The sequence below is a fragment of the Streptomyces spectabilis genome (assembly GCF_008704795.1).
Lineage (GTDB): Bacteria > Actinomycetota > Actinomycetes > Streptomycetales > Streptomycetaceae > Streptomyces > Streptomyces spectabilis.
In genome coordinates this window covers 5,076,342-5,131,934 of sequence record NZ_CP023690.1, presented here as the reverse complement: position 1 = coordinate 5,131,934, position 55,593 = coordinate 5,076,342, and the positions used below count along the sequence as shown (strand labels likewise).

The 55,593-nt window shown below is 72.6% G+C and carries 53 protein-coding genes and 1 pseudogene (2 of these 54 running past the window's edge); 28 read left to right on the top strand and 26 right to left on the bottom strand.

Annotation, left to right across the window (positions count from 1 at the left end):
• A protein-coding gene (locus CP982_RS22430; protein WP_150512163.1) for an MFS transporter crosses the window boundary here: on the bottom strand, positions 1-1,151 show its 5' portion. The gene continues 325 nt to the left of window position 1, outside the view; only the first 1,151 of its 1,476 coding nucleotides appear in the window; its start codon is at positions 1,149-1,151; its stop codon lies off the left edge, out of view.
• Between the two features lie 130 nt (positions 1,152-1,281).
• On the opposite strand from CP982_RS22430, the gene CP982_RS22425 reads away from it, so the two are divergent.
• The 3 genes from CP982_RS22425 to CP982_RS22415 all read left to right on the top strand — a co-directional run bounded on the left by CP982_RS22425 (position 1,282) and on the right by CP982_RS22415 (position 2,671).
• Entirely contained in the window at positions 1,282-1,767 is a 486-nt protein-coding gene (locus CP982_RS22425; protein WP_150512162.1) for a MarR family winged helix-turn-helix transcriptional regulator, read from the top strand.
• 119 nt (positions 1,768-1,886) lie between these two features.
• Positions 1,887-2,252: a PH domain-containing protein gene (locus tag CP982_RS22420; RefSeq protein ID WP_030688977.1), complete on the top strand. Its 366-nt coding sequence runs from the start codon at positions 1,887-1,889 to the stop codon at positions 2,250-2,252.
• Between the two features lie 86 nt (positions 2,253-2,338).
• On the top strand, positions 2,339-2,671 hold the full coding sequence (locus CP982_RS22415; protein WP_150512161.1) for a putative quinol monooxygenase: 333 nt from the start codon (positions 2,339-2,341) through the stop codon (positions 2,669-2,671).
• Positions 2,672-2,734: 63 nt separating this feature from the next.
• Here the strand turns inward: CP982_RS22415 and CP982_RS22410 are convergent, their stop codons facing one another.
• Positions 2,735-3,112: a nuclear transport factor 2 family protein gene (locus tag CP982_RS22410; RefSeq protein WP_150512160.1), complete on the bottom strand. Its 378-nt coding sequence runs from the start codon at positions 3,110-3,112 to the stop codon at positions 2,735-2,737.
• 407 nt (positions 3,113-3,519) lie between these two features.
• Here CP982_RS22410 and CP982_RS22405 point away from each other — a divergent pair, with 407 nt between their 5' ends.
• Together CP982_RS22405 and CP982_RS22400 are read left to right on the top strand one after the other, a co-directional pair.
• A complete protein-coding gene (locus CP982_RS22405) occupies positions 3,520-4,059 on the top strand; it encodes a hypothetical protein (protein ID WP_212669195.1) in 540 nt (179 codons plus the stop codon).
• A 68-nt stretch (positions 4,060-4,127) separates the two neighbouring features.
• Positions 4,128-5,099, top strand: a complete 972-nt coding sequence (locus tag CP982_RS22400; RefSeq protein ID WP_150512159.1) for an SGNH/GDSL hydrolase family protein — start codon at positions 4,128-4,130, stop codon at positions 5,097-5,099.
• Between the two features lie 18 nt (positions 5,100-5,117).
• Here the strand turns inward: CP982_RS22400 and CP982_RS22395 are convergent, their stop codons facing one another.
• Complete coding sequence (locus CP982_RS22395) at positions 5,118-6,062, bottom strand: CU044_5270 family protein (protein ID WP_150512158.1); 945 nt, start codon at positions 6,060-6,062, stop codon at positions 5,118-5,120.
• A complete protein-coding gene (locus tag CP982_RS22390) occupies positions 6,055-6,591 on the bottom strand; it encodes an RNA polymerase sigma factor (protein WP_144320027.1) in 537 nt (178 codons plus the stop codon). Before CP982_RS22390 ends, CP982_RS22395 begins: the two co-directional genes overlap by 8 nt.
• Before the next feature lie 106 nt (positions 6,592-6,697).
• On the opposite strand from CP982_RS22390, the gene ctaD reads away from it, so the two are divergent.
• Positions 6,698-8,326: an aa3-type cytochrome oxidase subunit I gene (ctaD, locus tag CP982_RS22385; protein ID WP_229878953.1), complete on the top strand. Its 1,629-nt coding sequence runs from the start codon at positions 6,698-6,700 to the stop codon at positions 8,324-8,326.
• Positions 8,327-8,331: 5 nt separating this feature from the next.
• Positions 8,332-8,679, top strand: coding sequence for a hypothetical protein (locus CP982_RS22380; protein WP_150515639.1), 348 nt, complete (start codon positions 8,332-8,334; stop codon positions 8,677-8,679).
• Positions 8,680-8,753: 74 nt separating this feature from the next.
• On the opposite strand, the gene CP982_RS22375 is transcribed toward CP982_RS22380, so the two are convergent.
• Entirely contained in the window at positions 8,754-9,620 is an 867-nt protein-coding gene (locus CP982_RS22375) for an LLM class flavin-dependent oxidoreductase (protein WP_150512157.1), read from the bottom strand.
• A 201-nt stretch (positions 9,621-9,821) separates the two neighbouring features.
• Complete coding sequence (locus CP982_RS22370) at positions 9,822-10,811, bottom strand: esterase/lipase family protein (protein WP_229878952.1); 990 nt, start codon at positions 10,809-10,811, stop codon at positions 9,822-9,824.
• A gap of 228 nt (positions 10,812-11,039) precedes the next feature.
• Here CP982_RS22370 and CP982_RS22365 point away from each other — a divergent pair, with 228 nt between their 5' ends.
• A complete protein-coding gene (locus tag CP982_RS22365) occupies positions 11,040-11,756 on the top strand; it encodes a TetR/AcrR family transcriptional regulator (protein ID WP_372503396.1) in 717 nt (238 codons plus the stop codon).
• A gap of 86 nt (positions 11,757-11,842) precedes the next feature.
• Here CP982_RS22365 and CP982_RS22360 read toward each other — a convergent pair whose 3' ends face one another.
• The 3 genes from CP982_RS22360 to CP982_RS22350 all read right to left on the bottom strand — a co-directional run bounded on the left by CP982_RS22360 (position 11,843) and on the right by CP982_RS22350 (position 13,629).
• Positions 11,843-12,436 carry a DUF4291 domain-containing protein gene (locus CP982_RS22360; protein WP_150512156.1) on the bottom strand — a complete coding sequence of 198 codons (594 nt, stop codon included), beginning with the start codon at positions 12,434-12,436 and terminating at the stop codon, positions 11,843-11,845.
• A 124-nt stretch (positions 12,437-12,560) separates the two neighbouring features.
• Positions 12,561-12,821 (bottom strand): DUF397 domain-containing protein, encoded by a 261-nt coding sequence (locus CP982_RS22355; protein WP_150512155.1) that lies wholly within the window; start codon positions 12,819-12,821, stop codon positions 12,561-12,563.
• A complete protein-coding gene (locus CP982_RS22350) occupies positions 12,784-13,629 on the bottom strand; it encodes a helix-turn-helix domain-containing protein (protein ID WP_229878951.1) in 846 nt (281 codons plus the stop codon). The genes CP982_RS22355 and CP982_RS22350 overlap by 38 nt, the downstream gene beginning before the upstream one ends.
• Positions 13,630-13,717: 88 nt before the next feature.
• Between CP982_RS22350 and CP982_RS22345 the strand changes: the two genes are divergently transcribed.
• The 3 genes from CP982_RS22345 to CP982_RS22335 are packed head-to-tail and all read left to right on the top strand — an operon-like array spanning position 13,718 to position 15,393.
• Positions 13,718-14,164 carry an ATP-binding protein gene (locus tag CP982_RS22345; protein ID WP_229878950.1) on the top strand — a complete coding sequence of 149 codons (447 nt, stop codon included), beginning with the start codon at positions 13,718-13,720 and terminating at the stop codon, positions 14,162-14,164.
• Complete coding sequence (locus tag CP982_RS22340; RefSeq protein WP_150512153.1) at positions 14,154-14,624, top strand: cupin domain-containing protein; 471 nt, start codon at positions 14,154-14,156, stop codon at positions 14,622-14,624. The genes CP982_RS22345 and CP982_RS22340 overlap by 11 nt, the downstream gene beginning before the upstream one ends.
• Positions 14,617-15,393, top strand: a complete 777-nt coding sequence (locus CP982_RS22335; RefSeq protein WP_229878949.1) for an SDR family NAD(P)-dependent oxidoreductase — start codon at positions 14,617-14,619, stop codon at positions 15,391-15,393. The genes CP982_RS22340 and CP982_RS22335 overlap by 8 nt, the downstream gene beginning before the upstream one ends.
• Before the next feature lie 52 nt (positions 15,394-15,445).
• Here CP982_RS22335 and CP982_RS22330 read toward each other — a convergent pair.
• The 5 genes and pseudogenes from CP982_RS22330 to CP982_RS22310 all read right to left on the bottom strand — a co-directional run.
• A pseudogene (locus tag CP982_RS22330) lies at positions 15,446-15,697 on the bottom strand (AraC family transcriptional regulator); the annotation flags it as partial.
• A 23-nt stretch (positions 15,698-15,720) separates the two neighbouring features.
• On the bottom strand, positions 15,721-16,131 hold the full coding sequence (locus tag CP982_RS22325; RefSeq protein ID WP_150512151.1) for a VOC family protein: 411 nt from the start codon (positions 16,129-16,131) through the stop codon (positions 15,721-15,723).
• An 84-nt stretch (positions 16,132-16,215) separates the two neighbouring features.
• Positions 16,216-16,692, bottom strand: coding sequence for an NUDIX hydrolase (locus CP982_RS22320; protein WP_150512150.1), 477 nt, complete (start codon positions 16,690-16,692; stop codon positions 16,216-16,218).
• Between the two features lie 34 nt (positions 16,693-16,726).
• Positions 16,727-17,050, bottom strand: a complete 324-nt coding sequence (locus CP982_RS22315) for a TfoX/Sxy family protein (RefSeq protein WP_150512149.1) — start codon at positions 17,048-17,050, stop codon at positions 16,727-16,729.
• Positions 17,051-18,576: 1,526 nt separating this feature from the next.
• Positions 18,577-20,142, bottom strand: a complete 1,566-nt coding sequence (locus CP982_RS22310) for an MFS transporter (RefSeq protein ID WP_150512148.1) — start codon at positions 20,140-20,142, stop codon at positions 18,577-18,579.
• Between the two features lie 135 nt (positions 20,143-20,277).
• Between CP982_RS22310 and CP982_RS22305 the strand changes: the two genes are divergently transcribed.
• The gene (locus CP982_RS22305) at positions 20,278-21,021 is read left to right on the top strand and encodes a TetR/AcrR family transcriptional regulator (RefSeq protein WP_144320016.1); all 744 of its coding nucleotides are present in this window, start codon (positions 20,278-20,280) and stop codon (positions 21,019-21,021) included.
• 66 nt (positions 21,022-21,087) lie between these two features.
• Positions 21,088-21,534 carry a DUF7144 family membrane protein gene (locus CP982_RS22300; RefSeq protein ID WP_150512147.1) on the top strand — a complete coding sequence of 149 codons (447 nt, stop codon included), beginning with the start codon at positions 21,088-21,090 and terminating at the stop codon, positions 21,532-21,534.
• A 6-nt stretch (positions 21,535-21,540) separates the two neighbouring features.
• Here CP982_RS22300 and CP982_RS22295 read toward each other — a convergent pair whose 3' ends face one another.
• Complete coding sequence (locus tag CP982_RS22295) at positions 21,541-22,449, bottom strand: LysR family transcriptional regulator (protein ID WP_170316471.1); 909 nt, start codon at positions 22,447-22,449, stop codon at positions 21,541-21,543.
• A 198-nt stretch (positions 22,450-22,647) separates the two neighbouring features.
• Here CP982_RS22295 and CP982_RS22290 point away from each other — a divergent pair, with 198 nt between their 5' ends.
• A complete protein-coding gene (locus CP982_RS22290; RefSeq protein ID WP_150512146.1) occupies positions 22,648-23,910 on the top strand; it encodes an SGNH/GDSL hydrolase family protein in 1,263 nt (420 codons plus the stop codon).
• A 9-nt stretch (positions 23,911-23,919) separates the two neighbouring features.
• On the opposite strand, the gene CP982_RS22285 is transcribed toward CP982_RS22290, so the two are convergent.
• Positions 23,920-24,297, bottom strand: coding sequence for a hypothetical protein (locus tag CP982_RS22285; RefSeq protein WP_150512145.1), 378 nt, complete (start codon positions 24,295-24,297; stop codon positions 23,920-23,922).
• A gap of 199 nt (positions 24,298-24,496) precedes the next feature.
• Here CP982_RS22285 and CP982_RS22280 point away from each other — a divergent pair, with 199 nt between their 5' ends.
• The 5 genes from CP982_RS22280 to CP982_RS22260 all read left to right on the top strand — a co-directional run bounded on the left by CP982_RS22280 (position 24,497) and on the right by CP982_RS22260 (position 30,603).
• Positions 24,497-25,567 (top strand): ATP-binding cassette domain-containing protein, encoded by a 1,071-nt coding sequence (locus tag CP982_RS22280; protein ID WP_150512144.1) that lies wholly within the window; start codon positions 24,497-24,499, stop codon positions 25,565-25,567.
• Positions 25,564-26,409: an ABC transporter permease gene (locus tag CP982_RS22275; protein WP_150512143.1), complete on the top strand. Its 846-nt coding sequence runs from the start codon at positions 25,564-25,566 to the stop codon at positions 26,407-26,409. The genes CP982_RS22280 and CP982_RS22275 overlap by 4 nt, the downstream gene beginning before the upstream one ends.
• 87 nt (positions 26,410-26,496) lie before the next feature.
• Positions 26,497-27,360, top strand: coding sequence for a hypothetical protein (locus CP982_RS22270; RefSeq protein ID WP_229878948.1), 864 nt, complete (start codon positions 26,497-26,499; stop codon positions 27,358-27,360).
• A 57-nt stretch (positions 27,361-27,417) separates the two neighbouring features.
• Positions 27,418-28,434 carry an endonuclease/exonuclease/phosphatase family protein gene (locus CP982_RS22265; RefSeq protein WP_150512142.1) on the top strand — a complete coding sequence of 339 codons (1,017 nt, stop codon included), beginning with the start codon at positions 27,418-27,420 and terminating at the stop codon, positions 28,432-28,434.
• Between the two features lie 186 nt (positions 28,435-28,620).
• Positions 28,621-30,603, top strand: coding sequence for an FUSC family protein (locus CP982_RS22260; RefSeq protein ID WP_150512141.1), 1,983 nt, complete (start codon positions 28,621-28,623; stop codon positions 30,601-30,603).
• A gap of 2 nt (positions 30,604-30,605) precedes the next feature.
• Here CP982_RS22260 and snpA read toward each other — a convergent pair whose 3' ends face one another.
• The gene (gene snpA, locus CP982_RS22255) at positions 30,606-31,277 is read right to left on the bottom strand and encodes a snapalysin (protein WP_150512140.1); all 672 of its coding nucleotides are present in this window, start codon (positions 31,275-31,277) and stop codon (positions 30,606-30,608) included.
• Positions 31,278-31,485: 208 nt separating this feature from the next.
• On the opposite strand from snpA, the gene CP982_RS22250 reads away from it, so the two are divergent.
• Together CP982_RS22250 and CP982_RS22245 are read left to right on the top strand one after the other, a co-directional pair.
• Positions 31,486-32,529 (top strand): LysR family transcriptional regulator, encoded by a 1,044-nt coding sequence (locus CP982_RS22250; RefSeq protein WP_150512139.1) that lies wholly within the window; start codon positions 31,486-31,488, stop codon positions 32,527-32,529.
• A 162-nt stretch (positions 32,530-32,691) separates the two neighbouring features.
• Entirely contained in the window at positions 32,692-33,900 is a 1,209-nt protein-coding gene (locus CP982_RS22245) for a hypothetical protein (RefSeq protein ID WP_150512138.1), read from the top strand.
• A 61-nt stretch (positions 33,901-33,961) separates the two neighbouring features.
• Here CP982_RS22245 and CP982_RS22240 read toward each other — a convergent pair whose 3' ends face one another.
• Positions 33,962-36,064, bottom strand: coding sequence for a PhoX family protein (locus tag CP982_RS22240; RefSeq protein WP_150512137.1), 2,103 nt, complete (start codon positions 36,062-36,064; stop codon positions 33,962-33,964).
• 245 nt (positions 36,065-36,309) lie between these two features.
• Between CP982_RS22240 and CP982_RS41820 the strand changes: the two genes are divergently transcribed.
• Positions 36,310-37,617, top strand: a complete 1,308-nt coding sequence (locus tag CP982_RS41820) for a VWA domain-containing protein (RefSeq protein WP_170316470.1) — start codon at positions 36,310-36,312, stop codon at positions 37,615-37,617.
• A 38-nt stretch (positions 37,618-37,655) separates the two neighbouring features.
• Positions 37,656-39,284: a methionine--tRNA ligase gene (gene metG, locus CP982_RS22230; RefSeq protein ID WP_150512136.1), complete on the top strand. Its 1,629-nt coding sequence runs from the start codon at positions 37,656-37,658 to the stop codon at positions 39,282-39,284.
• 74 nt (positions 39,285-39,358) lie between these two features.
• Here the strand turns inward: metG and CP982_RS22225 are convergent, their stop codons facing one another.
• Positions 39,359-39,946 carry a TetR/AcrR family transcriptional regulator gene (locus tag CP982_RS22225; protein ID WP_150512135.1) on the bottom strand — a complete coding sequence of 196 codons (588 nt, stop codon included), beginning with the start codon at positions 39,944-39,946 and terminating at the stop codon, positions 39,359-39,361.
• 117 nt (positions 39,947-40,063) lie between these two features.
• Here CP982_RS22225 and CP982_RS22220 point away from each other — a divergent pair, with 117 nt between their 5' ends.
• The gene (locus CP982_RS22220; protein WP_150512134.1) at positions 40,064-40,933 is read left to right on the top strand and encodes an NAD(P)-dependent oxidoreductase; all 870 of its coding nucleotides are present in this window, start codon (positions 40,064-40,066) and stop codon (positions 40,931-40,933) included.
• Positions 40,934-41,064: 131 nt separating this feature from the next.
• Positions 41,065-41,262 (top strand): hypothetical protein, encoded by a 198-nt coding sequence (locus CP982_RS22215; RefSeq protein WP_150512133.1) that lies wholly within the window; start codon positions 41,065-41,067, stop codon positions 41,260-41,262.
• Between the two features lie 3 nt (positions 41,263-41,265).
• On the opposite strand, the gene CP982_RS22210 is transcribed toward CP982_RS22215, so the two are convergent.
• From CP982_RS22210 to aspS, 4 genes are all read right to left on the bottom strand, one after another.
• Positions 41,266-42,843, bottom strand: coding sequence for a type 1 periplasmic-binding domain-containing protein (locus CP982_RS22210; RefSeq protein WP_150512132.1), 1,578 nt, complete (start codon positions 42,841-42,843; stop codon positions 41,266-41,268).
• Positions 42,844-42,858: 15 nt separating this feature from the next.
• Positions 42,859-45,081, bottom strand: a complete 2,223-nt coding sequence (locus CP982_RS22205; protein WP_150512131.1) for a hypothetical protein — start codon at positions 45,079-45,081, stop codon at positions 42,859-42,861.
• 98 nt (positions 45,082-45,179) lie between these two features.
• The gene (locus CP982_RS22200) at positions 45,180-45,767 is read right to left on the bottom strand and encodes a TetR/AcrR family transcriptional regulator (RefSeq protein ID WP_150512130.1); all 588 of its coding nucleotides are present in this window, start codon (positions 45,765-45,767) and stop codon (positions 45,180-45,182) included.
• 191 nt (positions 45,768-45,958) lie between these two features.
• Positions 45,959-47,740 carry an aspartate--tRNA ligase gene (gene aspS, locus CP982_RS22195; protein ID WP_150512129.1) on the bottom strand — a complete coding sequence of 594 codons (1,782 nt, stop codon included), beginning with the start codon at positions 47,738-47,740 and terminating at the stop codon, positions 45,959-45,961.
• A gap of 216 nt (positions 47,741-47,956) precedes the next feature.
• On the opposite strand from aspS, the gene CP982_RS22190 reads away from it, so the two are divergent.
• The gene (locus CP982_RS22190; protein WP_150512128.1) at positions 47,957-50,248 is read left to right on the top strand and encodes a SpoIIE family protein phosphatase; all 2,292 of its coding nucleotides are present in this window, start codon (positions 47,957-47,959) and stop codon (positions 50,246-50,248) included.
• On the opposite strand, the gene CP982_RS22185 is transcribed toward CP982_RS22190, so the two are convergent.
• Both CP982_RS22185 and CP982_RS22180 read right to left on the bottom strand, forming a co-directional pair.
• Complete coding sequence (locus CP982_RS22185) at positions 50,188-51,267, bottom strand: AI-2E family transporter (RefSeq protein ID WP_150512127.1); 1,080 nt, start codon at positions 51,265-51,267, stop codon at positions 50,188-50,190. The genes CP982_RS22190 and CP982_RS22185 overlap by 61 nt on opposite strands.
• A gap of 153 nt (positions 51,268-51,420) precedes the next feature.
• Positions 51,421-52,377: a pirin family protein gene (locus CP982_RS22180; RefSeq protein WP_150512126.1), complete on the bottom strand. Its 957-nt coding sequence runs from the start codon at positions 52,375-52,377 to the stop codon at positions 51,421-51,423.
• Between the two features lie 722 nt (positions 52,378-53,099).
• Between CP982_RS22180 and CP982_RS22175 the strand changes: the two genes are divergently transcribed.
• Positions 53,100-54,203, top strand: coding sequence for a cytochrome P450 (locus CP982_RS22175; protein WP_229878947.1), 1,104 nt, complete (start codon positions 53,100-53,102; stop codon positions 54,201-54,203).
• 65 nt (positions 54,204-54,268) lie between these two features.
• Here CP982_RS22175 and CP982_RS22170 read toward each other — a convergent pair whose 3' ends face one another.
• Positions 54,269-54,748, bottom strand: a complete 480-nt coding sequence (locus tag CP982_RS22170) for an SseB family protein (RefSeq protein WP_150512124.1) — start codon at positions 54,746-54,748, stop codon at positions 54,269-54,271.
• Positions 54,749-54,891: 143 nt separating this feature from the next.
• On the opposite strand from CP982_RS22170, the gene CP982_RS22165 reads away from it, so the two are divergent.
• Positions 54,892-55,593 carry the 5' portion of an alpha/beta fold hydrolase gene (locus CP982_RS22165; protein ID WP_150512123.1) on the top strand. It continues 156 nt past the right edge of the window, so 702 of the gene's 858 nt are visible here — the first part of the coding sequence; the start codon lies at positions 54,892-54,894; the stop codon falls past the right edge of the window.

The window sequence follows — 55,593 nt, the reverse complement described above, 5'->3', positions numbered from 1 at the left end:
AGGTCCACCCAGTAGTCGGCGTGCACGGGCACCCGGGTCAGCAGGCCGAGGACGCCGAGCAGCAGCACGAGCCCGGCGAGGAGCACGTTGCGCTCGCCGAAGCGGGCGTTGAGCCGGGCGGACACCCCGAGGGACACCGCGCCGATGACCGCGGCGGCGGGCAGCATGGCCAGGCCGGTCTCGGCGGCTCCGTACCCGAGGACGTTCTGGAGGTAGAGCGCGACGAGCACCTGGAAGGAGAAGAGGGCGGCGACCATCAGCATCTGGACGACGTTGGCCCCGGTCACGGCCCGGGAGCGGAACATCCGCAGCGGAAGCAGCGGCGTCCGCGCCTTCGTCTGGCGGACGACGAAGCCGCCGAGCAGCACGACGGCGAGCGCGCCGAAGCCGAGGGTGTGCGCCGAGGTCCAGCCGTACTGCTCCACCTTCACCACGCTGTAGATCCCGGTCATCAGGCCCGCCGTCACCAGGAGCGCGCCCGTGAGGTCGGCCCCGGCGCGCAGCCCGAGCCCCCGGTCCGCGGGCAGCGCGGGCAGGGCGAGCAGGAGGGCCGCGAGGCCGATCGGCAGGTTGATGAAGAAGATCCAGTGCCAGTTCAGGGCGTCGGTGAGGACGCCGCCGAGCACCTGTCCGAGCGAGGCGCCGGCGGCCCCGGTGAAGCTGAACACGGCGATGGCACGGGCCCGTTCGCGCGGCTCGGTGAACAGCGTGATGAGGATGCCGAGGCTGACCGCCGAGCTCATGGCCCCGCCGAGGCCCTGGAGGAAGCGCGCCGCGATGAGCATCGCGGGGCTCGTGGCCGCGCCCGCGAGGACCGAGGCGAGCGTGAAGACCCCGATGCCGGTGACGAACATCCGCTTGCGGCCGATGAGGTCGCCGAGCCGCCCGGCGAGCAGGAGCAGGCTGCCGAAGGCGATGAGGTAGGCGTTCACGACCCAACTCAGCCCGGCGGGCGTGAAGTTCAGGTCCTGCTGGATGGCGGGCATCGCCACGGTCACGATGCTGCCGTCGAGGATGATCATCAGCATCCCGGTGGCGATGACCCCCAGGGCGAGGCGCCGGGAGCGGGCCTCGGGCGGGGCGGTCCCCGCCCGGTCGGCGGTCCCGGCGGTCTCGGCGGCCGGGGCCTCGGGCGATGCGGTGGCGGTCATGGCTCTCTCCTGTCTGGGGCGGCGGCCGCGCCGCGGGCGCACCCCGTCGATACGCAGGACCGTAGCAGATAGTTTTGTTGCAGACTATCTACCTCGGTCGCACACCCGCGTTCTCGGCTACCCTTGCCGCATGACCGCCATGGCACCCGCCCGCACCGAACCGGACCTCTCCTTCCTCCTGGACCACACCAGCCACGTCCTGCGTACGCAGATGGCGGCGGCGCTCGCCGAGATCGGCCTCACGGCGCGCATGCACTGCGTCCTCGTCCACGCGCTCCAGGAGGAGCGCACCCAGGCGCAGCTCGCCGAGATCGGGGACATGGACAAGACGACGATGGTCGTCACCGTGGACGCCCTGGAGAAGGCCGGGCTCGCCGAGCGCCGCCCGGCGCGCGAGGACCGCAGGGCCCGCGTCATCGCCGTCACCGACCGGGGCGCCGAGGTCGCGGCCCGCAGCCAGGAGATCGTCGACGGGGTGCACGAGCGGGCGCTCGACGCGCTCTCCAAGACCGACCGCACCGCCCTGCTGCGCGCCCTGAACCGCCTGGTCGAGGGCCACTTGGCGACCCCCGCCGAGAGCCCGCGCCCGGCCCGCAGGGCCCGTCAGCGGGCCTGAGGCCGACCTTCGCGGTCCGTCCGCCCGGTCCCGTACGGTGAAGAGGTCCCGGCACGCCGTCAGCGCGTACGGGCGACCGCACACGGACCGCATACGGAACGAACGAGGGTGGGGCCACCATGGCGCTGTTCGGAAACGCGCACACCGTCGACCCGGCGTCGGCGCAGCAGGAGTACGCGCGACTCATGGGCCACGGCGAGCAGGTGTACGCCGCGTACCGGCTGATACGCGACACGATCCTGCTCACCGACCGGCGTATGATCTTCGTCGACAAGCAGGGGATGACCGGCAAGAAGGTCGAGTACCACTCCGTGCCGTACCGGAGCATCACGCACTTCGCGGTGGAGACCGCGGGCCACTTCGACCTGGACGCCGAGCTCAAGATCTGGATATCCAGCAACCCGGTGCCGATCGAGAAGACCTTCACCAAGGGCGTCGACATCTACGAGGTGCAGGCGATCCTGACCCAGTTCGTCGCGCGCTAGGGCCCGGGCGGGCGCCCCGGGCGGGCGCCGGACGGGTCCGCCGGGGTACGTTCGTAGGGCACCTAAACGCTAAGAGGGAACGCCCCATGATCTTCATCACCGTGAAATTCACCGTCCGCCCCGAGCGCAGCGACGACTGGCTCGGCCTCGTCGACGACTTCACGCGTGCCACCCGCGACGAGCCCGGCAACATCTTCTTCGAGTGGTCCCGCAGCGTCGACAACCCCCACCAGTTCGTCCTGGTGGAGGCCTTCCGCGACGGCGAGGCGGGGCGCGAGCACGTGCAGTCCGCGCACTTCGCCGCCGCGATGGAGACCATGTCGTACGCCATCGCCAGCACGCCCCAGATCGTCAGCACGGAGATTCCGGGCATGGACGGGTGGGGCGCGATGGGCGAGGTCTCGCCGCGCGAGGCCTGAGCGAGGCGCGCACACGTGAGGGGCCCGGGCCGCACTGCGGCCCGGGCCCCTCCCCCTATCCCCTCACGCCTGCGGCAGGCGGTCCAGGAAGCCGTACACCGTGCGGATGCGGCCGTCCTCCGCGAGCACCGCCACGTCCGAACCGGCCACCGGGGCGGAGCCGTCCGCCCCCGACACCAGCTCCCAGGTGAAGCGGACGATCCCGTGGTGTCCGTCGACCTCCCCCGTCCGCCGGAACGCGAAGCCCGGGAACTGCTCCCGCACCGCGGCTATCACCGCCGTCAGCGCCTCCGGGCCCGCCGCGTCGGCCAGCGGGTCGGTGTACGTGCCGTCCTGCGTCCAGGCCGCTTCCACGGCCTTGCGGATGCCCTCGGGGCCCGTGGCGTTCCAGGCCTCGAAGTACCGGGCCACGGCGGTCTCGTGAACGTCCTGTGCGGGCATGGTCTTCGCCTCCGGTGAGTCGCGGTCATCCCTACGTGGTCCCGAAGCCCGACCGAAGCACACCGCCCGGCCTCCGTTCCCCTCACCCTGCCCCACCCCGCCCACCCCCGACGATTACCCCCCAGGTAAACCCCCGCCAGCTGGACCCCGACCCACCGGCCAGTTCCAGCCCGTCCGGCGATTGAGGACAAGCGCGTTAGCGCGGGGCTTGAGACGGTTCGGGAGTCGAGGAGGCGGGGGGCGAACGGCCGTATTCAGCCCGTCCGGCGATTGAGGACAAGCGCGTTAGCGCGGGGCTTGAGACGGTTCGGGAGTCGAGGAGGCGGGGGGCGAACGGGCGTATTCAGCCCGTCCGGCGTTTGAGGACGAGCGCGTTAGCGCGGGGTTTGTGCGGGAAGGGGGCGGGGGTGAGGTGGATCGGGGGTGTCGACCGGGCTCTGGTGGGGGTGGGGGCCACCCCGGTGGAGCGGGGTGTCGGGTACGGGACGGGCGCGGCCGGGGCGGGGATCGCGGTGGCGGGGCTGCCCGCAGGCCTGGCCCCCTGGGCCTACGGCCTCGTCGCCCTGGTCGCCTTCGACCTGTTCGGCGGCGCCGCGGTCAACGCCACAGCCACGGCCAAACGCCAGTTCCACGCCCCGCACCGCACCACCCGCCACCACTTGGCCTTCGTGGCGGCCCACGGCCAGCCGTTCCTGCTCGCCCTGGCGGTCCCGGCCCTCGCCTGGAGCACGGCGGCAGCCGTGTACGCCCTCGCGCTGGCGGGCGCGGTGGCCGTCACGGCGGCCCCGGCCGCGGCCCGCCGCCCCGCCGCGTTCGGCGTGACGGTCCTCGCGATCGCCGCCACCCCGACGACCCCGCCCGAAGTCGCCTGGCTCGCCCCCGTGCTGTACGTCAAGCTGCTGCTCGGCCATCTCCTCCCGGAGGACGCGCCCGAGTCGCACGGGTGACTTCCGCCGCGCGCGCACGTGTGCTTGCCTGGTGGGCCGATTCTGTTCGTTGGACCGGGAGTTGCCGGATGCGGAAGCAGTTGGTCGCCGGGGCCCTCGCGGGCATGCTGCTGCTCGGGGCCTGCGGGGACCCGGGCGAGGAGGACGCCGCGCCGAAGCCACCCGCGGCGGCCCGCACGGACGCCTCGGAGCCCCCGTCGCAGACGAACCGGCAGCAGGCCGAACGGGACCGGCGGACGGAGAAGGACCGGCGGACGGAGAAGGACAGCCGGAAGCCCGCCCGCCCCAAGCCCGCCCCTCGCGTCCTCTACCTCGGCGACTCCCTCGCCATGGAGAACCAGGACGTCCTCGGCACCCTCCTGCGCGACCAGCTCGCCGCCCGCTACACCAGCGCCCCCTACTCCGGCACCACCCTCTGCGACTACCTGGAAGGCACCGGCGAGGACTCCCTCGTACCGGACAAGGCCAAGGCGGCCAGGCTGGTGCGCGAGCTGCGCCCCGACTTCGTGGTGCTCCAGTTCTGGGGCAACGCGTGGGGCTACACGCCGTGCATGGGCGGCGTCACGTACGACAAGCAGCGGGACACGTACTTCGCGCGGTACGCGGCCGACGCGCGAAGGCTCACCCGGCAGATCGAGGAGGCCGCGCGGGACGCGGGCGCGCCCCGCCCGAAGGTGGTGTGGGTGTCGCAGGGCCCGGACGTCATGACGCCCGACCGCGTGCGCCGCGTGAACGAGCTGTACCGGCGCCAGGCCACCGCGTCCGGCGACCTCGTGTCGGACGCGGGCCGGGTGGTCAGCCCGGCGTCGGCCCGCTACCGGTGGGTGCGGGAGCTGCCCTGCACGGCGTACGAGCGGTCGCACCCGGCGTACTGCACGGAGCCGGGCGGCCGCACCGCGCTGCACCGCGGCGACGACCACCTGCACTTCTGTCTGGCCCCGACGACGCCGAAGTCCCGCCCCTGCCCGGTGCGTTCGCCGGGCATTCGGCGGATCGGGCAGGCGGTGACGGACACGGTGGCCGCCGCGGCGCGGCGCTGACCGGGCGCCGCGGCCGCCTCAGTCCCGGCGCCACGCGCTGTACGACATCACGTCCCCGGCCCGCACCGCGAGCCACGGCTGCGCCTTGGTGAACATCACCTCCAGGCCGAGCACGGCCCCCGTCCCCGGGTCCAGGATCAGCATCCGGCGCAGCGCCTCGTCGGCCGGGTCCGCGGACTCGTGCACGTACGCCTGCCCGGCGCGCCCGAGCCGGTCGGTGACGGCGCCCGCGGGCCGCAGGCCTTCGGTGCCGGCGAGGACGCGGGCGAGCGCGGCCTGCTCGCGGGCGCCGAGCGTCCAGGTGTCGAGGAGCTGCGGCAGCGTGTCGAGGAGCTGGTCGGCGGTGAGCGGCCCGGAGCGACTGGACAGGCCCCCGTCGTAGGCCTCCGTCAGGTACGCGCGCAGTTTGCCGGGGGTGTGCGGCGGGCGGGCCCCGGGCGGCGCGTCGGAGCTTGCCGACGGGAGGATGCGCTCGCCGACCAGGTCGCCGCCGGACTCGACGCGTTCGGTGCGGCTGCCGTCGGCGCGCCAGCGCACCTCCCGCTCCTCGGGCAGCGTCACGGGCCGCTCGGCGTGCGGCCCGGCGTCCATGGCGAGGCTCCAGGTCTGGATGTGGCTGCCCCTGCGCAGCTCCGGCTCGCCGTCGCGCGCGGCGGCCCGGGCCCGCTCGGCGACCTCGGCGAGCGGCACGGCGGCGGAGCCGGCGCGCGGGCGCAGGGCGCTCGGCGCGGCCGTGGCGGACGTGGCCGCCAGGTCGGGCAGCGTGAGCACGAGCACGGCGGCGAGCGCGGCGACGGCGGCCTCCGCGCACAGCACGACGCGGCGGCGGGCCCGGCGCCGGCTCGTGTACAGGAGCTGGTTGAGCCCGCGTTCGGCGCGGGCGTCGAGCGGCCGGTCGCGCCAGGGCCCTTCGGTGGCGGACACGGGGTCGGCCGCGCGCAGCAGGTCCAGTTCGTCAGTCATGGGTGCCGTCTCCTGCCGTTACGTTCATCCGCATCCGGTCGATCTCCGCGCGCAGCCGCCGCCGCGCCCGGTGCAGTCGCATCGCGGCGGCGCTGCGGCCGCAGCCGAGGGCGACGGCGAGGTCGTCGATGCCCAGCTCCTCCCAGGTGGTCAGGCGCAGCGCCTCCTGGTCGGCGGGGGAGAGCCGGGCGAGGGCCTCGTGCACCCAGGCCCCGGGCGCGTCGGTGTCGGGCCCGGTGACGACCTGGCCGTGCCGGGTGGCCTCGTGGTGGCCGATGCGGTGCAGAAGGCGGCGGTAGCGGCCGAGGCCCCGCACCGTGTTGGCCAGACAGTTGCGGGCGACGCCGTACAGCCAGGGCAGCGCGTGCTCGGGCAGCTCGGAACGGCGCCGCCAGGCTATGGAGAACACCTCCGCGACGACTTCCTCGACCTCGTGCGCCTCGCCCGCGCCGAGTCTGCGCGCCACGAAGCGGCTCACCGCCCAGTAGTGCTCGCGGTAGGCGGCCGCGAAGGCTTCGTCCGTGCTCATGAACCGTAGGTGTCCGGCATGGCCCCGATCTTCACACCCGGTCGCTGTGATCTTCCCGGCAGGGGTGAGCGGTGACGCGCCGGGCGGTCCCGGACACGTACGGGGCATGAGGGCAACCGTGAAGTGGCTGACGACCACCGACCACAAGACGATCGGCACGCTGTATCTGGTGACAGCGTTCGCGTTCTTCTGCATCGGCGGCGTGCTCGCGCTGTTCATGCGCGCCGAGCTGGCCCGGCCCGGCACGCAGATCATGTCGAACGAGCAGTTCAACCAGGCGTTCACGATGCACGGCACGATCATGCTGCTGATGTTCGCGACACCGCTGTTCTCGGGGTTCGCGAACTGGCTGATGCCGCTCCAGATCGGCGCCCCCGACGTGGCGTTCCCCCGCCTGAACATGTTCGCCTACTGGCTGTACCTGTTCGGCTCGCTGATCGCGGTGGGCGGCTTCCTCACGCCGGGCGGCGCGGCGGACTTCGGCTGGACCGCGTACGCGCCGATCACGGACTCCGCGCACGCGACGAACATCGGCGCCGACATGTGGATCATGGGTCTCGCCCTCTCCGGCTTCGGCACGATCCTCGGCGCGGTCAACTTCATCACCACGATCATCTGCATGCGGGCGCCCGGCATGACCATGTTCCGCATGCCGATCTTCACCTGGAACGTGCTCCTGACCGGCGTCCTGGTGCTGCTCGCCTTCCCGGTCCTCGCGGCCGCGCTGTTCGCGCTCGAAGTGGACCGGAAGTTCGGCGCGCACATCTTCGACGTGGCGAACGGCGGCGCGCTGCTGTGGCAGCACCTGTTCTGGTTCTTCGGCCACCCCGAGGTGTACATCATCGCGCTGCCGTTCTTCGGCATCATCTCCGAGGTCATCCCGGTCTTCTCGCGCAAGCCGATGTTCGGCTACATGGGCCTGGTCGGGGCGACCATCGCGATCGCGGGCCTGTCGGTGACGGTGTGGGCGCACCACATGTACGCGACGGGCGGCGTGCTGCTCCCGTTCTTCTCCTTCATGACGTTCCTCATCGCCGTGCCGACGGGCGTGAAGTTCTTCAACTGGCTCGGCACCATGTGGAAGGGCTCACTCAGCTTCGAGACGCCGATGCTGTGGGCCGTCGGCTTCCTCATCACGTTCGTGTTCGGCGGTCTGACCGGCGTGCTCCTGGCGTCCCCGCCGATGGACTTCGCGGTGACCGACTCGTACTTCGTGGTGGCGCACTTCCACTACGTCATCTTCGGCACGGTCGTGTTCGCGATGTTCTCCGGATTCCACTTCTGGTGGCCGAAGTTCACCGGCAAGATGCTCGACGAGCGGCTCGGCAAGATCACCTTCTGGACGCTCTTCATCGGCTTCCACGGCACGTTCCTCGTCCAGCACTGGCTGGGCGCGGCGGGCATGCAGCGCCGCATCTCCGACTACCTGGACGTCGAGGGCTTCACCGGGCTCAACACCCTCTCCACGATCTTCTCGTTCCTCCTGGGCATGTCCCTCCTGCCGTTCCTCTACAACGTCTGGAAGACGGCGAAGTACGGCGAGGACGTCAAGGAGAACGACCCGTGGGGCTACGGCCGCTCCCTGGAGTGGGCGACGACCTGCCCGCCGCCGCGCCACAACTTCCACACCCTGCCGCGCATCCGCTCCGAGTCCCCGGCGTTCGACCTGCGCCACCCCGAGATCGCGGCGGAGCTCGCCCCCGCGCCGGAGCCGGCCGAGAAGGCCGCCCTGTGACCGCGATGGACGACCGCCCGGTGGCCCCGGCGGAGGCGGCCCTGCTCATCCACGAGATCGAGGGCCACCTCCTCGTGGAGTCCGCCCGCACGGAGAGCCGCGCGGCGGCGGCCCGCTTCACCGCCCGCCTCGACTGGCTCTCCCGGGCCGAGCGCGAGGAGGTGGAACGCGCCTACGCCGAGGACCACCTGGCCCTCACCCACCGCACCTGGCGCCACACGGCCCACCGCTGCCGCGAGCTCCGCACGGAGTACGAGACCCGCTACCGCGCCCTGCGCAACCGCCTCCTCGCCGGATGCCTCCTGGGCCTGGCGTTCCTGACGGCCCTCGCCCTGGTGCTCGCGGGCGTCTGATCCCCCGGTCGGGAGCGCCCCGAAGGGGCGCGGGGAACTGCGCGACCAGCCCCCACCAACCCGCAGGCGAACACCTAAAGGGCAGGAGGCCCGGCCTCCACCCGCCGGAGAACGGGGGCAAGGCGATCCAGACCGGGCCCGGTCTGGAGCTGCCTCTCGTCCCACCAGGTGGCACCCGCGTCCCGCAGGGGCGCGATCACCTCCCGAGCGGCCTCCGGGTCGAAGGGCGTGGCCCCGCCCAGCACGACATCGAAGGCCCCGCCCCCGTCAGGGCGGTGCGCCCGAAGGTAGGCCACGAGCTCGCGCACCTCGGCGAGAGCCGGAACGCACCCGTGCCGGGCGGACTGGAAGAGCGGCACGGCCCCGTCCCACCGGGCGGCCCGCCGCATCGGGGGCCGGTTGGGCCAGAAGCCCCCGATCCAGACGGGCGGCCGGGGCCGCTGCACGGTCGCGGGCAGCAGCGTGACGTCGCGGACGCGGTGGTGCGGACCCTCGTGGTCGACGGCCCGCCCCGACCAGTAGCGGTCCAGGAGGCCGAGGCCCTCGTCCAGGAGCTCGGCGAGGACGCGCGGGTCGGTGGGCTCGCCGAAGCTCCCGTACTCGTCGTCGACGGGTCCGCCGAGCCCGGCGGTGAAGATCACCCGGCCCCCGGACACGGCGTCCAGGGTGGCGACCTGCCGGGCGAGCTGGTGCGGGCGGCGGCGGGCCACCGGCGTCACCAGGGTGCCGAGCCGGATGCGCGAGGTGGCGAGCGCGGCGGCGGTCAGGAGCATCCAGGGGTCCCCGAAGGGCTTGCCCTGCTGCGCGGCCTTGTCGTGCACGACGTGGTCCCAGACGAACAGGCCGTCCCAGCCCGCCTGTTCGGCGGCGACGGCGACCCGCGCGACCGTCCTCGGGTCGGCGAAGTCACCGAAGTTCGGAATGTTGATCGAGAAGCGCATGGGACGCATGGTGACGCGGAGCCGGGAACGGCGGCAATCGGTTTGCCCCGCGCGGCGGAGCGCCGACCGCCCGCGCCGCCAGACGTACGACATCCGCAACGCGGTCGCCACGGCAGGATCAGCGGCCGGCGCGACTACGACTGCTACGAGCCGCCGGCCTGAGGGCGGCCGCCCCCGGGCCGGCGACTCCCCCGGCCGGGGTCAGAACGGGGGCCCGTAGTCCTCGCACGAGGGCTTGAAGTCCGGCTTGTCGGCGCCCAGGGCGTTGACGACGTCCTGGGTCGTCGGTCCGTCCGCGAAGAGCCCGATGTGGCCGACCGGGTTCTTCGGGCACTGGTCCTGGACGACGACGTTGCGGACGTTGTCGCCCTTCAGGAAGCCCTGGCTGTACGGGGTCGAGACGCGGTCGTGCTTCGTCGCGATGACCGTGTAGCGCACGCCCGGCACGGTGTCGCCGTCCGCGAACAGGGCCTTCTGGAAGTCCGAGCCGTCCTCCTGGTCCTTGAGGCCCTGGAGGTTCAGATGGTCGAAGGCGCCGTTGACCAGGCCCATGAGGCCGAGCGCGTGGCCCAGGTTGGTCAGGCCGCTGAGGGTGGTGCCGTGGTTGGTGGGGGCGAGCGCGACGAGCCGGTCGACCTTCTTCGCGCCGCCGAGCCGCTTGATGTAGTAGTTCGGCATCATGCCGCCCTGCGAGTGCCCGAGGACGCTGACCTTCTTCGCGCCCGTCGAGGCGAGCACCTTGTCCACGAAGCCGCTCATCGTCTCGGCCGACTTGGCGATGCCGGTGAGCGCGCCGACGCGGCCGCCGAAGTTGAACGGGCTGCCCATGCCGTAGTTGAAGGCGTAGACGCAGTGGCCTTCGTTGGCGAGGGTCGGGCCCATCTTCACCCAGTTGGCGCCCAGGTTGACGCCGGTGCCGTGGACGAGCACGACGGGGTTCGGATGCTCGGCGGAGGGCTTGCAGCTCCAGTCGTTCACGCCGGTCACGGCGTTCGGACTGAGAAGGAAGTTGCGGACGCCGTCGGCGACGCCGCCGACGGGGTACGACGGCTTGCGCGGCTGCTCACCGGCGTGCGCCGGGGTCCCGACGGCGGTGAGCGCGGTGGCGGCGAGGGCGACGGGCACGACGGCGGCGGCTCCGCGGCGCAGGGAGCGCGGCAGACGGCGGCCGGGTGCGGAGGGTCCGTTCACGGTTGCTGTCCCTTCGAGCGAGCTGTCACGAGCAGGAGTGGGGGGCGCCCCCGAGGGCACGCCAAGGGCAGGCCATGGCCATGACACACCGACTGACACCATTCTGAAACGACATCGCTTCAGATTTGGTTACTTGAAAGTAGGAGCGGGGTGACGCCGACGCAAGGGGCGTGCGCGAGACAATTTCCGTACGGGGAGGGCGAGTTGGCGGATGAGCAGGTGAGAGGGGTGGCAGGGGTGGAATCCGACGGGCCGGACGCCGTGACGGACGAGCCGGGCGGTGCCGCGCGCCGCCCCGCGAGGGCGTACGGCGGAAAGTCGGCCGAGCAGCGCAGGGCCGACCGGCGGCGGCGCCTCCTGGAGGCGGGCGTCGACCTCTTCGGCGCGGGCCCCGGCGCCTACCGCTCCGCGTCCGTGGCCGCCCTGTGCGCCCGCGCGGGCCTGTCGACGCGGCAGTTCTACGAGGAGTTCCGCAATCTGGAAGAGGTGCTCGCGGCCCTGCACCGGCACGTCCAGAAGGCCGCGCAGGGCGCCGTCGTGGAGGCGCTGGCCGAGGCGGCGGGCGGCACCGTCCGCGAGCGCGTGGAGTCCGCGTTCCGCGCCTACGCGCGCGTCCTCACCGCGCACCCGCACCTCGTACGGATCGCCTTCGTCGAGGTCACCGGCGTCACCCCCGAGCTGGAGAGGCAGCGCCTTGAGGCCCGCAAGGGCTGGGTCGGCCTCCTCGTCGCCGCCCTGGACGAGGCCGTCGAGCGCGGCGAGATCGGCGCCCGCGACTACCGCGTGGCCGCGCTCGGCTTCGTCGGGGCGGTGAACGCGCTCCTGTACGACTGGACCGCCGGGTACGTGGACGCCGACCTGGACACGATCGTGGAGGAGCTGATGCGGATGTTCATGGGTCTGCTCCAGCCGCCCTCCGCCGAGGGCTCGGCCCCGGGCTGTTGAGCGCCGCGATGCGCCTCGCCGACGTCGCCTGCGGGTTCGCTGTGGCCGGGCGCGCCGTTCCCCGCGCCCCATCGGGGCGCAACGGCTCAGGGCCTCAGGTGGGTGAGCAGGGCGTCTCCGGCGGGGTAGACCGGCTCCGTCGGCAGCAGCGTACGGGCGCGGTCGAGGGCGCCCGCGGCCACCAGCTCCCGTACGCGCCGGGCTCGCTCGGTGACGTCGGTGACCGAGACGATCCACTCGTCCGCGTACCGCCGGGAGGCCTCCCCCGCGAGCCCCAGCTGGAGCGACCGGTGCGGCAGCGGGCGCAGGTGAAGGTCCCTCTCCGGGTCCCACTGCACCCGCGCGGGCGCCTGCTTGAGCTGCCGCTTCCAGTCCGCGGCGTCCGCGTGCACGCCCGGCTCGTAGTGCGACAGGCACGCGTGCGCCAGGGCCCAGTCGAAGCCCTCCCGGCTGATCTCCAGGGCCAGGACGGTCTCTTGCCCCTCCTTCGTACCCCAGCCGCAGCGGTACATCATCCACAGGAACGAGGGCTTGATCCACGTCATCCGCTCCCGCCGCCACGCGGCGGGGAACCGCCCGTTCCGGGCGGTGGGCTCCCCGATGTGGGGGGCGTACGCCTGGTAGACGGTCACGGTGGTGTCGGTGTGGGCGGCTCGGATCTGGTGCTTGGGGTGTTCCACGAGGTCAGCGTGCGGGGTCCGGCGGGGCGGATGCCAGCGAATTTGCCGCGGCGGGTGCCCTCGCGGGGCGCCCCAGGCCCGCCCCTTCCCGAACCGGGGGCTGCCGCCCCCGGGCCCCCGGTGCCTAGAGGGTGCTCACGAGGGCCGTGAAGGCCGCTGCCGAGACGGTGAGGTGGGGCCCGGCGGGGCGCTTGCTGTCGCGGATGGCTATGTGGGGGCCGGGCAGTTCGGTGACTTCTAGGCAGTCGCCGCCGGTGCTACCGCTGTGCGAGGACTTGCGCCAGGCCGCGCCGTCGAGGGGGGCGCACTCCACGCATTCGCCACCTGTGTTGCCGCTGTACGAAGACCTACGCCACCGCGCGTTCGTCAGGTCCTGGTAGCCCATACCGTTCCTCCATCACGCGGGTGATCAGTCCCGCTGATTCCTCCACAGAGAGGGCAGCGGCCTGCAAGTTAGCGTAACGGAAGGCCGCTTCGCGGACGGTCTCTGGATTGGCAGTCATGTGGCCGGAGATGAGGTCCTCCGTGTAGACGAGGTCGGGATCATCCTCGAAGCGCAACGCAGTGAACGAGCCAATCAAGCTGGCATGTTCGCCTGCGGAGTACGGCAACACCTGGATGCGAACCCAGCGCCGTTCCGCACACTTCAATAGGTGAGCGAGTTGGCCGCGCATGACCTCTCGGCCACCGATGGGGCGGTGCAGGGTGGCCTCGTCGAGGATTACTAGGGCCAGTGGGGGACGCTCGCGGGTGAGGATTCGCTGCCGTTCCATGCGCGCAGCAACCAGGTCATCCAGGTTGTTCGGCATGCCGGTGGCGAGTACCGCTCGTGCGTACTCCTTGGTCTGGAGCAGCCCATAGATCAACTGGGCCTGGTAGGTGGAGATGTACGTCGCCTTGGCTTCCATCTCGGCAAACGCCTGGAACCAGCTCGGCAACTGGCTGCGCAGCACCAGGCCCACCAAGCGCGAAAACGCACCATCCGTGCCCAACGCAGCGTCGAGGCGCTCCGAGAAGTCCCGGGTGGGCACCTTCTTCGCGGTCTCGATCTGCCCGACCAGGGACCCCGTACAGAAGATGCACCCGCCCAGCTCGGCCTGGTTGAGGCCCGCCGCCTCTCTCAGGCGGCGCAGCTCCGAACCGTAGTAGTCCAGCGGGGACGCACTGGGATCAAGCTCATTGATGCGGACCACGGGAGGGTTCACCCCCAACGTCAAACGCTCATCAGCGTTGCTCTCGTTGCGTAGCCAAGGGTATGCGCAGCGCGTCAGCCTGAGTGACATGAATCACGCAACTGACCTCCTTGACCAAGGAGTTGGCGGCAGCTATCGGATGAGCTTCACCGTCGGTGAGCACTCGGCCCGACCGCTGCGGCGGATCCTGCGGCTGTACCTGGGGAGCTGGGGCCTGGCAGGCCTCGCGGACGAGGCCGAGCTGGCGCTCACAGAGCTGGTGGCGAACGTCGTACGGCACGTACCGGACCGCCGCTGCGCGGTGCTGCTGCTGCGCCGCCCGCGAGGGCTCCGCGTGGAGGTGACGGACGGCAGCCCGGCGCTGCCCGCCCCGGCGGACGGCGGCCCGGCCGGCGAACCGGCGGAGGGCGGGTACGGCCTGAGGCTCGTCGACGCGGTCACGGACCGGTGGGACGTTACGGTGCTGCCTGGTGGCGCGGGCAAGACCATCTGGTTCGAGTGCGACGACGGGAAGGACGTGGACGGTGACCCCTGAGGAACTGATCGCCGAGCACGGGCTGGTGCCGCTGGAGTTCGAGGGGGGCCGGTTCCGCAGGACGTGGGCGGGTCCGCCGGACGCGGCGGGGCGCCCCGTGGGGACGGCGATCATCATGCTGCTGACCGCCGAGCCGGGCGACTTCTCGGCGCTGCACCGCCTGCCGATCGACGAGGTGTGGCACTTCTACCGGGGTGACGCGCTCGAACTGCTGCTCCTGCACCCCGACGGCAGCGACGAGGTGCGCGTACTGGGTCCGGGGGACGGGGAGTTCCAGACCGTCGTACCGGCGGGTGCGTGGATGGGGGCGCGGGTGCGGGACGGCGGCGCGTGGGCGCTCTTCGGTACGACGATGGCGCCCGGGTTCATAGACGAGGATTTCGAGGGCGGGGATGCGGACGCGCTGGCGGCCGCGTATCCGCGCCAGGCGACGAGAATCAGGGAGCTGTGCCGTGACTGACCCCGAACTGCCCTCGCTGGAAGGGCGCGTGGCCCTGGTGACCGGGGCCAGTGGGCTGCTGGGCGGCGGGATCGCCCGGCGGTTCGCGGCGGCCGGGGCGGCGGTGGTCCTGCACTGCCGCGAACAGGGCGAGCGGGCGCGGGAGTTGGCCGAGGAGATCGGCGAGGCGGGCGGGGACGCGCTCGTCGTGGCGGCCGACCTGCGCGAGGAGGACGAGTGCCGACGCCTGATCGGCGCGGCCCGCGACTGGCGGGGACGGCTCGACGCTCTGGTGAACAACGCCGGGGTGCAGCCGGTGCAGCCCTTGCCCGGCATGACCGCGGCCGATTGGCGAGAGCTCCAAGAGGCCAACGTGACCAGCGCGTTCGCCTGCACGCAGGCGGCGGCCGAGGTCATGGGCGCGCAGGACGGCGGCGGCAGCGTCACCCAGATCGCCTCCATCGAGGGACACCAGCCCGCCCCGGGACACGCGCACTACGCCTCGTCGAAGGCGGCGCTGATCATGTTCGCGCGTGCGGCTGCCGTGGAGTACGGGGCCGCCGGGGTGCGTGTGAACAGCGTGTCGCCGGGGCTCATCGGGCGGCCGGGGCTCGCGGAGGACTGGCCCGAGGGGGTGGAGCGGTGGGGCCGGGCCGCGCCCCTCTCCCGCCTCGGCCGGGCCGAGGACGTGGGCTCGGCCTGCGTGTTCCTGGCGTCGCCGGCCGCCTCGTGGATCACGGGGGTGGACCTGGTGGTGGACGGCGGGGTGAGCGCCCGCCCTACGTGGTGACCTCCACGGTGGCCTCCCCGGCGAAGCCGTCCGGGCCGGAGACGCCGGGGGCGCCCCGCCGCAGCAGGGCCGTCGCCCGCTCGCTGCGGCGCGTCATGAGATACGCGTACGGCGACTGGCCGTAGGCGGCCCGGAACTGGCGGCTCAAGTGCCCGGCGGGCATGCGCACTTCGCGGGCCAGCGCCTCCACGTCCAGCGGCTGCGCGTACTCCCTGTCGATCCGGTCACGGACGCGCCGCAGCCGCGCGAGATCGTCCAGTCGCTGCGCCTGGACGCGTGCGCGCCGCCATTCGGGCTTGCACATGAGAACCTCCCCTTCGTCGCTGCTCAGCGCAGCTCCTGGATGCGGACGAGGTTGCCCGCGGGGTCGCGGAAGGCGCAGTCCCGGACGCCGTACGGCTGCTCGGTCGGCTCCTGGACGACCTCGGTGTCCCCGGCCTGCACCCTCTCGAACGTGGCGTCGAGGTCCCGGGTGGCCAGCAGGATCCAGCCGTACGTGCCCTTGGCCATCATCTCGGTGATGGTGCGGCGCTCGTCCTCGGTGATGCCGGGGTCGGCGGCGGGCGGCGCCAGCAGGATCGACGTGCCGGGCTGACCCGCCGGGCCGACCGTGATCCAGCGCATCCTGCCCTGCCCGACATCGCCACGGACCTCGAAGCCGAGAACGTCGCGGTAGAAGGCGAGCGACGCGTCCGGGTCGTCGTGCGGGAGAGCCGTCGTGTGGATGGTGATGTCCATGACGCGCAGGCTAGACGCGGGCCCGTGGGCCGCGCTTCTCCATTCCTGCTCGATCCGGACACGTCCTCGGGTGGCCGCGACGCCTCAGTGCCGGATCAGGCCGCCCACCGGGACGGTGGCGACATGGCCGGTCGGCGGACGGGTCCGCGCCAGGGCCAGGCCGACGTCGACGAGCGATGACCGGCACAGGCCCGCGACATCGGGAAGCGGGGTCCAGACCGACTCGGCGATGCCGCCGCCGTCCGGCTCCGGTCGCGGCTGCCCGCCGGTGATGCGGACCTGGTAGAAGACGCCGACGTTCTGGTGGTCCAGCTCGCCCGGGACGGCACGCTCGGCCGCGGGGATCACCCGGGAGTCCACGCCCAACAGGCGTTCCACCACCGCGTCGCAGCCGGTCTCCTCCGCGACCTCCCGGACCACCGCGTCGAACGGATCCTCCGCGTGCTCGACCCTGCCCCCTGGAAGGGTCCAGGTGCTCTCGCCCTTCCGCGACACATGCCGGGCGAGCAGTACCCGCCCGCCCTCGACGCACACGGCGTACGCCGCCAGCCGGAAGCTCATCCCCCCGTACCTCCCTGCCCTCCCTCGGACTCGCTTACTTGGGCGGAAGCTCCGCCGTGACCTCCATCGCCCACTTCAGCCAGTCGTCCAGGACCTCGTCGTCGAGGGTCTCCTCCGCGAGGACCACCCAGCCGTTCTGCTCCTTGCCGCGGAACACGAACTGCCTGGCCCCGGGGCGGCCCAGGGCCTCTTCCATCCCCTCGGGCCCGACGCGCACCATCAGGCCCTCCTCGTAGAGATTGGCCAGGGCGTTGCCCTGGAGCAGGAAGGTGATCCCGCCGAACATCTTCTTCGCGGTCACCCCCTCCGGCTCAAGCCGTTCCCTGATCCGGTCCGCCAGCACCTCGTCGTACGCCATTCCCCCACGCTAACCACGCCCACCGACACCCGCCCGCCCAAGCCCTGCCGTGGGCGGGGGCCGCCCGGACCAGGGCGACTTCGGGGTGAGCCCCCCCGGGGCGGGGCCCCTGGGCCCACACCTCACGCCGGAGCGGCCCCGCCCACCTTGAGGGCCCCACGCACCGGGCCCGGCCGTGCGCAGCTGGGGGCACCCGGGGAGGGCCTGTGCGGCACCACGGGCAAGCACCGGGCCCGGCCACCGCCCCCGCCCCGAGGATCTGCGGGGCACCTCAGGCAGCACCCCCCGGCCGGGCCCAGCTGCGCGGAGCCATAGGTGGCCCCACCCCCACCCCGGCGCATGCATGCGGGCCACCCCCACCGGCCCAGCCACACGAATCCAGGGCCAGCCCTCGCGACGGGGCCCGCGTGCACTACACCCACACCGGGCCCAGCCATCGCAACACCGGGGGCAGCCCCACCACCCACCCCCACCCAAGCGAAAGCCTGCGAGGCACCACCGGCACACCCCACACCCGGCCCACCCATCGCAACACCGGGGGCAGCCCCACCACCCACCCCCACCCAAGCGAAAGCCTGCGAGGGCACCACCGGCACCAGGCCCAGCCATCGCAACACCGAGGGGCAGACTCACCGCCCACCCCACCCCGGCGAAAAGCCTGCGAGGGCACCACCGGCACACCCAGCCCCGGGTCCGCCTGCGAAGCCGGGGGCAGTCCCACCCGCCCGCCCCCATCTGCGAGGGGGGCCTTTGGGGCTCGGCCCGCGAAGCTCGGGAGTTTCGGGTGGGAGGGTGGGAAAGCATCCGCCGCGGTAGCGGTGGCGCCACCCACTGCGCGGTAGCGCCCCGCGTCGGGGTCGGGCCTCGCGAGGCCAGGGCGCTCCTGCCCGAGGGAGCAGACCCGGTGGGGGCGGGTGGGTGGGACCACCCCGGCGGCGCGCAGCGCAGCCCCATGTCACCAGGGCAGAAGCGCAGGGGGAGGCACCAGCGGCGAACGCCCCGCGCCCGGGCAGAAGCGCGGGCGGCACCCCCACAAGCACCCCGCGTCGCGGCCGAGCCCCGCCAGGCCAGGGCGCTCCCGCCCGAGGGAACAGACCCGATGGGGGCGGGTGGGTGGGACCACCCCGGCGGGGCGAGGCCGCGTCATGTGGAAGGGGAAGAGCCCCGTAGAAGGGGAAGAGCCCGCCCGTGGGAGCGGAAGAGCCCCGTGGAAAGGGGAAGGGCCCCGTGGAAGGGGCCCAGAACGGCGACAACCCGCGAGCCGGGGGAGGATCGCGGGTGTCGCCGGGGGATCTATGGAGGGCCGGGCGGGAGGTGACCCGCCGGAGGCCCAGGGCCGAAGCCCCGTGGAGAGGGCCCAGGGTCGGACCCCGTGGTAGGGGGCCCGGGGGGCCGAACCCCCGTGGTCCGGGGGCCCGGGTGGTCCGGGGGCCCGGGGCCGAAGCCCCGGGGTCGGGGGGCCTGGGGTCAGGCCCCGTAGGAGGGGGACCTTGGGTCAGGGCCCGTTGGAGGCCCAGGGGCCAGGGTCAGTGGGAGACGAGGTCCGGCTCCCGGTCCTCGTCGACGGCGGGCGCGTCGGGCCCGGGCTTCATCAGGAAGAGGGAGAGGACCGCGGCGACGAGGACGGCGGCCGCCCCGGTCACGAAGGTCGCGGACATCGCGTCGGTGAAGGCGGACCGCACCGCGTCCCCAAGGGCCGCGTTCCCCGTACGGGCGGCTTCGGCGAGGCCCTCGACGACGGAGTTGTCCGCGACGTCACCGGCCGAGGCAGGCATCTCCTTGGCGTACGTGCTGGAGAGGACGGAGCCGAGGAGCGCGACGCCGAGGGCGGCGCCCGCCTGCTGGACGGTGTCGTTGAGGGCGGAGCCGACACCGGCGTGCTCACCGGGAACCGCGCTCATGAGGGCGGCCACCGCGGCGGGCATCGCGAGACCGCCGCCCATGCCCATCAGGACCATGGCGACGGCGACGATGCTGAAGCCGTCACCGGGCTCGAGCGTGGTGAGGGTGAAGAAGCCGCCGGCGGTGATGGTGAGACCGACGGCCACCAGGACGCGGTTGCCCAGCTTCTGGCCGAGCGTGGCGCCCAGCGTGTTGAAGACGAGGGAGGCGACGGCGAGCGGTGCGAAGGCCCAGCCGGTCTTCGTCGGCGAGTAGTGCAGGACGAACTGCAGGTACTGGGTCAGGACCAGCAGCAGACCGCCGTTGGCGAAGGTCAGCAGGACGATCGAGAAGCTGGCGCCGGTGAAGACGCGGTTGCGGAACAGCTCGATGGGGACCATCGGCTCGTCGACGCGCGTCTCCCAGAAGGCGAAGCCGACGAGGGCGACCACGGCCACGATCCCGGCGACGAACACCTTCGGGTGGTCGAAGCCTTCCTTCGGCCACTCGGTGATCGTCCACACGAGGGCGACCATGCCGACGACCGACAGGACGATGCCGAGCGGGTCGGCCTTGCGCCAGGGCCCCTTGGACTCCGGCATCAGGATGAGCGCGGCGATGATCGCGAGGCCCACGATGGGCAGGTTGATCAGGAAGACCGAGCCCCACCAGAAGTGGCCGAGCAGGGCGCCGCCGAACACCGGGCCGCCGACGAGGCCGACCATCGCCACGGCGCTCCAGGCCGCGATGGCCCTGGGCCGCTCTTCCTCATCGAAGACGGTGATGAGGATCGAGAGGGTGCTGGGCATGATCAGCGCGCCGCCGATGCCCATGAGCACGCGGCCCGCGATCAGCTGCTCGGGGCTGTTCGCGATCGTCGCGATCAGTGAGGCCGCGCCGAAGAGGACGAGGCCGATCACCATCACCTTGCGGCGCCCGAAGCGGTCCGAGAGTGAACCGGACGTCAGCAGCAGGCCCGCGAAGACCAGCATGTACGAGTCGAGGATCCACTGGATGTCGGAGGCGGTGGCGTCGATGTCCTCGGCGATGGGCGGGATCGCCACGGTCAGGATCATGTTGTCCACGACCAGGACCAGCGTGCTCAGGCACAGCACGACGAGGATCAGCCAACGTTTCGGGTCACGCACCGGGGCCGCGCCGCCCGTTTCCTCCCCCCGGTCGTCCTTGCCCTGTGCTGCAAGCCCGTCCATCGGTCCTCCTCGGTACGTCGTTCGTTGTCTCCGAACACTGTACGTACGCCGCACAGCGTTCGCAACCTCCGAACGCTGTTCGCATTCTGCGCTAAGGTAGGGGGGTCACGTCGGAGCAGAGAGAAGGGTGGCCGCATGCCGCGCACCGGGAAGCCGACCGCGATCTCCGTCTGGACCCGGCCGCAGCGACCGCGCCGGGACCAGCCCGCACTCAGCCGCGAGCAGATCGTCAGCGAGGCCATCGCGCTGCTCGACGCCGAGGGCATCGAGGCGCTGAGCATGCGCAAGCTGGGCACGCGCCTGAACGCGGGCGCGACCTCGCTGTACACCCACGTGTCCAACAAGGACGAGATCATCGAGCTGGCCGTGGACCAGGTCTACGGCGAGATCGAGGTGCCGCAGCCCGTCTCCGGCTCCCACGAGGACTGGCTCGCGGCCGCCAAGCAGTTCGCCGAGAACGTCCGCGCGACGCTGCTGCGGCACCCGTGGATCGCCTCCGTCCTCGGCGAGCTGGGCATGGCCCACCTGGGGCCGAACATGATGGGGCTCACGGAGGAGATGCTCGGCCTCTTCGAGTCGGGCGGCTTCGACCTGGAGACCTCCGAGATCGCCGGCAAGACGATCTGGGCGTACGTCATCGGCGTCGCCCTCACCGAGGCCGCGTACCTCACGACGCTCGCGCGCAGCGGACGCGCCGAGCAGGAGTGGCACGACATGATCCAGCCGGCGGCCGCGGAGGCGGTGCAGGCCTATCCGCGGCTGCGGAAGATGTACGCGATGGGCCCGCGCGGAGCCGACGCGATCAGCGCGCGGCAGGGGTTCTTCGAGGTGGGCATCGCCTGCATCCTGGACGGTCTGCAGACCCACGCCGCCCACTGAGCGGGCCGGTCACCCCAATGGCCCGCTCCGGTGGCCGTCCCCCGACGGCCGCCGGACGCTCGGGCCATGACCTCTCCGGAACGTGACACGTGGCGTGCGGCGCCCTCGGGGCCGGCGGACGACGACAGCGGCTGGGCGACGGGCGGCACGCTCTTCGCCGGCGTCCTCATGTTCGTCTACGGGATCCTCAGCGTCCTCGAGGGGATCGCGGGCATCGCCAAGGACGACGTGTACGCGCGCATCGGCGACTACGTGTACAAGTTCAACCTCACCACCTGGGGCTGGATCCACCTCGTGCTCGGCGTCCTGGTGGCGGTGACGGGCTGGGGCATCCTCAAGGGCGCCGACTGGGCTCGCGCGACCGGCATCGCCCTCGCCGCGGTGGCCATGGTCGCCCAGTTCCTGTGGCTCCCCTACACCCCCCTGTGGGCCCTGATCTCCCTGGCCATCGGCGCGTTCATCATCTGGGCCCTGTGCACCGACGGCTCCCGCGACGGTGCGACCGCGCCCTGAGCCGGGCTAGAACGCGGCGGGGCCGCCGTTGGCCTCAAGGGTGTCGTGGACGGCCTGGGCGAAGGCCCGGGCCGGGGCGGAGGGGGTGCCCGTGCGCCACACCGCCGCCACCTCCGCCGCGGGCAGGTCCGGCACGGGCACGAAGGCGATGTCGGGCCGGGCGTAGTACGTCTCGACGGAGGCGATGACCGGTGACACCCCCTGCCCCGTGGCGATGAGCGTCATCAGCTCCTGGAACGTGGCCACCGCCTGCCCCCGCCTGATCTCCCGGCCGGACGGCGTGCGCGGCGGCACCTGGAAGTCCCACCAGTAGGACGGCGCGCTGTTCACCACCCCGAAGCAGGTCTCGCCCGCCAGGTCCTCCCAGGACAGGGACGCGCGCCCGGCGAGCCGGTGGTCCACGGGCATCGCCAGGACGCGGGGCCTGCGGATGACGACGGGCCCGACGGTCAGGTCGGGCTCCTCCACGGGCAGACAGGTGAAGAGCACGTCGACGTCCCCCGACCGCAGCGGCCCGAGCGGATCCCGGAACTGGGTCTCCCGCATCCGGACCTCGCACCGCGGACACCGCTCGCGGAAGAGCTTCAGGATGGGCTGGGTCAGCGCCCCGGCCCCCGCGCCGAGGAACCCGACGCCCAACTCGCCCTCCACACCGCGCGCCACGTCCTTGGCGCGGGCCACCGCCTCCTCCATGAGCCGGTGCAGCGGCGCCAGGTCCTCGTACAGCTGACGTCCGAGCGGCGACAACCGCACCACGCGGCTGGTGCGTTCGAAGAGCGTGCCGCCGATGCTGCGCTCCAGCTTCTTCACGGTCTGGCTGACGCGCGCCTGCGAGACGAGCAGGCGCTCCGCCGTGTGCCCGAAGTGCAGCTCCTCGGCGAGCGTCAGAAACGTCTCCAGCTCCTGCCGTTCCATCCGGCCCCTCCCCCTGATCGACCCCTGACCCGCCCCTGAAATGGCCCTGAACTGACCGTGAACTGGCCCTGGAAGCTTCTGACCTGCATCGATAAGCCAGAGCGTGGTGATCGTTTCATGGATCGTCGTTGATCGGCGGCGAGTGGCGGCGGATCGTTGTCATCAGCCCACCCCCGTCTCAACTCCCAAGGATCCGCCATGTCTTCGCGCACCCGTCGGTCCGTCGTCGCCGCCACCGCACTCGCCCTCGTCGCGGGCCTCTCCACGGCCGGGGCCAGCGCCTCCACGGACGGCGGCACGCAGTGGAACGCCGCCTGGGCGGCCTCCCCGCAGCGGCCCAGCACCGGCTTCACACCCAACTGGTCGGAGGCCGGGTTCGACCACCACACGCTGCGCCAAGTGGTACGCGTGACCCAGGGCGGCGACAGAGCCCGCATCCGGCTCTCCAACGCCTACGGCGCGTCCCCGCTGCGCGTCGAGGGCGCCACCGTCGCACGCACCCAGGGCACGAAGGGCGCCGCCGTCGAGAAGGGCACGCTGCGCCGCCTCACCTTCGGCGGGAAGCGCTCCGTCACCGTTCCCGCCGGAGGACAGCTCTCCAGCGACGCGGCCGCCCTCGGCCTGGACCGCTTCGACTCCGTCACCGTGACGCTCCGGCTCGCCCGCACCACCGGGCCCGCCACCTTCCACGCCCAGTCCTTCGCGACCAGCTACCGCGCCGCGGGCGACCACCTCACCGACACCGGCGGCGGCGCCTTCGGCGAGTCCACCGAGTCCTGGTACTACCTCTCGGGCGTCGACGTACGCGGCGAGCGGCCCGCGCGGCGCGACGGCGTCGTCCTGTTCGGCGACTCCATCACCGACGGCTTCGGCTCCTCCGCCGACGGCAACCGCCGCTGGTCCGACGCCCTCGCCGAGCGCCTGGCCGCCGCGGGCGCGCCGCGCCCGGTGGTCAACTCCGGCATCGGCGGCAACCTGGTCCTGAACGACTCGGCGTGGTTCGGGGACAAGAGCTCCACCCGGTTCGCGCGGGACGTCACGGAGCTGCCGAACGCCAGGACCGTCGTCGTCCTCGAAGGCGTCAACGACATCGGCTTCAGCGAGACCGACAAGCCGGTGTACAAGCCCGCCCCCGTCGTGACCGCGAAGCAGCTCATCAACGGCCACCGGAAGCTGATCCGCGCCGCGCGCGCCAAGGGCCTGAAGGTCGTCGGCGCGACCCTGGTGCCGTTCGGCGGCTCCGACCACTACGGCGAGCGCGCCGCCGCCGTCAGCGACGCCTTCAACACCTGGGTGCGTACGTCCGGCGAGTACGACGGGTACGTGGACTTCGACAAGGCCCTCGCCGACCCGAAGGACCCCGAGCGCATCCGGCCCGCGTACGACAGCGGCGACCATCTGCACCCGAACGACGCGGGGTACCGGGCCATGGCCCGCGCCGTCGACCTGAAGGCGCTCTAGCGGGACGACCTACTCGTGCGTGTAGAAGTAGTAGAACGTCGCCGCGAAGACGCTGCCCGCGACCACCGCCGCCATGCCCGTCGACCGCAGCACGCTCGCGTCGGTGAGGCTGTAGAGGAAGCCGAAGCCCACGCCCGCGAAGGTGGCCCAGGCCAGGGCGCGCAGCTCGCGCGGCAGGCCCGGGGCGAAGCGGCGTACGGCGGCGTACAGGGCGCCGAAGGCCACCCCGGTGACCACCCCGTACAGGACGTTCCCGCCGGTGATGGGGCCGCCGTCGCGGTGGATGCCCGCCGCCCAGACGCCGTAGACGACGGCGAGGACGAGGGGTCCCGCCCAGACGTGGGAGAGGCTGCGGATGCCGGGGGATCCGTGTGCGGTGAGTGCCATGGCGGTTCCTCTCTGCTCAGGCCCTGCGGCCTCCTCCCAGGAAACACCCGCGCGGCCCGGCGCTCCACCGGAGCGCGTGGCACGCTGGGAATGAGCCACGGTCCCGGCGATGAGTTTCCGGTGCCGACCCGGTCTCCCCTCATGACACGGCGCAAGGCCACCGCGCCGCGCGAGGCTTCGCATCGGAGGGCTAAGGGACATGACCAGCACACAGCCGGGACGGGGCCCGGGACCGGACGGCCTCGCCATCGAGACCGCGGGCCTGGTGAAGACGTTCGGCGAGAACCGCGCGGTCGACGGCGTCGACCTGGCCGTCCCCGCGGGCACCGTCTACGGCCTGCTCGGGCCGAACGGCGCGGGCAAGACGACGACCGTGAAGATGCTCGCCACGCTGCTGCGCCCGGACGGCGGCGAGGCGCACGTCTTCGGCCACGACGTGGTCCGCGAGGCCGACGCCGTCCGCACCCGCGTCAGCCTCACCGGCCAGTACGCGTCGGTGGACGAGGACCTCACCGGCACCGAGAACCTGGTGCTGCTCGCCCGGCTCACGGGCCACGGCAAGAAGGCCTCGTACGCGCGCGCCGAGCAGCTCCTCGCCGCGTTCGGCCTGGCCGAGGCCGCCGGGCGGCAGGTGAAGAACTACTCGGGCGGCATGCGGCGCCGCATCGACATCGCCGCGTCCATCCTGAACACGCCCGACCTGCTCTTCCTCGACGAGCCGACCACCGGGCTCGACCCGCGCAGCCGCAACCAGGTCTGGGACATCGTGCGCGCCGTCGTCGCGCAGGGCACCACGGTCCTGCTGACCACGCAGTATCTGGACGAGGCCGACCAGCTGGCGGCCCGCATCGCCGTCATCGACAAGGGCCGGGTCATCGCCGAGGGCACCAAGGGCGAGCTGAAGGCGTCCGTCGGCGCGGGCTCCGTGCACGTCCGCCTTCGGGACGCGGCCCAGCGCGCGGAGGCCGCCCAGCTGCTCGAACACGCCCTGGCCGCGCAGGTGCAGCTGGAGCCGGACCCGGTGGCGCTCACCGCCCGGGTCGGCGACGGCGGGCGCCACGCCGAGGAGGCCGCCGCCGAGAAGGCCTCGCGGGCGCTCGCCGGACTCGCCCGCGCGGGCATCGTCGTCGACAACTTCTCCCTGGGCCAGCCCAGCCTCGACGAGGTGTTCCTGGCCCTCACCGACCAGCCCCTCGACCACCACCGGCAGAACGGCACGCAACAGGACCGCACGCAGCAGGACCGCAAGGAAGCCGAGGCCGCGCTATGAGCACCGTGACCACCGTCGAGGCGCAGGACCTCGCGCCCGTCCGCACCGAGTCCCTCGCCGAACTGCTCATCTCCAAGGAGCGGCCGCGCCGCCCCAGCGCCCTGTCGACGTCCCTGACCTTCGGCTGGCGGGCCGTCCTGAAGATCAAGCACGTGCCGGAGCAGCTGTTCGACGTGACGGCGTTCCCGATCATGATGGTGCTGATGTACACGTACCTCTTCGGGGGCGCGCTCGCCGGGTCGCCGCGCGAGTACATCCAGTACCTGCTGCCCGGCATCCTCGTGATGTCCGTCGTCATGATCACGATGTACACGGGCGTCTCGGTCAACACCGACATCGAGAAGGGCGTCTTCGACCGCTTCCGCTCGCTGCCGATCTGGCGGCCCTCGGCGATGGTCGGCTATCTCCTCGGCGACGTCCTGCGCTACGCCATGGCGTCCGCCGTGATGCTGAGCGTCGGCCTGATCCTCGGCTTCCGACCGGACAACACGGTCGGCGTGCTGCTCGGGGTGCTGCTCCTGCTCGTGTTCTCCTTCGCCTTCTCCTGGGTGTGGACGATGTTCGGCCTGCTGCTGCGCACCGAGAAGTCCGTGATGGGCGTGAGCATGATGGTGCTGTTCCCGCTGACGTTCCTCTCGGACATCTTCGTGAAGCCCGAGACGATGCCCGGCTGGCTCCAGGCCTTCGTCAACAACAACCCCGTCACCCATGTCGCCTCCGCCGTGCGCGGCCTGATGGCCGGTGACTGGCCGGGCACCGAGATCGCGTGGAGCCTGGGCTGGGCCGCCCTCCTCGTGGCGGTCTTCGGCCCGGTGACGATGCGCCTCTACAACCGCAAGTAGGCGGCGGGCAGGCAGCCGCACGCCCCTCCTGCTCCATCCGGAGTCACCCCGGTCGCGCCCCTCGCGGCCGGGGTCTTGCCTTGAGGCGTGCCCCCACGCCTGCGCGCCGCCCTCTCCACCGTGCTGCTCGTCCTCAGCTGCCTCCTGGTCCCCCTCGGCGTGGTCTCGACCTGGGCGGCGTACGAGATCCAGGACACGGACCGGTACGTCGCCACGATGGCGCCGCTGTCCTCGGACCCGGCCGTGCGGGCGGCCGTGGCCGACGCCGTCACCGACTCCGTGGTGAAGGAGATCGACGCGGGGCCGCTGCAGTCCACCGTCGAGTCGTTCGTGCGGGACGCCGTCCGCTCCTTCACCGGGACGGCGGCCTTCCGCACCGCCTGGAACGCGGCGAACCGCGCCGCGCACGCGGCCGTCGAACAAGCCCTGGAGAACGACTCCGAAGGCGAGGTGACCATCGACCTCGCGCCGATCACCCAGCAGGTCAAACGGCAGCTCAGCGAGGAGGGCGTGCCCTTCGCCGACCGCATCCCCGTGCGCCACACCGAGGTCACGGTCATGAAGGCGCAGGATCTGAGCGACTACCGGAAGGTGTTCCGCATGCTCCAGGCCGCGGGCCTCTGGCTGCCGGTCGCCGCGGCGGTGTTCGCCGTCGGCGGCATCCTCCTCGCGGCGCACCGCCGCCACGCCGTCCTCGCCACCGCCCTCGGCACGGCCGCCGGAGCCGCCGCGCTCGCCGCCGCCGTCGCGGTCGGCCGCGCGCTCACCCTGGACGACCTGCCCCCGGACGTGTCCCGGGCCGCCGCCGGGGCCGTCTACGACGCGCTCACCCGGACCCTGTGGGTGACGGCCTGGGTCCTGGTGGGCCTCGGCCTGCTCGTGGCGGCCGGGATGTGGTGGCTCTCCCACAGGCGCGCCGGGAAACTTTCCGTGGAGCCGCCACGTCTCTAAGGGAGGATCCGGACAGCACGCCGCCCGGCGGGCGTCCCGTCGAGGAAAGGCCGCCCCTTGGAGCACGCGACGGCACCGCCCACCGCCCCTGAGGACGCGTTCCCCGCCGATGTCCCCGTGCGGCGGCCGGGCAGGTGGCGCCTCGCCGCCTGGACCGCGGGCCTGCTGCTCGCCGGGGTGAGCGCCGTGCTCGGCTGCCGCGCCGCCGACACCGACGCGTTCACACCCGTGCCGCAGGTCCTCGCCTTCCTGCCGTGGCTTCTGGCGCCCGCCGCGCTCGCGCTGCTGCTCGCCGCGTACGGGCGCTGGCGCGTCGGGCTCGTCTGGGCGGTGGCCGTGCTCGGCGGGCTCGCCTGGTTCATGGAGCCGTACGGGAAGGTGGCGGAGCCGGACGGGCCGCCCCTGGCCGACCTGCGCGTCCTCGCCTCCAACGTCGAATTCGGGCGCGGGGCGCCCGGCCTGGTCAAGGCCGTGCGCGAGCACGAGCCGGACCTCGTCTTCGTGTCCGAGTGCGACCGCGCGTGCCAGGACACGCTGCGCGAGGAGCTGCCGGACTCGGCGTACCCCTACCGGGTGGCGGCCGGGGGGAACGGGGCCGACGGCTCTGTCATCCTCGCCAACGTGCCGCTGAAGCGGGCCGCCGGGGTGCGCGGGACGCTCGGCATGCCCGGGGCCGTCGCCGACGTCAAGGGCGTCGCCGTGCGGCTCCAGCTCGCCCACCCCATGCCGCCCACGCCCGGCGACGTCGACCGCTGGCGCGCGGAGCTGGGCTCCCTGCGGGCGTACGCCGCGGCGGGGGACGGGCGGCCCACCATCCTGGCCGGGGACTTCAACGCCACGCAGGACCACGCGGCGTTCCGGCACATCCTCGACACGGGCCTGCGCGACGGCGCGCGCGTCGCCGGGGCCTCCCGGACACCCACCTGGCCCACGGCGCTGCCCCGGCCCTTCGGCGCGCAGATCGACCACGTCCTGACGACGCCGGACTTCGCCGCGCACGAGGCGCGCTTCCTCACCATCGGCAACACCGACCACCGCGCGGTGCTGCTGGACCTGACCCTGCACCGAGGCTGACCCGGATTCGGCCTCCGGCCTCGTCCTCAAACGCCGGACGGGCTTGATGGTTGCCGGTGCGGACCGGATCCCGTCTGCGGCTTGTGGACGAGATGCGGCCCGAGCCAGAGACTTTCAGCCCGTCCGGCGTTTGAGGACGAGGCGCGGAGCGCCGATCGAGCGGTTGGGGACGGCCATAATGGCCGCATGCGCCGCCGAGCCCCACTGGCCTCACTCGCCCCACCGGACTGGCTCGTCAGGTCGCTCAGGCCGCAGCCGGCCCCCGTCCCCTGGGCGGCGGTCGCCCGTGCCGCCGTCGCCATAGCGCTGCCCCTGGCGATCGGCACGGCGGTGGGCCACCCCGCCTACGGCGCGCTCGCCAGCATGGGCGCCCTGTCCGGCGTCATCGGCGACACCGCCGACGCGTACCGGATGCGGATCCTGAACATCGCCGTGCCGCAGCTCTTCGGCGCCCTCGGCGTCACGCTGGGCTCGCTCGCGCACGGCCACGGCTGGGCCGCCGTCGCCGCGGTGACCGTCATCGCCCTGGTCTCCGGGATGATGTCGACGATCGGCGCCGTCGCCTCCGTGTCGGGGCTCCTGCTGCTGCTCAACGCGGTGATCGGCGCGGGTCTGCCGCTCCCCGGCGCGTGGTGGCTCGCCCCCGCCCTGATGACCGGCGGCGGTCTGCTCGTCCTCGTGCTCGCGCTGCTCGCCTGGCCCCTGCGGTCCGGCGTGCCCGAGCGGGCCGCCGTCGCGGCCGCGTACCGGAAGGTGGCCGCGCTCCTGGAGGCGGCGGGCACCGAGCACACCGGTGAGGACGCCTACGACGAGGCCCGCGCCGCCGTGACCGCCCAGCTCAACCAGGCCTACGACCTCGTCCTCGCCCGCCGCGCCCGCGACCACGGCCGCAGCCCCGACCTGGTGCGGCTCATCGCCGTCCTGAACGCCATCACCCCGGTCGTCGAGGCCGCGCCCGTCGCCCACCAGTACGGCGAGGAGCTGCCGCCCGAACTCCCGGAGGCGGCCCGCGGCCTTGCCGCCGCCATCGCGCGCGGCCCCGACGACGAGCCGGTCGCCCTCGGTCTGCCCGCGGAGCTGCCGGAGGCGTACGGGGCCGCCGCCCGCGCCGTCCACCAGGCGCTGCGGCACGCCGCCGACACCCTCGCCGACCCCGACCCGCTCACCGCCGTGCACGCCGACGACCGCCTCGGACGGCCCGCCGCGCTGCGCGTACGGGCCCGGCGCGCGACCCGCAACGTCATGCTCTCCGGGGCCTCCTGGCGCTACGGCCTGCGGCTCGCGCTGTGCATCGGCATCGCGCAGTCCCTCGTCTCCCTCATCGACGTGCCGCGCTCGTACTGGGTGGCGCTCACCGTCACCTTCGTCCTGAAACCGGACTTCGGCTCGGTGTTCTCGCGCGCGGTGATGCGGGCCCTGGGGACGGCGGCGGGGCTCGTGGTGGCCGCCGCCGTGCTCTCCGCCGTCGACCGGGGCTGGTGGGACGTGCCCGTGGTGCTCGTCCTCGCCACGCTCATCCCCGCGCTCACCCCGCGCGGGTACGGCTACCAGACCGCCGCCATCACCCCGGTGATCCTGCTCCTGTCGGACGTCCTCAACCACCAGGGCTTCGGGCTCGTGCTGCCCCGCCTGCTCGACAGCCTCATCGGCTGCGCCATCGCGCTCGTCGCGGGCTATCTGCTGTGGCCGGAGAGCTGGCACACCCGGATCGGGGACCGGCTCGCGGACGCGGTCGCCGACACGGCGGAGTACGTGGAGTGCGCGTTCGGCCAGGACGGCAGCGGCGGCGATCCCGCCGCGCGGGCCCGGATGCGGCGGCGGCTCTACCGCGATCTGTCCGACATCCGTACGGAGTTCCAGCGGGCCCTTACCGAACCGCCGCCCATGGGCGCGCGGGCCGCCGCGTGGTGGCCGCTGGTGGTGGCCGTGGAGCGGATCGCCGACGCGACCACGGCGGCACGGGTGCGGATACGGCACGGAGCCTCCGCCCCCGAGGGGGCGGAGGCCGGGGAAGTCGTGCGGCAGCTGCGCGAACTGGCCGCCGCGCTGCGGGAGGTGGAGGTGCTCGTCCCGGTGCCGGTGGAGTTCACGGGGCCCAAGGACAGCGTCCTGGAACCCCTCCGCCAGGAGGTGGCCGCGGCGCGCGCCATCGCGTCACCGCGGCCCTAGCCCTACTTGGCTGCCTCGACCTGCTTCATGGCCTTGGCCAGGCCGTTGGCCCAGAGCTGGTTGACCCGGGCGCGCTCGGCCGCGTTGGGCTGGGCGTTCTGGCAGGACGTGCCGGGGCCGCCGCCGGACATGAGCTCCGAGCACGGGCCGCGGTAGTTGTCGGGGAGGCCGAGCACGTGCCCGGTCTCGTGGGCGGTCACGCGGGTGGAGTTGTACTGCTGGTTCTGCCGGTAGTCGAGGAAGATGTAGCCGCGACCGTGGCCGTTGGTGCTCGCGTACGAGCCGCGCGGGTCGTTGCCCTCGCGGTACTCGAAGCTCGTGCCGCTCGTACCCTCCTGGAGCTTGACGTTGGAGACGGCCGCGTTCCATATGGAGGTGCTCGTGGCGATCTGCTGCCGGAACGACGGGGCGCGCTGGGTGCTGTAGGTCACCGTGACGGCCTTGACGCCGGGGTTCGCGGCACGCTTCTCGGCGACCGCCTTGACGACGGCCTCGAAGAACGCCTTGTTGGCGGCCGCCTCTTCGGCGGAGCCCGCGTACCGGGCGGCCGATACGGTGGCCTTGGTGGACTTGGCCGAGTCGGCCGACGTGGCGGCCGAGGCGACGGAGGAGGTACCGAGCGCGGCGACCGCGAGTCCGAGTGCGGCGGCGACGGACACATAACGCTTGTGCATGTGGGGGGCTCCCTACTCGTTCGGTGAAAGATGAACGTTTCGGTATCCGTGAGTGTCGGGCAGCCTGGCGCGTCGCGGATGATGGCAGGTGCCGATAGCACGGGCCTATCGCCGCACATCCGGTCACCGGACGGAGGGGCAACTTCTACGGTTCCATGGGTGTTTGGGAGGCTGGTGTGCCGCCGCAACCCGCTCTACGCTCACGGCCATGGAGCTCGAGGTCAGGCACCTCCGCGCACTCTGCGCCATCGCTGACAGCGGCAGCCTGCACAAGGCCGCCCGCCAACTCGGCATGAGCCAGCCCTCGTTGACCACCCAACTGCGCCGCATCGAACACGCGGTGGGCGGCCAGCTCTTCACCCGCGAGCGCACCGGCTGCCGCCCGACCCCGCTCGGCCGCACCGTCCTGAGCCGCGCCCGCCCGCTCGTCATCGAGATGCGGGCCCTGGTCACCGAGGCCCGCGCGGCCGCCGCCCGCTCCGCCGACGGCCAGCCGCGCCTGCGCATCGGCTCCACGGCGAGCCGCGCCATACCGGGCTGGCTGCGCAGGCTCCGCGCCAGCCTGCCCGGCACCGAGACCTCGCTCCAGATGGACGTATCGGCGAACGCGCTGCTCCGCGACGTCGCCGACGGCCGCCTCGACGTCGCGTTCGTGCACGAGGTGGAGGGCAGCCCGCTCAGATTCCCCGACGGGCTCGACCACCGCGTCCTCATCGACCGCGAGCCGCAGTTCGTCTCGCTCGCCGCCGACCACCCCGCCGCCCACGAGCCCGTCGTCAGCCTCACCGACCTCGCCGACGACCGCTGGATGGTCGACCCGACCGTGGACGGCGAGTGGGACGGCCTGCGGCGGATGCTGAGATCCGCCGGGCTCAACCCCCGCGTGCTGCACGGCGACTACCTCACCGCCGCCACGCTCGTGGCCACCGGCGAGGTCGTCACCGTCTGCCAGCCCACCTCGGTGGCGAGACCCGACATGGCGGTCAGACCCCTGCGCGGCGACCCCCTGGGCGTCCGCCTGTACGTGGCGGCCCGTACGGAGACGGAGCTGAACGCCGTGTACGGCGAGCTGGAGGCCGCGTACTGGGAGGCCGCCGCGGAGGCCCCCGCCTACCAGGACTGGCTGCTCGGCACCCGCGGGGCCGGGCCCCCCGCGACCCGTCCCCCCGCGTGTCCGCCGCCCCGCGCGGTTCCCCCGCCCGGGGACCTTGGCCCCCACTCAGCTCGGGACCTTCGGCCAACCCCTCTCTGACCTGCACTTTCCACCGTTTTACGGTTCTGCGTCGCGGTCTGCGGCCAGTTGTTACGTTCCCTACGGATGACGCACACATGGCGCCCGTAGCTTCATATCCGTCGCCACCGCAAAGGGGCACAAAGACGGACAAGACGCCGACCAGTACGAGGGAACCACGCCATGCGCGCCACCCGACGCACCATCCGCACCGCCGCCATCGCCACCGGCGCGATCGCCGCGCTCGCCGTCCCCACCACCGCTGCCTTCGCCGACACCCCGCCGGCCCCGCACTCGGCCGACGGCGCCACCGCGCCGGGCGACCGGACCGACGGCGACCGCACGCCGAACCCGGACGACCGGACGACGCCGGACGACCACACGACTCCGGACGACCACACCAAGCCCGACGACGACCGGACCAAGCCGGACGAGGACAAGGACGCGGACAAGGACAAGCCCGTCCCCGGCGGCTGGGAGTCCAAGGGCACCGTCAGCCTCGGCGGCGGCTGGACCGCACAGGTCGACGTGAACGCCTCCGCCCGCTCCGCCAAGGCGCAGATCCTCCAGGACGGCGTCCTCAAGGGCTCCCTGAGCGCCGAGGGCCGGTCCGCGTCCACCAAGATCAGCGGCTATACGTTCACGCTCTCCACCGACGGCGGCGTCACCAGGACCGGCTCCGGCGACGACAAGGACAAGGACAAGCCGGTCCCCGGCGGCTGGGTCTCCAAGGGCACCGTCGCCCTCGGCCACGGCTGGACCGCCAAGGTCGACGTGAACGCCTCCGCGCGCAGCGCCAAGGCCCAGCTCCTCAAGGACGGCGTCGCCAAGGGCTCCCTGAAGGCGTACATCAAGCCCGCCTCCACGAAGATCGACGGCTGTACGTTCACGCTGAGCGCCGACGGCACGGTCACCAAGACCGGCACGCCGACCCCGCCGAAGCCCAAGCCGCAGCCGTCGGAGAAGCGCGTCTTCGTGCGCGAGTACACCAACCTCGGCAAGACCGGCTTCGACGCCAAGGTCTACAAGACCAAGGCCGGGTACGAGGCCGACATGATCGCCCCGGCCCCCGACACCGGCAAGAAGATCGTCTGGGACACCCTGAAGCAGACCGGTGCCAAGGCCGCGTACGGCCGGCACAACGGCGCCCACTTCGTGCTCAACCCGGACGGCACCATGAAGGGCTGGGTCGAGGGCCACAAGGGCGGCGCCAAGCCGACCACCGCTCCGGGCACCTCCACCAAGGTGCCGCACGGCGGCGTCAAGGCGGGCGCCGACGGCGTGGGCGAAGGATCGCCCGGCACCCCGCTGGTCGCCGCGGGCGGCGGCATGGCGGCGCTCGGCGCGGCGGGCCTGGGCTTCGCGATGTACCGCCGCAGGCAGAACGGCTGATCGCCGACGGCCGTACGGAGACGGGGCACCCCCTGCTGAAGGGGGTGCCCCGTACGCGTACTCAGACGCCGATGTCGTCGCCGTTCGCGCGCCACACCGACACGACGGCCGGGCGCACGATCTTGCCGGGCCCGTCGGGCCAGGCGCTCGCGGGCTTCTCGACGGAGGCGCCGTCGACCTCGCCCGGGTGCTGCACGGCGACGAGCACGCGCCGCTCCTGCACCAGCGGGCCACAGGTCTCCGCGCCCGCCGGCATCGTCAGGAACTGCTTCAGCTCACCGCGCCGCTCGCCCTTCGTGGCCACGCCGAACAGGCCGTCGTGGGAGCCGAGCTGGTTGCCGTCGGTGGAGATCCACAGGTTGCCGTGCGGGTCGAAGGCCACGTTGTCGGGGCAGGAGATCGGGCTGACCTTGTCCTTCGGGAAGCCCGCGAAGTACGTGGCCGGGTCGTTCGGGTCGCCCGCGACGAGGAAGAGGTTCCAGGCGAAGCGCGTGGACTCGGGACGGTTGCGGGACTCGGTCAGTTCGAGCACCTGCCCGTGCTTGTTGAGGTTGCGCGGGTTGGCCTCGTCGGCACCGGCCTTGCCGGGCTTGCCGCGGTCGCTGTTGTTCGTCAGGGCGACGTACACCTTGCCGGTCCGGGGCGACGGCTCGATGTCCTCGGGGCGGTCCATCTTCGTGGCGCCGACCTTGTCACCGGCGAGGCGCGTGAAGACGTACACCTCGTCGGCGGTCATGCCCTCGACGTGGGAGACGGCCTTGCCGCCCGCGTACGCGGTGGCCAGCGGAATCCACTGGCCGCCGCCGTCGAACTCGCCGTCGGCCGGGAGCTTGCCGGTGCCGTCGATCTCCGCGGCCGGGGAGTCGCCCGTGAACTTGGCGACGTACAGGGTGCCCTCGTCGAGCAGCGTGAGGTTGTGCTCGCGCGCCCAGCGCGAGTCGCCCTTGGCCATGCGCTTGCTGCTGACGAACTTGTAGACGTAGTCGAAGCGCTCGTCGTCGCCCATGTAGACCACCGGGCGGCCGTCGCGGGTCAGGCGCGGCTGGGCGCCCTCGTGCTTGAAGCGGCCGAGCGCGGTGCGCTTGCGCGGCGTGGAGTCGGGGTCGTACGGGTCGAGTTCGACGACCCAGCCGAAGCGGTGCGGCTCGTTCGGCTCCTTGGTCAGGTCGAAGCGGTCGTCGAAGCGCTCCCACTTGCGCTCGGACTCACCGCCGACGACGCCGTAGCGCTTCAGGCGGGCGGCCTGGGTGGGGTCGGTCACCTTGTCCGCGTGCGCGAAGTACTGGTTGAAGTTCTCCTCGCCGTGCAGCGTGGTGCCCCACGGGGTGGTGCCGCCGGAGCAGTTGTTGAGCGTGCCGAGGACGGTGGTGCCGCGCGGGTCGGCCTTCGTACGGACGAACTCGCTGCGGGCGGCGGGCCCGGTGAGGTGGAACTTGCTGGTGGTGGTGAGGCGCCGGTTGAGGCGGTGGCGCGGCACGGGGCGCAGCGCGCCGGTCTTCCGCTCGCCGTCGACGACGACCACGGACAGGCCGTGGGCCGCCCAGGCGATCTCGACCTGCTCGCGGGTCGGGTTCTTCGCGTCGTAGCCCTTGAACATCAGGACCTCGTCCGTGTACTCGTGGTTGGCCACGAGCACCTGGCGGCCGTGCTCCTCGCTCTCGCCGCGCAGCGGCAGCAGGCTGAGGAAGTCGTTGTTGTAGCCGAACTGACCGGCCTGTGCCTTCGCGGACTGCTTGTCCGCGTCGAAGGCCGGGGCGCCGCGCAGGATGGGCTCGCCCCAGCGGATCACGACGTTCTGGCGGTAGCCGTCGGGGACGGTGACCTTGTCGGCCGTGTTGGGCGCGACGGGCGTGAACCGCAGGCCGCGGGCGGCCTTCTTGCCCTTGGGTTTGTACGCCGCCGGGGAGGCGGCCACGGCCTCGCCCGCGCCGGGGCCGAGGGCGACGCCGCCCGCGGCCGTGGCGGCCACGGTCACCACGGCGGCGGCGCGCATCACGGAGCGGCGGCTCAGGGCACCGGCTATGACGTCGCCGACGTACTCGTTGTCGCTGGTGTTCGGCACCGGGTGGAAGCAGGCGTCGCCGCAGCGGAACCGGCACGTCATGGCCGAGCGGCCGCCGGCACCGCCCGGGTGCGAGGTGATCAGGGGCAGCAGCTTGCGCACGGGTTCCTCCAGGGTGGCCGAATCGGCCGCGGTGTGGCTGTTTTCGCTCGATTGACCGCGGTCCGGCTGGAGGCTAGGGGCGGCTGCCAGCAGGACGGGGGACTGCGGGTGAACGGAGCGTGAACCGCACCTGGCCCCTGGGCTCGGCCGGGGGCCCGGTGGGTCCGGTGGGGCGGCGGATACCCTTACGTGTCCCTCGGGGCCGGGGACCCACTCACGCCGAACTCACACTTAGGGGTGCGCACATGGGCATTCTGGATCGACTGCGGAGCGCCTTCCGCCGCCGCCGAACCACTCCGCCACCCCCTGCCGAAGCCGCCGCCCGGCCCGAGGCCCCCACCCCGCCCGAGCCGGAGCCCCAGCTCTCCGTCCCGGCCCAGGCCTCCCCGGCGGAGGACCTCGTGGCCGCGGCCTTCGACAACGTCACGGTCCGCCCCTCCGCGTCGGCCGCTCCCGCCCACCCACCCGCCCATGACGGGGAAGCCCCCACCACGGCCCCGACGGAGAAGCCGCAGGCCGCGGAGGATGTACCGACGGAGACGAGCACTCCCGCTCCCGCTGTGGACAACCACCCCGCAGACCAAGACGGCGAGGCACCCCCCACCGCTGTGGGCAATCGTCCCGCAGGGCGGGACGGGTGGGCACAGCCCACGGCGCCGAGCAACCGTGAAGCAGAGCCCACCCCCGCGGACCCCGCCCCCATAGAGACGCCCCAGCCGGAGGCACCCGCCGAAGAAGCCCCGGCTCCGCAGGAACCCGAGGCGGAGGCCCCGGCCCAGGAAGCCCCGGTGGAGGAAGCCCCGGCCCAGGAAGCCCCGGTGGAGGAAGCCCCGGCCCAGGAGGCCCCCGGGGCGGAAGCCCCGGGAGAGGCGGTCGGGGAGGCTCCGGCCAAGGCCGCGCTCAGTCTGGCCCGGCTCAAGGCGCGGGCGCCGGGCCTCGCCCCGGCGTATAAGGCGGCCGGGGCGGCCCTGCGCAAGCGGGGTCTGACGGGCACCCGCGCCCGGGTCTACCTCGTACTGGACCGCTCCGGCTCCATGCGCCCGTACTACAAGGACGGCTCCGCCCAGGCCCTCGCCGACCAGACCCTCGCCCTGGCCGCCCACCTCGACCCCACCGCCACCGTCCACGTCGTCTTCTTCTCGACGGACATCGACGGCACCGGCACCCTCACCCCCGCCGGCCACGAGAACCGCGTCGACGAGCTGCACGCGGCCTGCGGCCGCATGGGCCGCACCAGCTACCACCGCGCCGTCGAGGAGGTCGTGGCCCACTACGAGAAGACCGACGGCGAGGGCCCCGCCCTCGTGGTCTTCCAGACCGACGGCGCCCCGGACACCAAGGGCCCCGCGACCCAGGCCCTGGCGGACGCCGCCCGGCACCCGCTCTTCTTCTCCTTCGTCGCCTTCGGCGACCGGGACAGCAAGGCCTTCGACTACCTGCGCCGCCTCAAGGCGGACAACGCCGCCCACTTCCTCGCGGGCCCCGCCCCCAAGGAGCTCACCGACAAGCAGCTCTACGACGGCCTCCTGGCCACCTGGCGCCCGCGGCCGTGAGGTGAGTCGATCTTCGTGGGGCCGTTAGGATTTCGACCATGGCGGCCACTGGATCCGAGAAGCAGGGAGCGGACGAGAACGCGAAGGCGTTCTACGTCTCGACCCCCATCTACTACGTAAACGACGCTCCTCACCTGGGCCACGCCTACACGACCGTCGCAGGCGACGTGCTCACGCGCTGGCACCGGCAGCGCGGCGAGAAGGTGTGGTACCTCACCGGCACGGACGAGCACGGTCAGAAGATCATGCGCACGGCCGAGGCGAACGGCGTGACGCCGCAGGAGTGGTGCGACAAGCTCGTCGAGGAGGCCTGGCGCCCCCTCTGGGAGCACCTGGAGATCGCCAACGACGATTTCATCCGCACCACCGAGAAGCGGCACACGGACCGCGTCCAGGAGTTCGTGCAGGACCTGTACGACAAGGGCGAGATCTACAAGGGCGGCTACGAGGGCCCGTACTGCGTCGGCTGTGAGGAGTACAAGCTCCCGGGCGAGCTGCTCGACGGCGAGGGCGCGTACGACGGCCAGAAGCTCTGCCCGATCCACAAGAAGCCGGTCGAGCTGCTCAGCGAGGAGAACTACTTCTTCAAGCTGAGCGAGTACGGCGACAAGCTCCTCGAGCACTACGCCGCGAACCCCGGCTTCATCCAGCCCGAGTCCGCGCGCAACGAGGTCGTGAACTTCGTCAAGCAGGGGCTCCAGGACCTCTCGATCTCCCGCTCCACCTTCGACTGGGGCGTCCCGGTCCCCTGGGACGACAAGCACGTCATCTACGTGTGGGTCGACGCGCTGCTCAACTACGCCACGGCCGTGGGGTACAACGAGAACCCGGCGAAGTTCGGCGACACCTTCCCGGCGAACGTGCACCTCGTGGGCAAGGACATCCTCCGCTTCCACGCGGTCATCTGGCCCGCGATGCTGATGGCCCAGGGCCTCCCGCTGCCCGGCAAGGTCGCCGCCAACGGCTGGCTGATGGTCGGCGGCGAGAAGATGTCGAAGTCGAACCTGACCGGCATCAAGCCGCAGGACCTGACCTCGCACTTCGGCGTCGACGCCTACCGCTGGTACTTCCTGCGCGCCATCGCCTTCGGCCAGGACGGGTCCTTCTCCTGGGAGGACTTCACCGCCCGCTACACCAGCGAGCTGGCCAACGACTACGGCAACCTCGCCTCGCGCGTGGCCGCCATGGTCGGCAAGTACTTCGGCGGCGCGCTGCCCGCCGCCGCGGCGGACGGCCCGGCGGAGACCGCGGTGCACGAGGGCCTGGCGCAGGCCGTCGCCGCGGCGGACCGGAAGATCGGCGAAGACCTCGACTTCCAGGGCGGCATCCTCGCCGTCTTCGACTTCGTGAAGCAGGTCAACGGCTACATCACGGAGCAGGAGCCGTGGAAGGTGGCCAAGGACGAATCCGAGGAGGGCAAGGCCCGCCTCGCCACCATCCTCTACACCGCCGCCGAGTCGCTGCGCGGCGTCGCCGTGCTGCTCAACGCCGTCATGCCGGACACCTCCCAGAAGCTCTGGGACTCCCTCGGCGCCGAGGCGTCCCTGGGCGCGCTCGCGGACCAGAAGGTCCAGGACGCGGGCGTCTGGGGCCTGCTGCCCGCGGGCTCGACGGTGACGAAGGGCGCGGTGCTCTTCCCGCGTCTCGAGGAGCCGAAGAAGGCCTAGCCGCCTCCCCCGCAGAGACACGAGAAGGGCCCGGAACGGTTTGTTCCGGGCCCTTCTCGTTGTGGCTGTCGTGGTCAGTCCCGGTACGTCCCGACGAGCCGGGCCAGCTGGCGGCCCGCCGCCCGTAGGGGCTCCTCGCTGCGGTTCACCTGGGCCGTGACCTCCGCGCCCTCCAGGGCGCTGATCACCGTCGTGGCCACCTCGCGCGCGTCGGTCTCCGTGAAGCCGCAGCTCAGCAGCTTCTCGGCGACGATGTTCTCCCAGCTGCGCAGCGCCTCGCCGCACACCCGCTGGATCTCCGAGTCCGTGCCCAGGGTCTCCAGGGCTGCGGCCGTGATGGGGCAGCCGTCGATCCAGCCCGACTCGCGGAGCCCGACGGCGAGTTGCACGGCGCACGCCTCGATGGCGGCGGCCGGGTCGTCCTCGGGGCCGAGCACGTCCTTGAGGAGCCAGCCGAACTCCTTCTCGCCGCGCTTGATCGCGGCCACGGCAACGGCTTCCTTGCCACCCGGGAAGAAGTGGTAGACGGAGCCGAGTGTGGCCTGGGCCTCCTTGGCGATCTGCTTGATGCCGGTGCCGACGTAGCCCTGACGCTGGATGAGCCGCGCGGCGACCACGACGATCCGCTCGCGCGTGCTGGGGGGCGCGCTGTACTCGCTCATCCCGTCACCTTATCCGTTCTCTAAGTAGAGCGTTCGTTCTAGTGCCGTGCTACGTTACTCCCGCGCCCTAGATAGAGCGCTCGTTCTAGTAACTCTTCGTTGGAACAGGGGACACTCATGTCACATTCCGTAACGGTCATCGGACTCGGCCCCATGGGGCAGGCCATGGCGGGTGCCTATCTGGACCGGGGCTACGAGGTCACGGTGTGGAACCGCACCCCCTCGCGCGCCGCCGCGCTCGTCGAGCGGGGCGCCCGGCTCGCCGCCACCCCCGAGGAGGCCCTGCGCGCCAATGACCTGGTGGTTCTCAGCCTGATCGACTACGACGCGATGTACACCGCACTCCAGGGCGCCGAGGCCGCGGTCGCGGGCCGCGTCCTGGTGAACCTCAGCTCGGACGTCCCCGAGAAGGCCCGCGCCGCGGCCCGCTGGGTGACGGACCTGGGCGGCACCCATCTGACCGGCGGCGTCCTGTCCCCGCCGCCCACCATCGGCAGCCCGGACATGTCGACCTTCTACAGCGGCCCGCGCGAGGCCTACGACACGCACCGCGAGGCCCTGGAGGTCATCACAGGGCAGACGGACTACCGGGGCGAGGACCCGGGCACCGCGGCCCTGATGTACCAGCTCAACATGGTCGTCTTCTGGCCCGCGATGCTCGCCTACTGGCAGGCCGTCGCCCTCGCGGGCGCGCACGGCATCTCGGCCGCGGAGCTGGCTCCGTACGTCGCCGGGAACCACGAGGGCATGCGGCAGTTCATCGACTTCTACGCACCCCGCATCGACGCGGGCAACCACGAGGGGGACGTGGACCGCATCTCGATGGGCATGGCGAGCATGGAGCACGTCGTCCACACGAACGCGGACGCGGGCGTGGACACGGCGTTTCCGCAGGCCGTCCTGGACGCCTTCCGCAGGGGCGCGGACGCGGGGCACGGCGCCGACAGCTTCAGCAAGCTGGTGGACCTCCTGAGGAAGCCCGCCTGAGAGCCCGGTCGGTGCGGGCCGCGCGCCGGGGCCCGCACGAGTGGCTTGATCTCTACCCCGTCAATGAGCTGTTGATCACTTCGTGACCGGACTCACTCCCTCTTCACGCCCACGCACGTACGCTTCACAGCATGGCCACGAATCCCGCTTCCGAGACGCGGCGCCCCCGGCGTACCGCGGACGAGGTGAATGAGGAGATCCGTGCGCTGTGGCTGCGCTGCGGCGGGCGGTTGAGCACCGACCAGCGACGTGAGTATCAACGCCTGGTGACGGAGTGGGCGACGGCGGAGGCCGCGGACCACCAGGACTCCCCGACGAGAGCCGCGTAGGCGTCAGCCGCTGGGCACCACGCAGTCGCGCGGCTGGGCGCGCCCCTCGGGCCACCCGAGCCCCACGAACCTCAGCTTGCGGGTGCGGGGGTCGAGTTCGACCACCGCCACGGGCTTGTCGTAGGGGTTGCCCGCGTTGGTCAGACACACCCACCCGCTGGTTCCGGCCACCCGGTGCGCGGACTCCAGACGGGACCACTGGGCGGCGACCCGTTCGCGGGGCGGCACCGCCCCGGCCGAGCGGGCGTTGGCGAGGAAGACGGCCTGTGCGATCGTGCGCACGCCGTCGTGCACGAGCATCGTGCGCGAGTCGTCGTAGCGGACGGGCCCGATGTCACCGGCGCCCTGCCGGTCGGTGAGCGCGCGCAGCTCGGTCAACTCCCGCTGCGGCTCGGTCAGATGCGCGGGCCGGTCCTTCGCCCCCGCAAGCGCCCGCGACCAGGCCTCGGGGTGGCCGGGCGCGGTGTACTGCACGGTGACCGTGGGCTCCTTCGCGCTCGGCTCACCCCGCAGCTTCCGCCAGTCCGCGTCGCTCATGTACCGGTCCAGGGTCGCCGCGCCCGAACCGCTCACCACCGTGTACCGCTTGCCCCGGCACGGGACCTCCGCGAGCTTCAGCGCGAACAGGCGCAGATGCACGGGGCGGCCCGCGAAGTAGACGACCTTCGCCCGGGACTGGCAGATGTTGTGGCCGATCAGCGAGAAGTCGTTGCCGGTCTCGCCCGGGTCGTTGATGGAGGGCGAGGTGAACTCCTGGTCCTTCGCGCCCGCCGGGCCCTCCTCGTCCCCGCTGAACGCCCGCGCGAGCGACTCGACGTAGATGTCGTCCGGGCGGGTGTCCTTGACCAGGACCGTCTCCTCGTCGCGCAGGCCGTGGTGGAAGGCGGCGAGCGCGGCCGCCTGCTGCCGGTTGGTGGGGATCACCCGGGCGAGGCCGGGGAAGCGCGGCCTGCCCGCGCGCCGCTCGGCGTTGGCGAGTTCGTCGGCGCTGGCCCGGCTGATCAGGACCGGGATCCGCAGCTCGTTCGTGAGCCGGTCCACGGCGTCGACGGTGTGCCGCAGGCTCAGGTTGAAGCCGGTGACGGCACGGAGGTTGTGCTTCTCGTCGTCCGCGAGGTCCGCCAAGTCGTCGACGACGCGGGCCTGCTGGGCGTAGTTCCGGCCCGGGTTGGCGAGGACCAGGCGGATCAGCGGCTTCTGCTCGGTGCGGTTGGCGCGGTACTGGGCCAGGTAGGCGCCCTGCACATCGCTGCGCAGCTGCTTGCGCTCGGCGTCCGACTCCGGCTGGAGGGGCAGCAGCATCGCCACGGTGACGTGCGGCTCGCCGTCGATCCGCCGGTTCTCCGCGGCGATCGCACCGCTCACCCTGCCGATCTCGGGCGTACCGAAGTCGTAGCCGGAGCCGTTGACTCCGACGCACTCTCCGCCGTGCTTCTCCACGCCGTCGGCGCAGTGGTCGGGCCCGCCCACGGCGGGCGGCACCAGGATGCCCACGGCGACCCCGACGGCCGCCACGACCAGGATCGTGACGGCCTTCTTCAGACGTGTCGCCCACACGTGGTTGTACAGCCAGTTCAGCACTCGCCGCCCCCTTCGTCAGCCGATGTGCCGCGTGCACGCGCAGGGGTGCAGCGGCAGCTTCTCCCGGGCCCGTCCGGCCCATTCGCCGGCCGTGCGCGACAGCACCTCGATGCCCGGCACCGGCTCGTCGCCGAGCCGGTCGAGGAGCTGGCGCCAGGTGGCGGGGACCGCGGGGTCCACCGGGCCCGTGCGGTCCTCGTACAGCCACACCGCGTGCAGCAGCCGGTCCACGCGGCGGCGCAGCACGTCGTCGCCGGCCGCCGGGCTCTCCCCGAGCGCGCGGGCGTGCCGCTCGTCGGGCGTGCCCGCGAGCGGCGCCTCGCAGGGCGCGCCCGCGATGGTCAGCAGCTCCCCGCACCAGTCGGCCATGGCCCGGCGCGGGTCCCGCGCGGGGAACGTCCGCGTCAGGTGGTCGACGGCCCGCGCGGCCCCGCGGGCGGCCAGGTCGTGGTGCGCGGCGTGCGCGGCCGCCGAGCCGAACAGCTCGTCGGCTCCGTCCTCGTCGTCGGGACCGGCGCCCGGGAGCGGCGCGAAGTGGTCCCGCAGCAGCGCCTGGTCGGCGCGCCACACCGCGCCGCGGCGCTGCCCGGGCCCGTCCGTCATCCCGTACAGACGCCGCATCAGGAGGTGGCGCAGGCCGCGGTCGCCGATGAAGTGACGCGGGCAGTGCGGCCAGCCGCTGTCCTGGAGGAGTTCGGCGACGCGGTACGCGGACAGGCGCTCGTCCCGGTCGCCCTGCCGGGCCCTGATCAGGCGCTGGGCGCACGGTCCCGTGTGCGCGACCGAGAGGTGGCTGAGCAGGTCGAGCCAGTGGCCGTGCTGCTCGGGCGGCAGCTCCTCGGGGAGCTGCCGCCCGATCAGGTCGTCGAGGAGCAGTTCGGCGACGGGCCGCGGCGGCGCGTCGGACGTCTCCCGGGAGCGCACCGGCGCGTCAAGGAGGGCCCAGTCGGTGAGCGCGGCCGGGTCCGGGACGCGCAGCGTGGCCGCCGCCTCGCCGAGGCGCGTGACGAACCGGGGGCGGCCGCCGCCGAGCCGGTGCACGGCGCTCTCCACGCGCAGCCGCGCGGCGTGCTCGCCCGGCTGGTGGCCCGCGTCGCGGCCGTGCCCCTGGAGCCGGGCCAGTTCGTGGTTCTGCTGCTCGGTGGTGAGGAGCGGCATCCGGACGAGCAGCACGCCGCGCGCGGGCGCGACCAGGCCCGGAACGCCGCCCTGTCTTCGCGCCCAGCCGGGCAGGCCGCCGTCGGAAGGGCTCCAGACGGCCGGGGCGTCCTCGGCTCCGGCGGAGGCGTCCGGCGAGCGGTACAGGAAGCGGCCGCCGTCCGCGCGGCGTGCGGTGGCGAGGACGACGACGCGGTCGTGGTGGCCGCTCTCGCGGTCGAGCAGCACGGACCGGAGCAGTCGGCGGCCGACGCTGTCGTCGGCGTGGTCGAGCAGGACGACGGGCCGTCCGGCGCGCGCGACGCGGCCGCGCACGGAGGTGTAGGCGGCCTCCACGTCCTCGCGCAGCGCCCGGAACAGGAAGCTCTCCGCGTTGGCGCGGGCGTCGCCGCCCTGCTGGAAGTCGACGCTGAGCGCGTGCAGGCCGAGCCGGGGGTGTCCGGCCGCGCCCGAGTAGGAGCCGTAGCAGGCCTCCAGGGCGGCCTTGCCCTCGGACGAGGTCCGCGCGAAGAGCTCGTCGAGGATGGCGGTGATCAGCGGGGTGGCCAGCGGCTGGGCGACGAGGAGCGCGCCGAGCGCGGCCAGGTAGGCGCGGAAGGCGCGGTGCAGCACGCCGCCCCAGAACGAGCCCCTGGGCAGCAGGTCGTCGTAGCGGCGCACCTCTCCCAGGCCGTCGGCCGGGTTGGCGAGGGCGTCGCCCGCGGCGACCGCCACCAGGCCCGCGTACAGGCGCGGGGCGCCGATCGGCCCGCCGTCACCGCCCCACGCGCCGAACTGGACCGCCAGCTCCCGCAGCGCCTCCGTGGCCTCCGAGCGGGTGCTGAGCCGTTGGTCGGCGCCGTCGCGGAGCACGGGCGCCGCGCAGTCGACGTACGCGGCCGGGACGTAGCGCCCGAACTCGTCGCGCACGCGGCGCAGCAGCCGTCCCTTGCCCATGCCGGGGCCGCCGGTGAGGAACACCACCGGCAGGTCGGGCCCGTACAGGAGCGGGCGGTTGCGGCCCTTGGCCGTCTTGCCGAGCAGCCGGGCGACCAGGCCTTCGTCGTCCAGCAGCTTGCCGAATCCCAGGTCGTCGGACACCGGTCCCCCGAAGCGTCACGATTGCGCCCCGCACCCCCAGCGCGTGACGAATCGTCAGGGTAAGGGATACGCAGGGGAGTTGAGGAGACCCCGCCGCGTCACGATGTGCCGGTGAGCGCCGGGTTGGGGGTGAGGATGCGGCGCAGGATCGTCTCGACCTCGGCGCGGGATGGCGGGCTCTCCGACGCCAGGGAGCGCAGGCTGACGCCCATCAGGGCGGCGCCCGCGGCGGCGGCGGTGTCCGGGTCCGTGTAGTGGGCCAGGGCCCGCAGGATGTGCGCCTGGTGCTCCTCGGCGATGTGGCGGAGGGTGGGCCGCCGCAGGGCGGCGAGATACAGCTCCAGGTCCACCACCTGCTGGGCCCGCTCGGGCCCGCCGAGCGGCGGCAGGACGGCGTCGGCGAGCAGCACGGCGTGCTGCTCGGGGGTGAGCTCGGGCCGCCGCTCGACCCAGGCGTCGAGGTAGGCGGCGAACCGGTCCACGGACCGGCGCAGGGCGGCCGCGATCAGGTCGTCCTTGGTGGCGAAGTGGTACGTCGTCGCGCCCAGCGGCACCCCCGCCTCGGCGGCGACGGCCCGGTGCGTGAGCCCTTCGACGCCGCGCTCGGCGATGACGCGCTCGCTGGCGGCGGCGATCTCCTCGATGCGCCGCGCGGGGTCACGCCTACGGGGCTCGGCGGCGGCCATGGGGTCCCCTCCTGACGGAGCAGGCAACAGTACGTATGTACTGTAACGCGGCACGGAGTCTCCGGCGGAGATCCAGCCCGTCCGGCGTTTGAGGACGAGGCGCGAAGCGCCGACAAGGGGGAAAGGGGCGAAGCCCCAGACGGAAGGGGGCCGGGGCCACCAGGCCCCGGCCCCACCGCAAAGCCGGAGGCCTACTTCTCGGCCTGCTCACCCTTGGCGGGAGCCTTGCGCAGGGAGATGTTCAGCTCCTTGAGCCGCGCCTCCTCCAGGACGGTGGGCGCGCCCATCATCAGGTCCTGGGCGTTGCCGTTGAGCGGGAAGGCGATGGTCTCGCGGATGTTCGGCTCGTCCGCGAGGAGCATGACGATGCGGTCGACGCCCGGCGCGATGCCACCGTGCGGCGGGGCGCCGAGGCGGAACGCGCGCAGCATGCCCGCGAACTCCTGCTCGACGGTCTCCGCGTCGTAGCCCGCGATCTCGAAGGCCTTGAGCATGACCTCGGGCTCGTGGTTCCGGATGGCGCCGGAGGACAGCTCGATGCCGTTGCAGACGATGTCGTACTGCCAGGCGAGGATGTCGAGGGGGTCCTTCTCCTCCAGGTCCTTCATGCCGCCCTGGGGCATCGAGAAGGGGTTGTGGGAGAAGTCGATCTTGCCGGTCTCCTCGTCCTTCTCGTACATCGGGAAGTCGACGATCCAGCAGAAGCGGAAGACGTTCTCCTCGAAGTGGCCCGCGCGCTTGGCGGCCTCGACGCGGACGGCGCCCATGATCTTGGAGACCTCGTCGAACTCGCCCGCGCCGAAGAACACGGCGTGGCCGGCCTCCAGGCCGAGGCGCTTGGTCAGCTCCGCGACGTTCGCCTCGGTGAGGAACTTGGCGATCGGGCCCGCGAAGGCCCCGTCCTCGCCGACGCGGATCCAGGCCAGGCCCTTGGCGCCGTGCTCGACCGCGTACTCGCCGAGGCCGTCGAAGAACTTCCGGGACTGACCGGCCGTGTCCGGCACCGGCAGGGCGCGCACGTGCTTGCCCGCGAAGGCCTTGAACTCCGAGCCCTCGAAGACGTCGGTGATGTCGACGAGCTCCAGCTTGGCGCGCAGGTCGGGCTTGTCGTTGCCGTACTTCAGCATCGACTCGCGGAACGGGATGCGCGGGAAGGGGGACGTCACCTCGCGGCCGCCGCCGAACTCCGTGAAGAGCTCGGTCATCAGCTTCTCGATCGGCTGGAAGACGTCCTCCTGCTCGACGAAGGACATCTCGACGTCGAGCTGGTAGAACTCGCCCGGCGAGCGGTCCGCGCGGGCGTCCTCGTCGCGGAAGCACGGCGCGATCTGGAAGTAGCGGTCGAAGCCGGAGATCATCAACAGCTGCTTGAACTGCTGCGGCGCCTGCGGCAGGGCGTAGAACTTGCCCGGGTTGAGGCGCGAGGGCACCACGAAGTCGCGCGCGCCCTCGGGGGAGGTCGCGGTGAGGATCGGCGTCGCCATCTCGTTGAAGCCGAGGGCCACCATCTTGTGGCGGATCGCGGCGATGACGGCCGACCGCAGCATGATGTTGCGGTGCATGCGCTCGCGGCGCAGGTCCAGGAAGCGGTACTCCAGGCGCCGCTCCTCGTTGACCCCGTCCTCCGCGTTGATCGTGAAGGGCAGCGGGGCCGCGGCGCCGAGCACCTCGACCTCGGTGGCCTCGATCTCGATCTCGCCGGTGGGCAGCTCCGGGTTCACGTTCTCCGCGCCGCGGGAGACGACCTTGCCGTCGACGCGGACGACCGTCTCCTTGGAGAGCTTGTCCAGGACCTCGGCGGCGGCCGTGCCGGGGCGGGCCACGAGCTGCGTGATGCCGTAGTGGTCGCGGAGATCGATGAAGAGGATGCCTCCCAGGTCGCGCCGATTGTGCAGCCAGCCGCTCAGCCGGACGTCCGTGCCGACGTCGGAGGCGCGGAGCTCACCGCACGTGTGGGACCTGTACCGATGCATCGTCGTTCATCCAGTCTTTCGAGATCGGGAGACACTGGCTGCCAAGGCTACCGTTTACGAGCGCCCCTAAGGGGCGCGGGGAACTGCGCGCTCAGCCACAGCAAGCCCGCGGACGCGAAACTGCGCGAAGCAGTACGGCGGGTGCGCAGCCCCGTCCGCGATGCCACGCCCGGCACTCGGTGGCGAGTGGTCCGTACCTGTTCCTACAGTGAACCAATGCGCACCGATGAGCCCCGCGAGCAGAGGGGTGACGCCTCCCTGCCGCCCGGCCAGGGCGCCCTGCCCCCTGTGGAGGACGTACTCGCCGCGATCGCCACCGGCCTGTGGCGCTGGGACAACGCGAGCGGCACCGTCACGCTCGACGCGGAGGCCGCCCGGCTGCTCGGGCTCGCGCCGCGCGCCCAGACCACCACCGAGGTCGGCGTGCGCTCCCGCTTCCACCCGGTCGACTGGAACGAGATCCACGGCATCGTGCAGCTCGCCGTCGCCGAGGGCACCCTCGCCGAGGCCCGGCTGCGGATCATGGACGAGCAGGGCCGGCACGTCCTGCGCACGGTCCGCAGCCGCACCAAGCCGGTCGTCCACGACTCCTCGTCGACCGCGTACGAGCTGATCGGCACCCTCCAGGAGGTCACCGAGCCGGGGCCCGGCGCCGCCGCCCGCGCGCCCGTCACCGGCGACTGGCGCCGCTCGCGGGAGGCCTTCCTGCTCGACGCGGGGCGCGCGCTCGCGGAGGCGCGGTCCACGGAGGAGGTGCTGCGGGTCGCCGCGGGCCTGTCCATGCCCGGGTTCTCCCCGGACGGCCTGGCCGTCTTCGGCTCCACCGGCGACCGGCTCACCGTCGTCGGCCACCACGGACACCACGGCTACGGAGACGACGATCCGCTCGCCGCCATGCCCCTGGACACCGACTACCCGGCCGCCGAGGTGCTGCGCACCGGCCGCGCCGTGTACCTCTCGTCGCCGCAGGAGTACCGCCGCCGCTATCCGACGACGTGGCCCCTGGCGTCCCGCTTCAAGCGGCAGTCCTGGGCGTTCCTGCCGCTGACCGTGGCGGGCCGCACGATGGGCGCCTGGATGGCCGCGTTCACCTACCCGGTCTCGTTCACGCCCGACGAGCGCTCGGTCCTGACGACCGTCGCCCGGATGCTGGCGCAGGCCCTGTCGCGGGCCGGGGTCGCCGAGTCCGAGCGGGAGCTGACCGAGGGCCTCCAGCGGTCCATGATGCCGACGCTCGGCCCCGAGATCCCCGGCATGAGCGTCGCCGCGCGCTACGTGCCGACCGGCGGCGGCCTCCAGGTCGGCGGCGACTGGTACGACATGATCCCGCTGCCCAGCGGCCGCATCGCCTTCGTCATCGGCGACGTACAGGGCCACGACGTGCGGGCGGCGGGCCTGATGGGGCAGCTGCGCATCGCCCTGCGCGCGTACGCCTCCGAGGGACACCGCCCGGACGCGGTGCTCTCCCGCGCCACCCGCTTCCTGTCCGGCATCACGGACGGCATCACCTACGGGTCCACGGACACCCGGGACGACCCCGACCACGCGGCCACGGACCCGCGCTTCGCGACGTGTCTCTACGTGGAGGCCGATCCGGCGACCGGCCTCCTGGAGATCGCCCGCGCGGGCCACCCCGAGCCCGTCGTCCGCATGTCCGACGGAACGGTCCTGCAGCGGCCCATCGCGGGCGGCCTGCCCCTCGGCATCGACCCGGACGCGGACTACCCCACGACCCGGCTCGTCCTCGACGCCGGCGAGACGATGCTGATCTGCACCGACGGCCTGATAGAGACCGGCGGCCACGACCTGGAGACCGGCTGGACGAGGATCCGGCGCATCCTGGAGAACTACGACGGGTTCTCCGAGTACGCGGAGCCCGCGGGCCCGGAGTACGAGGCCCGGTCCGGCCCTTCCGGGGCCGACGACGACCTGGAGACCCTCGCCGACACCCTCGTCCAGGCGGTGCACGGCCCCTCCTCGCACCACACCACGGGGCCGCTCGCCGACCGCCGAGAGGACGACATCGCCGTCCTGCTGCTGCGCCGCACCGGGGACCCCCAGGAGCGCGCCCGCATCCGCCGCACCATGCTGACCATCGCGCAGGCCGAGCCGGAGCGCGTCGCGGGCGCCCGGGGCCATCTGCGGGACCTGCTGCACGACTGGGCGGACGACGACCAGGTCGACTCCGCCGTCCTGCTGATCTCCGAGATGATCACCAACGTCCTGGTGCACACCGACGGCGACGCCCTCCTCGTCGCCGAGGTCACCGGCGAGAGCGGCACGCGCCGGCTGCGCGCGGAGGTCGCCGACAGCAGCGACGACCTGCCGCACAAGCGGCACCCCGGCGAACTCGCCTCCTCCGGGCGCGGCCTGGTCCTCATGGACCTGCTCGCCCACCGGTGGGGCGTTGACCCGCGCGGGGAGGGCAAGAGCATCTGGTTCGAGCTCTACGAAGGCTCGGCCTCGGCCGACGAGGGCCCCGGGGCCGCGGCCGCCTTCTCCGCGTAGCGGGCCCGCAACTCGCTGACCACGCCGAAGGCCGCGGCCGTCAGCGGCACGGCGAGCAGCATGCCGATGATCCCGGCGACGGAGGCGCCCGCGGTGATCGCGAGCATCACCACCGCGGGATGCATCTGCACGGTCCTGCTCTGGATCATCGGCTGGAGGACGTGCCCTTCGAGGACCTGCACCGCGAGCACCACGCCGAGCGCCCACAGGGCGATGACCAGGCCGCGGTCGGCGAGCGCCACGAGGATGGCGATGGCGCCGGACAGAAAGGCCCCCAGGTACGGGATGTAGGCCCCGACGAACACCAGGGCCCCGAGCCCCCACGCCCCCGGCACGCGCAGGATCAGCAGTCCGACGGTGATGCACACCGCGTCGATGAGCGCGATGAACGTCGTCCCGCGCATGAACCCCTCGACGGCCGTGAAGGCCCGCCGCGCCATCGCCTCCACGGTGTCCCCGGAGTGCGCGGGCACGAGCGAGCGCAGCGTGCCCGCCGCCTTGTGGGAGTCCCGCAGGAAGAAGAACACGAGCAGCAGCGCGAGCACGGCGGTCGCGATCATCTCGCCCACCACGCTGAGCCCGCTGACCACCCCCGAGGCCGCCGTGCCGCCGAACTTGCCGAGCAGGTCCTTGGAGTTGGACGCCAGGTCGTCCAGGGACGTACCGGCCGCGCCGAAGTGCTTGGAGAGGTCGTGCGCGGCGTTCTTCAGCGAGTCCACGATCTGGCCCCCGGTGTCGATCAGGGCCTTCACGACGATGTACGTCGCCCCGCCGACGACCGCGAGCACGGCCGCGCAGGTCAGGCCCGCCGCGAGGGACCGCTGCACCCGCATCCGCAGCAGGCGCCGGTACAGCGGCCCGAGCAGGGCGGTCCCGAGCAGCGCGAGCAGCACGGGGGTGACGGCGGTCTTGAAGACGACGCACAGCCAGACCCCGACGGCGGCGACACCCGTGACGAGCAGCGCCACCACGCACCAGGCGGCGATCCGCCGCACCGCTTCAGGCAGGAGGGAAGACACCCACCCACCCGAACACGCCGTACGGAGGGCCGCACGCGGGGTAAGGCGGCCGGGTGGGCGCCGTAGCCCTCCGCTGTGGGCTGTGCCCACAGCGCCGAGCAACTGTCTCAGCAGGGCACCTGCCCCAGGCAAGGGGCAGGCACCCCGCGCGGCTCACATGCCGTGCACCGCAGGCACGGACCCCAGGCGCCCCTTCTGGAAGTCCTCGAACGCCTGCTGCAGCTCCTCGCGGGTGTTCATCACGAACGGCCCGTAGTGCGCCATCGGCTCCCGGATCGGCTGTCCGCCGAGGAGGACGACCTCCAGATCCGGCGTGTGGGAGTCCTGCTTCTCGTCCGCCCGGACGGTGAGCGACCCGCCGGACCCGAACACCGCGGTCTGCCCGCGCTCGACGGGCCGCCGCTCGTCCCCGACGGTCCCGCGCCCGGCGAGGACGTACGCGAGGCCGTTGAAGTCCTCCCGCCAGGGCAGCGTGACCTCGGCGCCGGGGCGCACGGTCGCGTGGACCATGGTGATCGGGGTGTGCGTGATGCCGGGCCCCTCGTGCCCGTCGAGCTCACCGGCGATGACGCGGAGCAGCGCGCCCCCGTCCGGCGAGGTGAGCAGCCGCACCTGGCCGCCGCGGATGTCCTGGTAGCGGGGGTCCATCATCTTGTCCTTCGCGGGCAGGTTCACCCACAGCTGGAGCCCGTGGAAGAGCCCGCCGGACATGACGAGCGACTCCGGCGGCGCCTCGATGTGGAGCAGGCCGGACCCGGCCGTCATCCACTGGGTGTCGCCGTTCTTGATGGTGCCGCCACCACCGTTGGAGTCCTGGTGCACGAACGTGCCGTCGATCAGGTACGTCACGGTCTCGAAGCCGCGGTGGGGGTGCCAGGGCGTGCCCTTGGGCTCTCCGGCCGCGTACTCCACCTCGCCCATCTGGTCCATCATGATGAACGGGTCGAGGTACTTGTAGTTGATGCCGGCGAAGGCCCGGCGCACCGGGAACCCTTCGCCCTCGAAGCCGCTCGGCGCGGTCGTCACGGCGAGCACGGGCCGCGCGACGGTGTCTGCGGGCACGGTCACGCGGGGCAGGGTCAGCGGGTTCTCAACGGTCACTGCGGGCATGGTTCGGACCTCCTCTTACGCTGAGGTTAGTTGAACGTAGAACTTTCTGCCACTTGGAACGCGGCGCGACCCGACGGCATTCCCCCCGGCCGCGCCACCGAACGCCCCCTGGCCGAAACGCGCCCCCACCAGCCCCGGCACCCCGCCGCGCCCCTCCACGCCCCCGCCACACCCCCACCCGCCCGCGCCGGACACCCGTACCGCCCGCGCACCCCCCTCCACACCCGCCGCAGAGTCACCACATATCCCGTATATAGAGACAACGACTTCACAGGAAACAGCAAAAGAAGAACAACCCATTGACAACGCGAGCCAGAGACAGATTCACTCACCACGCAACTACTGGAGCGCATTTTCCGGCACCCTTCGGGGCGCCCGGCAATTTCCGCTCCTAAACCGTTTGCAACCGTTTGCCGCGTGCAGACGACACATGGAGGGAGAGGTTTTACATGGCTAAGATCATCCGGGCCCTCAAGTCCGCCACGAAGAAGAGCGAGCCCAGCCTGAAGCAGTCCGCCTGGTACATCTGGTACTGAGCGTCCTGCGCGGGCCCGCGCACGGCACAGGAGTCGGCTGCTTTCCGTTCCGCCGCGCGCGGGCCCTCGGCCCTTCCTTCCGGAGACCTCCGTATGTCAGCCACAGAGCACGCCCAGAATCGGCAGAGCCAAAAGGCAGGGAATGCCGCTCCCCACGCTTCCGTAAAGAATTCAGAAAGCGGAGCGGTGCACGGAACCGAAGGTCCCGGAAATGCATCGGGCCCGGCCGGGCCGCGGCCGCGAAATCGCCGCACCACCGTTTTCGCGCCACGGCTCCAGGCCCTCCTCGACGAGCACACCGGCAAGGACCTCGTACGGCTGGAACCCGACACGATCGGCATCCCGGGCGCGGAGCTCTCCGACCGCATCCTGGCCGCGCGCCGGGCGACCGAGACCGAGCGCCCCACCTTCAAGCCGCTGCACGGCCGCTCGATCTCCAAGAACGAGGCCGCGTCGGTGATGCGGACCGTCGGCCGGGACGTCCGCGCCGCCCTGGACGGGCCCGACCCGCTCCCCGCGGACACCGATCTGTCCGGGCCGTGGCCGATCACCGGGCACCGGTTCCTGCGCGATCTGGTCCTGCGCGACGATCCGTGGCGCCTGCGCGTCCTGATGTCCCGGCTCCTGGAGATCGACACCAAGGTCACCTGGACCACGATCGTGACCGGCGCGGCCCTGCCCCGGCGCCCGCGCCCCGGCCCGCACCTGACCCATCTGGCGAACCTCGTCGCCGAAGCGGAGACCTACCAGGACCGGCGCTACGCCATGGGCATGTACCGCCGCGCCGCCGCCCCGGTCTGCTTCACCGTCTCCACCCTCGTCGCCAACGCCCTGTGGCTGGGCTCCCCGTTCGACGACTCCGTCTCGGACCGCGCCGCGCTGTACGAGGCGATGCGCCTGCTGCCCCCGTCGTGGAACCTGCTGCGCAACCGGTCGCCGGAGTACCCGGCCGTCGACGACCGCATAGGCCCGGGCGACGACATCCTGATGCTGCCGCTGCTCACCCACCGCGACCCCGCCCTCTGGGACGCCCCGGACGAGTTCCGGCCCGAGCGCTGGGACACCCTCGACCCCGACGACACCCCCGGCTATCTGCCGTTCGGCCACGTCAGCGAGCGCTGCTGGGGCCGCCACCTGGTCATGCCGCTCGCCGAACTGCTCCTCGGCCACATCCGCAGGACCGGCCTGATCGTCGCCCCCGGCCAGCGCACCGCGGAGGTCCCCCTCCTCGGCCTCCTGGGCGTGCGGACCGTCCACGTGGGCCACCGCACGAAGGTCCGCCACCTCTGAACCCGCCGCGGCAGGACGGGTCCTGATCACCCGTACGCGTACACGTACGCGCGGGCGCGGGCCGGTCAGCCGTACATGCGGCGCATCGCGAAGTCCACCATCTGCTCGACTGCCTTCGCGTCGAAGACCATGCGGTGCTCGCCCTCCATGTCCAGGACGAAGCCGTAGCCGGTCGGGAGGAGGTCGATCACCTCGGCGCCGGTGATGACGAAGTACTTGGAGTCCTTGCCCGCGTAGCGGCGCAGCTCCTTGAGCGAGGTGAACATCGGGATGACCGGCTGCTGGGTGTTGTGCAGCGCGAGGAAGCCCGGGTTGTCGCCGCGCGGGCAGTAGACCTTCGAGGTCGCGAAGACCTGCTGGAAGTCCTCGGCGGACATCGAGCCCGTGGTGAACGCGCGCACCGCGTCGGCGAGGGACGGCGGCGACGGCTCGGGATACAGCGGGGGCTGCTGGCCGTAACCACCGGGCGTCTGCGCGTGCTGCTGCGGCTGCTGCGGCGGGGCGTACCCCTGGCCGACACCGGCGTGTTGGTCGTAGCCGTACATGCCCCCAGCCTACCGAGAGCGGCGTCGCGGCCCGCCGGAAACTTTCTCTAACGACCGCTAGACAATGGCGCGGCGGCTCGGCTACGGTTTCTGTAGTGGCAGCTACAGATAGTCGTGGCCGCCGGAACCGGAGGGGGACCCCCATGCCCGCACACCCGCAGACGCCGACCTCAGCGGCAGGTTCACCCGCGTCCACGCGCCCCGCGCCGGAGGCGACGTTCGCCCGCACGGCCGCGGGCAGCGGCCCCGGCGTCCTGCTCGCCCACGGGGCGGGCGGCTCGACAGCGGCCAACTACGCCCCCGTGATGGATGAGTTGACGCCGACGCACCGCGTCGTGGGCGTCGACTACCCGGGCACGGGCGCGACCCCCCGGACCCGGACCCCCCTGACGCTCGACGCCCTCGCGGACGAGCTGGTCGCGGCGGCCGACGCCGAGGGCCTGGAGACCTTCGCGGTGTCGGGCTATTCGCTGGGCACGGCCGTGGCGCTCCGCGCGGCGACGCGGCACCCCCAGCGGGTGACGGCCCTGGTCCTGACGGCCCCCTTCGCCCACCCGGACACCCGGACGCGGCTCGCGGCCGAGGTCTGGCGCGGCCTCGCCGCGTCCGGTGACCGGGACACGCTCGCCCGCTTCCTGGTGCCGCTCGCACTGAGCCCGGCCGCCCTGGCGTCCCTGTCCGCCGAGGACCTGGAGGCGACCGTGCGGGGGACGGCGGAGACGGTCCCGGAGGGCTCGGCGGACCATGTGGACCTGGTGGCCAGGGTCGACGTGCGGGCCGACCTGGCGCGGATCGCGGTGCCGACCCTCGTGATCACCACGACCGAGGACCAGCTGATCCCGCCC

Bases quoted from the DNA above. Each gene is read 5' to 3' on its own strand.
- CP982_RS22425 (WP_150512162.1), top strand. From the start codon at position 1,282: ATGACCGCCATGGCACCCGCCCGCACCGAACCGGACCTCTCCTTCCTC.
- CP982_RS22420 (WP_030688977.1), top strand. From the start codon at position 1,887: ATGGCGCTGTTCGGAAACGCGCACACCGTCGACCCGGCGTCGGCGCAG.
- CP982_RS22415 (WP_150512161.1), top strand. From the start codon at position 2,339: ATGATCTTCATCACCGTGAAATTCACCGTCCGCCCCGAGCGCAGCGAC.
- CP982_RS22410 (WP_150512160.1), bottom strand. From the start codon at position 3,112: ATGCCCGCACAGGACGTTCACGAGACCGCCGTGGCCCGGTACTTCGAG.
- CP982_RS22400 (WP_150512159.1), top strand. From the start codon at position 4,128: ATGCGGAAGCAGTTGGTCGCCGGGGCCCTCGCGGGCATGCTGCTGCTC.
- CP982_RS22395 (WP_150512158.1), bottom strand. From the start codon at position 6,062: ATGACTGACGAACTGGACCTGCTGCGCGCGGCCGACCCCGTGTCCGCC.
- CP982_RS22390 (WP_144320027.1), bottom strand. From the start codon at position 6,591: ATGAGCACGGACGAAGCCTTCGCGGCCGCCTACCGCGAGCACTACTGG.
- ctaD (WP_229878953.1), top strand. From the start codon at position 6,698: ATGAGGGCAACCGTGAAGTGGCTGACGACCACCGACCACAAGACGATC.
- CP982_RS22380 (WP_150515639.1), top strand. From the start codon at position 8,332: ATGGACGACCGCCCGGTGGCCCCGGCGGAGGCGGCCCTGCTCATCCAC.
- CP982_RS22375 (WP_150512157.1), bottom strand. From the start codon at position 9,620: ATGCGCTTCTCGATCAACATTCCGAACTTCGGTGACTTCGCCGACCCG.
- CP982_RS22355 (WP_150512155.1), bottom strand. From the start codon at position 12,821: ATGGGCTACCAGGACCTGACGAACGCGCGGTGGCGTAGGTCTTCGTAC.
- CP982_RS22345 (WP_229878950.1), top strand. From the start codon at position 13,718: ATGAATCACGCAACTGACCTCCTTGACCAAGGAGTTGGCGGCAGCTAT.
- CP982_RS22325 (WP_150512151.1), bottom strand. From the start codon at position 16,131: ATGGACATCACCATCCACACGACGGCTCTCCCGCACGACGACCCGGAC.
- CP982_RS22320 (WP_150512150.1), bottom strand. From the start codon at position 16,692: ATGAGCTTCCGGCTGGCGGCGTACGCCGTGTGCGTCGAGGGCGGGCGG.
- CP982_RS22315 (WP_150512149.1), bottom strand. From the start codon at position 17,050: ATGGCGTACGACGAGGTGCTGGCGGACCGGATCAGGGAACGGCTTGAG.
- CP982_RS22310 (WP_150512148.1), bottom strand. From the start codon at position 20,142: ATGGACGGGCTTGCAGCACAGGGCAAGGACGACCGGGGGGAGGAAACG.
- CP982_RS22305 (WP_144320016.1), top strand. From the start codon at position 20,278: ATGCCGCGCACCGGGAAGCCGACCGCGATCTCCGTCTGGACCCGGCCG.
- CP982_RS22300 (WP_150512147.1), top strand. From the start codon at position 21,088: ATGACCTCTCCGGAACGTGACACGTGGCGTGCGGCGCCCTCGGGGCCG.
- CP982_RS22295 (WP_170316471.1), bottom strand. From the start codon at position 22,449: ATGGAACGGCAGGAGCTGGAGACGTTTCTGACGCTCGCCGAGGAGCTG.
- CP982_RS22290 (WP_150512146.1), top strand. From the start codon at position 22,648: ATGTCTTCGCGCACCCGTCGGTCCGTCGTCGCCGCCACCGCACTCGCC.
- CP982_RS22285 (WP_150512145.1), bottom strand. From the start codon at position 24,297: ATGGCACTCACCGCACACGGATCCCCCGGCATCCGCAGCCTCTCCCAC.
- CP982_RS22280 (WP_150512144.1), top strand. From the start codon at position 24,497: ATGACCAGCACACAGCCGGGACGGGGCCCGGGACCGGACGGCCTCGCC.
- CP982_RS22275 (WP_150512143.1), top strand. From the start codon at position 25,564: ATGAGCACCGTGACCACCGTCGAGGCGCAGGACCTCGCGCCCGTCCGC.
- CP982_RS22260 (WP_150512141.1), top strand. From the start codon at position 28,621: ATGCGCCGCCGAGCCCCACTGGCCTCACTCGCCCCACCGGACTGGCTC.
- snpA (WP_150512140.1), bottom strand. From the start codon at position 31,277: ATGCACAAGCGTTATGTGTCCGTCGCCGCCGCACTCGGACTCGCGGTC.
- CP982_RS22250 (WP_150512139.1), top strand. From the start codon at position 31,486: ATGGAGCTCGAGGTCAGGCACCTCCGCGCACTCTGCGCCATCGCTGAC.
- CP982_RS22245 (WP_150512138.1), top strand. From the start codon at position 32,692: ATGCGCGCCACCCGACGCACCATCCGCACCGCCGCCATCGCCACCGGC.
- CP982_RS41820 (WP_170316470.1), top strand. From the start codon at position 36,310: ATGGGCATTCTGGATCGACTGCGGAGCGCCTTCCGCCGCCGCCGAACC.
- metG (WP_150512136.1), top strand. From the start codon at position 37,656: ATGGCGGCCACTGGATCCGAGAAGCAGGGAGCGGACGAGAACGCGAAG.
- CP982_RS22225 (WP_150512135.1), bottom strand. From the start codon at position 39,946: ATGAGCGAGTACAGCGCGCCCCCCAGCACGCGCGAGCGGATCGTCGTG.
- CP982_RS22220 (WP_150512134.1), top strand. From the start codon at position 40,064: ATGTCACATTCCGTAACGGTCATCGGACTCGGCCCCATGGGGCAGGCC.
- CP982_RS22215 (WP_150512133.1), top strand. From the start codon at position 41,065: ATGGCCACGAATCCCGCTTCCGAGACGCGGCGCCCCCGGCGTACCGCG.
- CP982_RS22200 (WP_150512130.1), bottom strand. From the start codon at position 45,767: ATGGCCGCCGCCGAGCCCCGTAGGCGTGACCCCGCGCGGCGCATCGAG.
- aspS (WP_150512129.1), bottom strand. From the start codon at position 47,740: ATGCATCGGTACAGGTCCCACACGTGCGGTGAGCTCCGCGCCTCCGAC.
- CP982_RS22190 (WP_150512128.1), top strand. From the start codon at position 47,957: ATGCGCACCGATGAGCCCCGCGAGCAGAGGGGTGACGCCTCCCTGCCG.
- CP982_RS22180 (WP_150512126.1), bottom strand. From the start codon at position 52,377: ATGCCCGCAGTGACCGTTGAGAACCCGCTGACCCTGCCCCGCGTGACC.
- CP982_RS22170 (WP_150512124.1), bottom strand. From the start codon at position 54,748: ATGTACGGCTACGACCAACACGCCGGTGTCGGCCAGGGGTACGCCCCG.